Here is a 57,671-nt window from a genome sequence, read left to right as displayed (position 1 = left end):
GAGCATTGAGTATGCCGATAATATTCTGGGTGAATTATGCTACCAAAAGAAATCCAAGATGGGAGCTGCACTTACTCTTATGTACATCACTAATATGCAACTATATTACACTTCATTGGGTGATGTCCGATTATATCATAAAAGCATTGATGGAACAATTACGCAACTTACGACGGATGATGTCGTGTGCATAGAGAATGAATATTATCTCACAGTCTGTATTAACGGCAAAGGATTTAGGAACCCGATAGAAGTGCAAAATATACCCATGAAAATTGGCGACGGCTTTCTTCTTTGCAGCGATGGCTTTTATAAATGCCATCATATAAATGCTTATCTGCAAAACAAGGAATTGCCACCCTTGCAACATAGAAAAGATGATTGCTCCATAATAAAGGTGGATATTAGGTAAAGCAATTAGACTTGGCAATAAAGATTGTCAAGTCTAATTGCTTATACTTACACTTAAAGTCTCCATTTAGGGCGGATGCTTTGATAGTGATTGTCTTCTTCCTTTTCTTGTGTCTGAGTGGTACTACTCTTCATTGTCGTGGAATTTTCATTATTGGATATGTCCCTTTCCTCCTCCTTATCCTCTTTGTTATCTGTAATCGTCAAGGCAATCCTTCTGTCCAACTCTGCCGACTGCCCTTTGAGCGAACGAAGCTCGTCCTCTTTCTTCCACGTCCCATTAGCAATAGCAGTATAGATTTCCTTATTGGCTGCAACCTTCTCTTTCTCCTTCTCATGCGACTCTATCACCTTCGGGATACGTCCCAGCGCACCCAAGAAATTCTCACACGCAAGTTTCGGGTCGGTAGCCAACTTACCATTATTATAGGTATAGTAGATACTCTCCTGCCCTTTGACAAAGAAACGATTCACGGAGCAGTCAAACAAATCCTTTGAGGTACTTTCCGTTTTCACCATGATTGAAAAACCATAAATCTCACCGATTTTATTGTACTCGCCCTTGGTGCGTGCCTTGTCGTTAATCTCCTGCAGGCGTGCGGCAATGACCTTGATGTCCGTACTGTCCTCCACACCTTTAATGACAAGTTTATTGATAGGATTACTTTCTTTGTCACGCTCCACACGCTTCTCAAAGCACGCCAAGTCTACCTTGGCTTCCTTAATCTTGTCCGAATGAAAAGATACGGAGCTGTCAATCTCCGCCAACTTTCCCGTTGCGGCATCACGCTCACGGAGGAAGTTCTTACGCTCAGATTCCAGCGTGGCAATCTTCTTGTCGAGTTTGGCTTTCTCTAACAAGTCTGTATTACCAGATAGCACGGCAACATACTCTGAAAAGTTCATACCGCTATCCTCGTCCATCGAACCCTCGTCAATGGTACGACTACCGAGCGTATTGGTCTTCAACTGATTGATAAACAATTGCTTGTTATGCAGCAAGTTGAACTTATAACTGTCCAACGACCGCTCCACGGCATAAATAATCACATCGACTTTATTGTCCGCAAATTCTTTGGCAACCATATTACCTTTACGAATTGCCCGACCATTTCGCTGCTCCAAATCTGAAGGTCGCCAGGGCGTGTCAAGTTGATGCACCGCCACGGCACGCTGCTGGGCATTGACACCCGTGCCGAGCATGGAAGTAGAACCGAAGATAATACGGATGTCTCCACGATTCATTGCTTCGACCATCGCTTTCTTGGCTTTCTCATTCTTGCACTCCTGAATGAAGCGTATCTCGTAGGACGGGATATGATAATCTTCCACCAATTTACGCTTTACCTCCGAATAGATATTGAAATCTCCGCTGGGCTTGTAAGTCCCCAAATCAGAGAAAACAAACTGCGTTCCCTTTTGTGCATCATACTTCTGATAGTAGTCATTAAGTAGCTTTGCACAATGGCTTGCCTTGTTGTCAATATGATCCGAGTACCCATTTTCGTCTATCATGCGTAGATCCAAGCTCATCTTGCGGGCATAGTCAGTAAGATAATGACAATGAAAGAAGAAAGGATAAGGAAAAACAAAAGTAACTGAATAATAGTACTTTATACGCTTGGTTGCTTTTGGGGAATGAGCAGAAAGAAGCGAGAAACGGCATTAGTTCCGTTCCCAACTCGTAACCCATTGCACTAAAAGCAAAAAGGGGTTACGAATAGAATACAACTCATTGTATGTTAGTTGTTTATTCTTCTTTCCTCTTTGTTTTGCATAGCTCATAGACACTCCATAGTAAGTAACTTTGCAAACAAAAAAAAGACATGAAAGAAAACCAACTGAAAGTATCGTTTTTCGTGCAGGCGAAACGATTGGACAAGAAAGGAATGGTGCCCATCATTGGGCGCATAGAGTTAGGTAACAGGCATTCAGGCTTCTCCACCAAACAGAAAACACCGTTATCTCTTTGGGATAGCAGAAAGCAGCGACTATTGGGCAAAAGTGCCATTGCAACCACTATCAACCAATGGTTGGGGGAATGTACTGCGCTCATCCATACTCGCTACCTTGAATTACTTGAACGTGGAGAGAGTTTCAATGCTACCGATGTGCGCAATGCCTATCAGGGACAAATCAATCGCCAAACAATGCTATTGGAGTGTAACGCAACGTATCTTCAGCATACAAAGGAGCGCATTGGGATAGACAGAGCCTTAAAAACTTTCAAGCTCCGCACTTACCAATCTTCCTTACTTCGTGAGTATGTGAATAAGAAGTATAAATTGAGCGACATTCCTCTTGTTGGGTTGGACAAAACCTTTATTGAAGGCTATGAATACTATCTGACCGTAGATAGGAAACTCAAACGTGCCAGCATCAGCAGTACATTATCTGCCTTAAAGACCATTGTAAGTATGGCGGTTAAGAAAGGATTTTTGGATTTAGACCCATTCCTTGGGTACAGCTACGAGAAAGCCAAAGGAACACCGAGGAATATAACCCAAGAGGAACTGCAAAAAATCATCAGTCTGCATATTGAGTGGGATAACTACAGAATAGTGCGTGATTTATTTGTCTTTTCATGCTTCACAGGGTTGGCAATTTCCGATGTACGTAACCTTAAAGAGGAGAATATCGTATGTGAGGAGGGCAAACTCTGCATCAAGGGTAAGCGTGTCAAGACCAAAACACCTTACCGAGTGCAAATCCTCCCACCAGCAAAGGCAATTATGGAACGATATAGGGGCAAACGTGCAGGATATGTGTTTGATGTACCTACCGTAGACATTGTACACAATGCGATGCACCATATACAGCGAAACATCGGTATGAAAACGCCATTGACCTTTCACATGGCTCGCCATACCTTCGCTTCAGTCATCACCTTATCGGCAGGTGTGCCGATAGAAACGGTAAGCGGTATGTTGGGGCATACCAACCTCAGAACGACACAAGTATATGCAGCGGTCAATTCAGAAAGAATAAGGCAGGATATGAGGAGGGTTCAAACTTGCATACAAGATACATTCACCTTAAAATTATAGCTTATGGCACGCAGTACATTCAAGACATTGTTCTACATCAACCGTTCCAAACAGAAGAAAAACGGCAAATGCCCGATTATGGGACGTATTACTATCGACGGGCAGCAGGTGCAATACAGTTTGGGATTAGACATCAATCCGAGTAATTGGGATGCCAAACACGGCAGATGCAAAGGCAATACAGATGATATAAGGGAAATCAACCGCTTGTTGGCAGAGAAAGAAAAACAGGTACAGACTAAATACCAAGAGTGGATTTGGCAAAAGGGATATGTAAGCGCAGAGTTGCTTAAAAGTTTGCTGACAGAAGATAGTAATCGGAATGGTATACTGATAGAGGAAGCCAATCTCTTTATTGAGGAAAAGCGTCCTTGTGTTGGTCTGACCGTAGCAAAATCTACCTTTGCAAATTACATCTATGCCAAACAACTCATTGAAGCCTACTTAAAAGATAGGTTAGATATAACAGATATTCGCTACTCGCAGTTAGACTATGGTTTTATTGAGGGATTGGACTTTTATCTCAAAAGCCAACGGAAGCTTTCTCTTGCAACCATTCAGATTGTGATTATCTTCCTTAGAAAACTCATTGGTATAGGGCAGCAAAAGAAGTATATCCGCATAGACCCATTTGTAGAGTACAAGGCTGAACTGCCACAGCGAACTCGCAGGTATCTTACTACGGAAGAGTTACAACGAGTGTTGCAGACACCTATTATTGACAAGCAGTTTGAGCGTGCAAGGCAGTTGTTTCTTTTCTGCGCCTTTACAGGATTGGCAAGGGTTGATATGCAGAGGTTAACGCCCAAGCATATTCATCGGTATGAAGACGGTACTTTGGAAATACGCATCAAAAGGCAAAAGACGGATGTGGAAGCCATCATTCCATTACTACCCATTGCACGTTAGATACTTGACTTATACATCAAGGACAAACAAGATGACGAGTTGATTTTTCCTAACTTGACCGTGCGAAAGGCTTCTTTTGCGTGCGTGAACATCGGGCAGATATGCCAGATAGAGAAAGGCTTAACCTTTCACATGGCAAGACATACCTTTTCGACAACGATTTGTTTGTCAAATGGCATTTCAATGGAAACACTCAGTAAGATGCTTGGTCATAGTGATATTGGTACGACACAGATTTATGGAAAAATAACTGACTTGAAGATAAGGGAGGATATGAGCCAATTACAAGAGCGTGAGAGTGCTGAGTTTTCAAAATACTGTGATGCTATTGAGCAGCAAGCAACAACAGGCAGTTTGCAAATCCTTAATCATAATATGCAAGCACAGTTATAATGGAAAAATCCAACTTAATTATTCACATACAACATCTATAACAATGAAGGAAAACAAAAAGAAAGAACTTTCCTACTTCCGATTGAAGTTAGAAAGCTATATAAGTGAACATCACCCCGAAAGAATGAGTGATACGGAGTTTATCAAAGCGCGAGCAGATATGGCACTAACAGCCTGCTGCGATGCCGTGGCGCATGGTTTTAATCATTTAGAAGCAGAAAGCATAGCAAGTGAAGTGCTTTTTAGTGGGCTACACTTTTCAAAGTACGATACCCTTGTTTCCGTTTTGGAGAACGAATTTGAAAGAGAACTCCCTGCACCTCTCCCTAAAAGGCTTGCGCTGATATTGATAAGGAACAAAGCGATGCAAGCCATATTTGATGGTTATGAGCTGACCGATGACTTCTCCGCAACCGAGCAGTATGATAAATTATACACTGAACTTACAGGCACAATAGTGCTGCTCATCGAGAGCAATAATCTGCCAACGGTAAAACAGTTGTAATCAGATAACACGAAGATATTGTACATTTTTAGCATAATCCAAGTGCCTGAAGCCGTATTCTTATCGGGCAAAGGTACATCGATTGTCCTATGCCTTGCAAGGTCAAGCCCTGCGAGTGGAGCGAAAAATCTCCACCGCAGGGTGTTTTATTTTCGTCTATTCATTCCAAATAGCCTTCTTTGTGCGGTAGTATTTTTCGCTCCCAACCTTGCACGACATGGCAAGTCGATGAGTAAAAAGCCCGAACGAATACGGCATACTCAGGCTCTTTGGACGCAAAAGCGAATGATAGAAACAATAGTTAGAACTAACGATTGTCTTAACAATCTTATTATATGACAAGCTATTGTTTGTACAATTTGTTGTCATAACAATTTATTGTCAAGACTATCTGTTGTCAAGACTATTTGTTGTCAAGACAAACTATTGATAGTTCGACATCTCGATTTGTCGAACTATCGAACTGGCGATAGACCAACAACTATGCAATAAAAGGAAAGAACCAGCACCTCATCTCATTACCGCAATAATGCTGAGGGATTTCCTCGTGGGCTTTTCTCTTATTTTCCTAACATTTCCCTGCTTTTCCTCATTCCTTACAGCGATGCTTTTGAGGACTTACTTTTGCATCCGAGAAGTACGGCAACGGACTGCATAATAGTTCGTTTGCCGAATAACAATAAAGTAACCAAAACAGAATTAAGGCAATGAAACTTATTATTATCGACAGTAAAGCATGGGAGCGACACCGCTCCGAATTTGCAGACTTTATCCACCACGTGGAAAAACTCATCGGCAATCCGCCTGAGACCGAGCAATGGCTCGACAACGAAGCTGTGTGCAAGCGTTTGGGTATCAGCAAACGTACCCTGCAATCATATCGAGATACAGGTAAAATCCCTTTCTCCATGATTGGACACAAGTGTTATTACAAACAGACTGACATCAGTGAAATGCTGAATGCTGTCAAGGAATGAACCCAAAGAATGAATGAATTATGGCAGAGAATGAAATCATTACGCAGGAAGACCCTCAAATGCAGTTGTTTTCACAACAGATGGAAAGCACTTTGAAGAAGTTGGAGCGGTATTGTGACACAGCTCGTCCGATGCTGAATGGTGAGGTTTACCTTTCGAGCGAGGAAGTGTGCAGCCAGTTACGGCTTAGCACACGCACGCTCCAAGAGTACAGAAATGCAGGAACGCTTCCATACTATAAAATTGGTGGGAAGATACTTTACAAGCAGAGCGACATTCAAACTATGCTTGAAAGGCATTATAATCCGATACCAAAGAAGTCATGATAGCTATGGATGAAAACAGAAGACAACGTTTGGAACAAGCCATTAAAGACATGGAAAATTATGGCGTTAAGCCACATAAGCCCGAAGACCTCCCTTTTTATGACCAGCCTTCAGAGTTCGAGTTGGAAATGGAACGGAAGAGTTTTGCTCCTGTGGAAGCAGAGAAAGAAAGTGGTTTTGAAAATAGAAAAACAGACAAAGTTGAAGCACTTCATAGGGCAAGCAGGACAAAAAATAAGGATAGAGAAGAATTGGCTCTATTCCAAGAGAAGTACCTTCAGCCTATCCGCCTTAGCCATCGCAAAGCCGTGTATGTGTCGGAGGAAACCCAACGAAGGCTAAGTTTTATTGCGCGAAAAATTGGAGAGCAGGGAGCGAGCGTTTCAGGGTATGCGGAACAGGTACTTCGGGAACATCTTGACCAATGTAAAGAGGAGATTGAAAAATGGCGAAAACTCTGAACTATTGCATTCCACGAATGCAAGCCTGTGCTGAGTTACCGCATTCAGTGAATACAGTAACACAGCAGTGGGCTTATCAACCTCATTCTTGATATTGGCAAGGTGTGTCTTTGTACCACAAATTGCCATTTGTACCACAAAGACCCTTGCCCCGAAAGGGGATTAAATCACTCCAAAGTCGTGATTAGATAACAGAATAAAACATAAGATTAGGCTAAAATTAGAAGTAGCCAACAACAATCGTTACGGACACAGAGAGACAGAGGAAGTGCCATGCTGGGATAGATGGGACACCCGTATGACCGACGTGAAAGACCAGCTGCGTGTCATTGCCTTATACTTCTGCTGTAGAGGTTGCTATTCTCGTATAATCATCATAGGAATGATGCTCTTTCAAATAGCTATTAATAGAATTAGCCGTAAGAACAGCTTTTTTAAGGTCAGTTACAACCTTTCCATTACTGTCAACTATAGGCGTTCCTGAATCAGGATTTCGATTCTTTCCCCACGGATTTCCTCCTCCTGTTCCATTTATCGAAACGTATTTCCACCCTGAGGTTTCATTTCCAATGAGAACTGCAGCATGACCAAATCCATTAGCAGCCTCTCTGTCCAGTAGAAAGACAATATCTTTACCATCAGGATCTATAATCTTTAATGGGTTATTTAAACAATATACATAGGCACTAACATTCTGATATTTCTCCATCTTTGGATCCACAGTCATCCATAGACTCAACCGTGGCTCATAGTACCTCGCACCATAGTAGTACATTCCCGTTTCCTCGTCAAATTCTTTCGCATTGAAGAGATAAGGCGTGTTCCAAGTGTTGTTGCGCTCCTCGATGAATACCTCGCCGAACGGCACGTACTCGATATGCTGAGCTACCTCGCCGTCAAGGTTGGTGATGTAGCTTGAGCTGCCCAAGTGGTCGGAGTGATAGTAGAACTGCATCTTCTCGTACTCTTCATTCGGCTTGAAGTTACCATCAATAGAAGCACGAGCCATCGCCCTTGCTTGAGCAGCCTCTGGCGTACCATCGTTACAACAGAACCCTTGACCGCTTACATAGTCGTTATTGTCCTTTCCAGAATAAGGTAGGTCAAACGTTTTGTAGTTGTCTTTGATGGATTGCAGTTGCTGTGCATACTTGTCCTTGTAATTGATGGTCAAGCCATCAGCTTCATTACCTGCATAAGGAATGCGTCTTGGGTCTGTCTCTTATGTTCACCGATATATGCTGCTTTTTTTGATTTTACTTCAAATTCAATCATACTTTTAATTGTTTATAGTTATCAATTATTTAACGTCATTCTTTCCTGTTTATTGCTCTCTCCGTTTAATACCCTTGTATGGAGCGTGACTATTCTCATTTGTCCACTATTCTGTTCCTTTGTTGATTTTGGTTACTGCTGATTCATTCAAGGTTATCAACAGAGAGTTTAGGCAAATATAAACTGTCAATATCATTTCTGACAAGCAATTTCCCTTTCTTATAATAAATTAGGCTTGCCCTTTTTAGATAGTTCATAATGGGATTGTGACTATATACATTTTTATAAATACCTTAATTCCGCAACACTATTATAACTTAAACTTTTTAAGTACCTGAGCAACAAAAAGTTGCCCAGGATTTTGCCATGTCAAAGAATTCACTTATCTTAGTGTTGCAAAACAAGCAAGCAAAACTCTGATATGGCATGGCAAAAATACATATTAAATCCGATAAACTCACTCCTTTTGGAGGAATATTTTCAATCATGGAGCAATTTGACTCCACATTGTCATCTGTAATCGACTCGACCCTCGGTCTAAGGTGTAGATCATTCGGTTATCAGTACAGCGAAATCATCCGTTCACTCATGAGTATCTACTTCTGTGGTGGCTCATGTGTTGAGGATGTCACTACTCATTTGATGAGCCATCTCTCGCTTCATCCGACACTTCGAACTTGTAGCTCTGATACTATCCTCAGAGCGATAAAGGAGCTGACGCAAGAAAACATTTCATACACATCAGATATGGGCAAGACCTACGATTTCAACACGGCTGACACTCTCAATACTTTACTGCTCAATTGTATGTTTGCATCTGGCCAACTGAAAGAGGACGAGATGTATGATGTTGATTTCGACCATCAGTTCATAGAGACAGAGAAGTATGATGCAAAGCCTACATACAAGAAGTTCCCTGGTTATCGCCCTGGCGTGGCGGTTATTGGCGACTTAATCGTTGGCATTGAGAATAGCGATGGCAACACAAATGTTCGTTTTCATCAGAAGGACACGCTGAAGAGGTTCTTTGAGAGATTTGAACAGAACGGCCTTACTATCAATCGTTTCAGAGCTGACTGTGGATCATGTTCCGAGGAAATCGTAGAAGAAGTAGAGGAACACTGCAAATCCTTCTATATCCGCGCAAACCGCTGCAGTTCGCTCTACAATGAAATCTTTGCTCTCAGAGGTTGGAAAACTGAGGAAATCAATGGCATTGAGTTCGAATTGAACTCTATCCTTGTTGAAAAGTGGAAGGGTAAAGCATACCGACTTGTGATTCAAAGACAGAAACGGTTGGATGGTGTATTGGATCTCTGGGAAGGAGAATACACATACCGTTGTATCCTGACTAACGACTATGTATCTTCCGTAAGAGAGATTGTCGAGTTCTATAACCTTCGAGGGGGAAAGGAACGTATCTTCGATGATATGAACAATGGTTTCGGATGGGACCGATTGCCCAAATCCTTCATGGCAGAGAACACCGTGTTCCTTCTTCTTACAGCACTTATCCGTAACTTCTACAAGGCCATTATCCAAAGACTTGATGTAAAGAGGTTCGGACTCAATACAACAAGCCGCATAAAAGCGCTTGTCTTCAGGTTTGTCTCTGTACCAGCAAAGTGGATCAGGACATCAAGGCAGTATGTGCTGAATATCTATACTTGTAACAATGCTTACGCGGATGTGTTCCAGACAGATTTTGGATAACGCCTACAATTTATGGGTATGATACTGCGTATTGCCTCAAGTCGCATTGTGGGGTAAGGGGATGTTGTAGGCTGAAGTGGGGGATTTCAGTTCTAATTATCTGCAAATTCAGTAATGAGAGGATGTGTACACGCAAGAAGGACGTTGAAAAGTTAAGTTGCGGATTTGAGGAAATACAAAAACTATCCTGCCTACAGTATATTACAGTTCTTGCATGGTATAATGAATCAATAAAACTTGCATTAAAAAACTGTATATAAACAGTTTTATTCTTATATTTCAACAATTCGATATAGTTACCTTGTTCAGAATCTGGATATAAATTTTCATATAGGGGGCCAATTATAAATCCATTATTTATGTCTATTTTGTTTTCATGAAAAATCTTTTCTGTTTGCAGCATTAAATACGAATCATGGGCGAAATTATCTTTTTCAATATAACTTCTAACACTATCAAGAACTTCTTGTTTAAATATGTTCTTTAGTGGTGACCTATTACAGGACACCACTAAGAGTATACTTATTATAATCACGATCTTCTTCTTGTTCATCGTCATTTTTTATAACCTAGGTAATCTTCTGATGATACTTGACAAAGTTGTTTTTCCACTTAAAAGATTTTTCCTTGAAGCATCATAAGAATTCATATTAACAAACTTTCCACTTACACGCCCATTCTTATCAGTATACCCTCGGATACCATATATTTTACCATCGTAACTTATTGTAAAAACTGGCAGTGAATTGTTATTTTTTGAATAACCTAAGTCTCCATAACTATCTATTAAATATGTAGAAGGAGGAGCATCTCCCGATCTGTCTTGATGTGTGTGGACTTGTCCAATTACAGTAAAATGTTCCCTTCCTTTACTTAGGGTGCGATTATTAAGTTTATATCCACCTGCATCCATTTTGGTGGTGTTTCCATCATTCAAATAATCAGGTAAGACTAAGACTTCTTTATTTGAGAGAACAAATCCCCCAACTTCTCGCCCACCTTTTTCTCCTTTAGTACGATAATGTTTATCGGCTTGATTCCACATACGATTATAAGCCTGTGTTTCATTCTTGTATAAAATACTTCCATCATTTCTATATGAAATGGTATTGTTTTTATTAGTAAATGACTTCCCTATATATTTTTGTCCTTTTTCTAAATCTTTGGTTGAATGTACTTTAGGGCTATATTGGTATGTTTTATCAACATCTTCATACCAATCTTTTCCATCAGGGTCAATAAATATAACAGGGTTGTTATTAACGAAACAGTAAGATGAAATATTTGAATACTTCTCTTCCATCGGATCGGTTGATATCCACAGACTCAATCTCGGCTCATAGTACCTGGCACCATAATAGTACATACCTGTTTCTTCGTCAAATTCTTTGGCATTGAAGAGGTAAGGGGTATTCCATGAGTTGTTGCGTTCCTCGATGAACACCTCACCGAAGGGCACATACTCGATGTGCTGAGCTACCTCTCCGTCAAGGTTAGTGATGTAGCTTAAGCTGCCCAAGTGGTCGGGATGGTAGTAGAATTGCATCTTCTCATAATTGTCCTTGTCGTGGAAATTACCATTTGCAACCCTCGTACGTGCCATAGCCCTTGCCTGTGCTGCCTCTGGTGTACCATCGTTGCAGCAGAAGCCTTGACCATTTACATAGTCATCATTATCCTTACCATTATAAGGTAGGTCAAACGCCTTGTAGTTGTCCTTGATGGATTGCAGTTGCTGTGCATACTTGTCCTTGTAATTGATGGTCAAGCCATCTGCCTCATTTCCTGCATACGGTATTCGTCTTGGGTCTGCGCCATAACTTGCCAAGTCGCCCAATTTAGAAACGATTCTTTGACTACCTATGTAGATGTGCTTGGTGTACTTTCCACCTTGCCCAGCTACGAGGTATGGACTGACATAGAGTGAGAAGCGTGCCGTACCGGTGTTACCACCCGAGAACTCAGAGTTTACGTATATGGCTTCATTCTCGCCTGAGGTCTTCACCATGCGCTCACCATCGGCATCATACCAATAGTTGCTCACAAAGCCGTTCTCATCGGCTGCAAGGAGTCTGTTCTCCTCGTCCCACCTATACTTCTGCTCGGTTGTCTTCTCATCTTCCTTGCCGTCTTTCTTTACACGAGAGGTGTTGATGTAGACAAGGTTTCCGTTGGCATCATAAGTGTATTTGTGTCCGTTGTTGATGTTCGTGCTGTCCGTAGGAGTTTCTTCCGTGCGGTAGTTGATATCGCGAACATTGTCGAGTTGGAACTTCTTACCATCTGCCTTTTGATAAGTATAGGCGAGTTCATAGCCTGCGTTGAGCGTGCCCTCGAACTGCACACCTGTCTGCGAGAGATGTTGCTTCTTACTCGTGATGCGGTGCATGTTGTCGTAGCCCATAGCAAGGGTGTAGGATGCCGTCTTGCTGTTGGATCCTGCGTAGGTTCCCGTTGCGCTTGCCAAACGATATAGTGGGTCATAAGTATAACTGTGGCTCATCTGGCCGCCTGCCTTGCCACTCTGTGGGAGCGGAGCATTGTTCTTAATACCGAGCACGTTGCTCACAGCGTCATAACTATAGGCATTGTCCATAATAGTACCTGCCTTGACATTGACCATGAGGTTCTGCAATCGTCTGCGTGCAGGGTCGTAACTGTAGAAGGTTTCCGCTCCGTTGCAATACTTCAGATAAGTGCGCTGCTCGATGATGTCTGTTCCTCCACACATATCAATTATTTAACGTTGTTTTTTTCTGTTTATTGCTTACAGCTTTTAATACCCATATAAGGGTAATGATGAACACCCTTATAAGGGTATTGCCCGTTACCCTTATAAGGGTAAGTTCAAACAATCTATATGTGGTTTACCATAGACTTGCAGTTTTAATGTTATACATTCTGTTCTCTATCGCTATTGTGGCTTGCGTTTTCGTACCACGTTTTTTACTCTTTTATTTATGACGTCATATTTACTAAAATGAGACGTCATATTTACCAGGATTAGACGTCATATCCGTCAGATTGAGACGTCATATTTTAGAGTGTATGACATCATATTTTGAACCTTAATGCTCATTCTTTAAGAATCAGGTAGTTATTGGGATTACTCCCGATTTAGAGCATTACCGACTAAATCCCATAATCTTTATAAGTATAGTAATAATACTTGCTCTTTCTTACTTTATAAAAAAATACGAAACATCCTGATGAAACTATTCGGCGTTTTGAAATAGACTCCTGTATTAACTGACATATATTAAAATGTATACATAGTTTTTTGCCATGAGATTCCATTGTGTCTAGTATATATATAGAACGACTTTCTCCTACTCTAAGTTGCGGAAAGTCATTAGAAATTATATTTACTTTTTTTACTTTAATACTCTTGTCATTTAGAATAATATAAAGAGTATCAGAAGTATTTAAATATGAAGCTTGCAACAGAATTTTATGCAGTCTGCATATAGCATCATCATATAAAACTTCTTTATTCAATCTTTGTGCTTCTGCAGATATGCAGAAGCACAAAGATATTATATATATGAAATGTTTTAACATTATGGCAATATTATTTAAAAATTGAAATAGGGAATACTGCATTAACTCCCGATTTATCATATCGATATATTAATTTACTTCCCATTCCTATGACATATTCCGTTCTCTTTGCAGTACTAATGTCCTGCTTTGATGGTGGCTGTTGCCATGAAGCTGTTTGATCATTCTTTTGGCTAGTACCACTTGGGTGACTATGGTAAGAAGAAGTTCCTTCAGAGGAAACATTTCCTTTCCATGGATCCTGAACGTTTCCTGTTTTTTCGTCTACAACTCCAGTCCCTGATTTGTTAAAATTTCCTGAATATTCTCTGTTGTTTTGATCCGAAGTTCCACCTGTGCCATCATCTTTGATACTTTCAAGCATTGCTTTAATACGTTCTGTTTTTCCTATATAAACTATATTTTTTGAAGAAAAATCACCTTTTTTTATCTCCTCAACAGTTTTATCGTATTCTTTTTGTGATATTGGGTTGCTCTTTCCCTTTTGAGTAGGGTTAGAATCCTTGTAAATTACATCTGTACTTTGAGAGGTTTTAATAACATAGTTCTTTGTTTCTGTAGTATTACTCCCAAATGTACCTAACTTGGTTCCGTCTTGTCCCCAATATACACTATCTAATCCTATTGGATCAATATATTTCAAAGGATTCCCAAAACAATATACATAGGCACTCACGTTAGGACTTTTTTCTGTTAATGGATCCACACTCATCCACAGACTCAACCTCGGCTCATAGTATCTTGCTCCATAGTAGTACATACCTGTCTCCTCATCAAACTCTTTCGCATTGAAGAGATACGGCGTATTCCAAGTGTTGTTGCGTTCTTCAATGAATACTTCCCCAAATGGAACGTATTCGATATGCTGCGATACTTCGCCGTCCAAGTTGGTGATGTAACTACTGCTACCCAAATGGTCAGGATGATAGTAGAACTGCATCTTCTCGTAGTCGTCGTTAGGCTTGAAACCTTGTACCCACGAGTGCAAAGCAAGCTCGCTTGCAGTTTGCTGAATGCCGCCAAGGTTCAACTCCGTTAAGTTGCCGTCGATGGCTGCGCGTGTCATGGCTTTCGCCTGTGCCGCCTCCGGCATACCGTTGTAGTTGTCGTTTACCGCACGATTGTATCGTGTGGTAATAATGGAAACAAATCCATGCAATTGAATCGCACGACAACCTATAGAGGGTGTTAAACCCAATATTGTCACGCGATTCAATCGCACGGCAGCAGGGGGTAATATTGTGTTAAAATACAAAAACATCTCCGCATAATCATCAAAATTCATCAAGGACTCCCTTTGGTATTTCCTTGAATTCCTAGGCCACAACATACAATTGGTTTAAAGAAAACTGGTATACCCGTATTGATAGAATTATTTATAACGTCAAAAAAAACATATATGTAAAAGAAAGGAATTCGCTTATCAATTGATGTCGGAGAGATATTCCATTTAACAGCCAATTCCATGTTCTTTTTGCTATTCAGATAATCATTCGCTATACATAATCTAATCGCTTGTCCCTTCACAGAATAAACTTTATACACAAAAACAGAATCTGAGCATAAAGTATAGAAAAGATTTTGCTTCTTTAGAGGAACAGGACATATATTGGGGGCGATATAATTACCATATTCCCTATCAAATGGAGAAAACTTGTAAATTTCTACATTTTTATAGCAAGGAGAAACTAATGCCGAATAAATTTCTTTCGGACTCATTATACGAATACTATCTATTTGGGTCGTAAAATAAAAAGTTTCCATTGAGTGATCTATTGACAATGTATCCTTTCTAAAGATTTCTTTCTTGCTGTAACGCTCTATAAGAAATCCTTCTATCTTTACCATCTCTTTTTGACTATATGCATAAAATTGATAGTTCGCAAAGAAGATTAATGCAAAAAAATATTTATCCATAACCAATATCAAAATTAGAGCCACAATTACCTTTGACAAGCAAAAGCAATGTCAAAGGTAATTTAATTGGTTGTTTATTTATCTAGACCTAATAATTCCCAAATGACCTTTTCTGGGTTTATTTCTGTTGTCCAGCATAATTTTAACTCCTTTAGTATCTACCTTAGGATGAGTAATGGTAGGTGAGCTGGTAGTAGTACCTCCCAAAATATTTCCATCATGGAAAATTACATTCATTTGTGACATTATATCTGTCTTGTCCGAATGATCTAATCCAAGGTTGTGTCCAATTTCATGCACATATGTCCATTTAATCAAATCATCTTTATCAACATGATTGTTCCTAGCAAAATTGTCAATCGACGATTGGTTTATGTCAACACGATAGCCATTTGCAGATCCAAGATCGGTATTATTACTACCTTCATTTGCACGGGTTCCTAGTGAATTGCCAAAGAAAATATCTTGTCCACCTTCATTGGTTATAAAATCATTCATAATAGCCGTAGTTAACTTACCCTTTTCAACTTCTTCGGCAGATATATTAAAGCGCACATATGACTTTGTTCCATCATCATTCTTTATTTTACGGACTTTCCCTTTATTATTATATTCGCTTATGGCATTATTTAAACCCTTAATTTGCTGTTCGTTAAGAGAGCCCTTTTCATAATAATAGTTTGCCTTGATGATAAAAGGATCCTTTTCTGTACCTGTCCCTGTTATTTCCCCATCCTCCCCTGTTGGATCTATATACTTCACAGGATTATCAAATGTATAACAATATGGTGTGATGTATGCATATTTCTCCTGCATAGGATCACAGCTCATCCACAGGCTCAACCTCGGTTCATAGTATCTTGCACCATAGTAGTACATACCTGTCTCCTCGTCAAACTCCTTGGCATTGAAGAGGTAAGGGGTGTTCCAAGTGTTGTTGCGTTCCTCGATGAACACTTCACCAAATGGTACATATTCGATATGCTGTAATACTTCTCCGTCAAGGTTGGTGATGTAGCTACTGCTACCCAAATGGTCAGGATGGTAGTAGAACTGCATCTTCTCGTAATCTTCATTTGGTTTGAAGTTACCATTTGCAGACCTTGTGCGTGCCATTGCACGAGCCTGTTCCGCCTCCGGCGTAGCATCATTGCAACAGAAGCCCTGACCGTTTACGTAGTCGTCATTGTCCTTACCGTTATAAGGTTGGTCGAACGTCTTGTAGTTATCCTTAATGGATTGTAACTGCTGGTTGTACTTATCCTTGTAATTGATAGTCAAGCCATCAGCTTCATTGCCAGCGTATGGTATTTGTCTTGGGTCTGCACCATAAGAAGCCAAGTCGCCAAGCTTGCTGACGATTCTTTGTGAGCCAATGTAGATGTGCTTGGTGTACTTGCCACCTTGCCCTGCCACGAGGTATGGACTGACATAGAGACTGAACCTTGCCGTACCGGTGTTGCCTCCCGAGAACTCGGAGTTCACATAAATAGCTTCGTTTTCGCCTGATGTCTTCACTGTGCGCTCACCATCGGCATCATACCAATAGTTGCTCACAAAACCGTTCTCATCGACTGCTAGCAAGCGGTTCTCCTCGTCCCACTTATATTTCTGCTCGGTTGCCTTTTCATCTTCCTTGCCGTCTTTCTTTACACAAGAGGTGTTGATGTAGACAAGGTTTCCGTTGGCATCATAAGTGTATTTGTGTCCGTTGTTGATGTTCGTGCTGTCCGTCGGTGTCTCTTCCGTGCGGTAGTTGATATCACGCACATTGTCGAGTTGGGACTTCTTACCATCTGCCTTTTGATAAGTATAGGCGAGTTCATAGCCTGCGTTGAGCGTGCCCTCGAACTGCACACCTGTCTGCGAGAGATGTTGCTTCTTACTCGTGATACGATGCATGTTGTCGTAGCCCATAGATAACGTATAAGAAGCTGCTTTATTGTCCGTTCCCTTATAAGTACCTGTTGCGCTTGCCAAACGATATAGTGGGTCATAAGTATAACTATGGCTCATCTGTCCGCCTGCCTTGCCACTCTGTGGGAGCGGAGCATTGTTCTTAATACCGAGTACGTTACTCACTGCATCATAGCTGTAGGCATTGTCCATAATAATACCTGCCTTAGCATTCACCACGAGGTTCTGCAAACGTCTGCGTGCAGGGTCGTAGCTGTAGAAGGTCTCCGCTCCGTTACAATACTTCAGGTAGATGCGCTGCTCGAACTTGTCGTAACCTATCTTATTCACATAATCGTAGCCGTAAGACTTATAGCCACGCACATGGTCCACCTGTCCACCGAGGTTGTAGCCGTAGGTGACCTTTTCCTCATCGGGGTAAATCATTTCCAATAGGCGGTTATGGCTGTCGTACTTCCACTATGTGACGTAGGTTGCCACTGCCTGGTTGGGCACAATCAGCGTGCGTACAGTCTTCAATACCTCACCCATTTTACCATAGTAATACTCGATAGCGCCACTTCCGTCCTCACGAAGCATCAATCTGCCGATACGGTTGTGAGAAGAGTTGATACCACCGTAATGGTACTTCACGTTATTTTCCGGATGGTCAGGGTAGTTGATTGCCGTCAGACGACCGTAGTCGTACTCGTAATTGATGGTCTTGCCCTCCTTTTTGAGATTGGCTGTCTGCTTGGTGAGTACGTTGCCCAAAGCATCGTAGGTAAAGGTGGTGATACCGCTTGCAGGGTGATTTACCTCTGTACGACGATCGCCCATATCATAGACGGATGTCGTTACGTTGCCCTCCGTGTCTGTTACCTTGACCAATCGGTCGATACCATCATATTCGAAAGAAGTGGTAATCGTTCCGTCGGGTCCGCTGAGCTGCTCAGTCTTCACGGTCTTGCCACTACCACTGGTATAGGTTGCCTGACGATTACCCAACGCATCAGTTACAGTAGTTACGAGTGCATTGCTACCTGCGTCCGTAGAGTATTCCGTCTTGGTCTCAGCATTGTCTGGAAGCGTTACTTTCATAGCACGGTCAAGCACGTCATAAACCGTTACGGTTGGCGACACGTTGTCAAAAGCCTTGTTGAAAGTTGTCTTGTTTCCCACTGCTTCGGTTACAGGGTAATAAGCCTTAGCCACACGACCGAAAGCGTCATAGACGTTGCGTCCGCTGACAATCATCACGGTCTCGTCTTTCGGAGCACTACCCTTGGCAGCTGTCGTTACCACACCGTCTTTCTTCACCTGAACGGGACGCCCGAAGCCGTCCACGAAGGTTACGGTCTCCATATCATCGCTTGGGTGCTGTATGTCGTAATGCTTGGTCACTGCATAAGCAGGCGCTGTAATACCGTTGGTGCCGAAAGTAGCCTTAGGTTGATAGTCAAAGGCAATGATGTAAGGCACACCTGTTGCCAACTCATTAGGCCCACGCACAGCTTTCACACGTCCGAGGTTGTCTATATCCGTTTCATAATAGAAGTGGTTGAGATCCATACGGCGGAGTGCCATGCCATAGCGGTAGTCGAAGTTGGCAGCCTCGCTACGGTAGCCAAATGCATCGTCTACACGCTCCACATACATATTCATCACCGGCTCATAGCGGTAGGTATACCACATGCGCTGTCCCTTGCTGTTAGCAGGAAGCGTGGTCTTGATGATGTTGCCGTAAGCATCATAAGTATAGTCAGAGACGGCTTCGCTGCTTCCGAGTTGTTGTTTAATCTGCGTAATATGGTCGGCATAGTTCAAATCGTAAGTCGCAGAAACTTGATGATAAATCTTACCATCACCGCCCGTTACGGTTACGTTGGTAGGTAGCCCGAAGATATGTTTGTTATCATTGTGAGCATATTGTATTGCGGTTTGGTAGTCGAACTTACCCGAACCGTCAGCACCCAACTTGCCCTTATCACTGAACTTGTAGGACTTCAGTTCTCCGTGATAGCCAGTGAGGTAATACTCATTCCAAGCCTCTGAGGTGGTGATGCCGGTTGGCTGTCCCTCATACTGCTTATTGGCGGTATAGCGTAGCGGTACAAAGGCAGAAGCGCGGTCGCTACATAGCTTCTTCTGCTTGGTAAAAGTGTACTTGTCACCGTTGGCAGTGAGGTAGTAGCCGTCGTACTCATTGCGTGTCTCGGTGTACTTGTTGCCTTTGGCATCCTCTACAGATACTCCAAGCTGATTGCCCTGTGCATAGTAGGATAATTCTTTATCTTTATTATTATCAGTCATGTAACAGTATTATATCCTATTTATCAACCAACTATTCAACTTTACATTCTGGATATACAAATAAAACATATGTATTTATTGGTGAATATCTTCTGATATATTGAGGAGCATCAATTGATGTATGTTTCTTATTAAAAACAGACACATTCAATGCTACCAAAACAAAAAATATGGGTTTTTCCCTAAAAGAGTAAATATCATAGTGTTTTCGTTCTTTCTCCAATATATAATTGCAAAATCCTCCTATATAACAATTTGGTATTCTTTTATGTAAAGAAAATGGCAAATCGTAGTATATGTTATCACCTAATACATAGTGGGACGTATTTTCTATAAAGTAATTTATATTCTTCATGGGGATAGAATCTATTGAGGTATCCACAACATATCGTATATTTTTATATTCAATAATAATAGGATTATTAATATGAATTGTATCTAAAATAAATGCACTTCTCGTAGAAGTAGGAAGATTATATTCCACATTCCTATAGTTGGATATACATGAATTAAATATGATAGCACATAGAAGTGCCATTATATTTAATAATAAATAATTAATTAAACGCATAGCTATAATTCTTTAGATTTAATCTTACCTCGTTGCAAATCTTTTATGCTGAATGGAGAGTTATTTCTAAGGGTTCCTTTTCCAGCAGGAATTTGTCCTTTTTCTTGATTATATTCACTATTCACCTTCCCCTTTAGCGGATATTGTATCATATCCTTAATGCTACCTTTATCTAGTTCTTTATTCCGAAAGGAACTAGAAGACTCTGCTGTCATCAAACCTTTGCTTGAATGGACAACTCCCATTGCATGGGCAATTTCATGAGCACCGGTTTCTGTACCTTCCCGAGATTTTTTTACTTGAATATAATTTCCACCTAACGTGACTCCATTAACATTCTTATTTAATTTGTCATCAGGAACTACCTCAAAGGCATCATTAGAGCCATGGTTACTGGTGCCAACAACGGCAAAGCCGAGAGAACCAACGGATCGATTCAAGAAATCAAGACCATCGGCAGAGGATATGGTACTGCCGAACGCTATCGGATAGCGATTCTATTCTTCTATGGTGGTCTAGACATATGTTAACTCACACTAATTACAGTAGAACCCTTTTATTTATCGTTAGCCACTGGGATGTTTGCTATAGATATTGTCTTCGCCTCGTGGGGGAGATGCGCGATTATATCTATTAATACAATTACCACTTTAAATTGTAGGAAACTTATTTATCATTATATTTATGAAAAACATGTTCGTCTCCATCATCTTGATTTATATATATAAAAACGCTGTGAGGTATCTCCTCCTTAAAGATTATTAAATTGAGGATTCCAAGAACAGGCTGCCCATTCAAATCTTCTTCCATTACATCCTTTATATGTAAAATATTATCTTCAACTTTTACAAAAAAACCTTTGGAAAAATTTGAGTAATACCCTTGTCTTATTCTATTTTTATACACAATAATATTTCCAGATGAATGGGGACTTTCTTTTAGCCCAAATATATCTTCTTTTTTTAAAAAGGATATAGTGTCATTATCTGAATTAAGAATACTCCCCACAAAAAGAATTTCTGACTTACAGATATTATTTCTGTCTTTTGCTATTATAACAACCTTTTGTTTTATATGATTAACAATTTTATTTTCATATCTCACAACGGTCCTATCATATTTTTCAAAGGTTGTATAGATTGTGTCTCTTACAAAGCCCTGACTTATATTGTGAGATAAGCCTTTTGCATTATAATAGCTGTTGATGCCGCTTATAAAACAAAATAGTAAAAAAAATCTGTACATATATCTTCTTTTATAATCAGAACCATAAAAGCTATGGTTCTGATTGTTAACATTTATTTCATATGACTTATGTATGTATTCACCTTTTGTAGATAATTTTTTACTCCGCCACCATTATATCTCTGTATAGCAATTTGCCATCCTTTAAAATAGACATTTTTCCCGTCTGAACGTAGTCCCTTTTGATATAAAATCCCTATACCTGCATGAACGGATAATTGCGGTGTTGCCCCTCCCATTTTCCGAAGACCAAATTGTGATTTCGAATCGTTCCAATCGTTTGAACTCGCAGAATACCAAACATTTGCTTGCATAATATCACTTTTGGCATTATTTAAGCCACGTCCAGGGGCTGTTCCTATGCGAGTTTCTTGCATAATAATAGCTTTTACAATATCTGGATCTAAGTTTGGTATTGAACTAGGATTATTTATATAAAGTCCATTAGTATGCTTCGGGGTAATTCCCATATTTTTGTTTTGGTTGAAATAAGAAACTTCTGCAGCTATAAGGTAATCATATTTTTGATATTTTGACGAAGACAAATCAATATTGCCTTCATTGTAATTTATAACTCCAGGCATATCTGCTTCAATCCATCCAATGTGAGATTTTCCGCTTAGATTTTTTGTTTGAATATTCTTGGCTTTTAAATTGTGTACAAATGTAACATTATTTTTGCTTGAAATTCTTTTGGCTTCTGTCCCCCCTGGATTTACAAAAACAGTATCAGCTCCATTATAATCCAAGATTATGATAGGGTTTTGCAAACAATATACATACGGACTAGCATCTACAAATTTTTCCTGCAACGGATCTGTACTCATCCACAAACTCAACCTCGGCTCATAGTACCTTGCACCATAGTAGTACATACCCGTCTCCTCATCAAACTCCTTGGCATTGAAGAGGTAAGGCGTGTTCCAAGTGTTGTTGCGTTCTTCTATGAACACTTCGCCAAACGGTACATACTCGATATGCTGAGAGACTTCACCGTCCAAGTTGGTGATGTAACTACTGCTGCCCAAATGGTCGGGATGGTAGTAGAACTGCATCTTCTCATAGTCGTCGTTGGGCTTAAAGTTGCCGTTTACAGCTCTTGTGCGTGCCATTGTACGAGCCTGTGCTGCCTCCGGTGTACCGTCGTTGCAGCAGAAGCCCTGACCATTCACATAGTCGTCATTGTCCTTTCCAGAATAAGGCAAGTCAAACGTTTTGTAATTGTCTTTAATGGATTGTAACTGCAGATTGTACTTATCCTTGTAATTGATAGTCAAGCCATCTGCCTCATTTCCTGCATACGGTATTCGTCTTGGATCTGCACCATAAGAAGCCAAGTCGCCAAGTTTGCTGACGATTCTTTGTGAGCCGATGTAGATGTGCTTGGTGTACTTGCCACCTTGTCCTGCTACGAGGTAAGGGCTGACATAGAGTGAGAAGCGTGCTGTACCGGTGTTACCACCCGAGAACTCAGAGTTCACATAGATAGCTTCGTTCTCGCCACTGGTCTTCACTGTGCGCTCACCATCGGCATCATACCAATAGTTGCTTACAAAGCCGTTCTCATCGGCTGCCAACAAGCGGTTCTCCTCGTCCCAACGGAACTTCTGCTCGGTTGCCTTTTCATCCTCCTTGCCGTCTTTCTTTACACGAGAGGTATTGATATAGACAAGGTTTCCATTGGCATCGTAAGTGTACTTGTGTCCGTTGTTGATATTCGTACTGTCCGTAGGAGTTTCTTCCGTTCGGTAGTTGATATCACGCACATTGTCAAGCTGGAATAATGGGTCATAAGTCTCACCTATTTCCTCCACACACATAGCCTTGTGTATGGAGGAAAGATTAAGTGGATTATAGTTTTGAGCGTACATCAATTAGGCAAGCGGTGTGCTGTTAAGGATGCAGGTTTTCTTTCTCTTTGGGCTTTTCGTTATCGCCTTTCTTCTTTTTGACCACTCGGAGTTCTACAGATTTTGCTGCGTTACGCATGGCTGCTTTTGGCGTAAAGACTATTTTCGGTGCCTTCAGGCTGTCGGCCGTAACTTCTACCTCTGTGTCCATCATCTTGGCTGGCACTACGATGCGGAACGAACCGAGGTCTGCCAAATCCACGCTCTGTCCCAATTCGAGGGCATCGCGCACGATTGCACCAAGTCTGATGAGGGCATTACTCACATCACCTGCCGAAAGCGAGGTCTCACGGACGATACGGTCTACTACCATCTTGTTTGTCAGATGCTGTTGCGATACTGGCTGTGCATAATACACGGTCTGTCCCTTGCGCTTGCCGATAGGCTGCGTCTTTGATTTTACTTCAAATTCTATCATACTCTTTAATTGTTTATGGTTATCAACTATATAACGTTGTTCTTTCCTGTTTATTGCTTACGGCTTTTAATACCCATATAAGGGTAATGATGAACACCCTTATAAGGGTATTGCCTGTTACCCTTATAAGGGTGTTGGGACATACCCTTGTATGGGTAAGTTCAAATCGATTATATATAGGCTAACCAACGAAACTATCTTTCGTTTCAAATTTATAATTGTCAAAATATTACTGATATACCACATTAGCACATTTTACTATTTTTGAAATATGATAATCAGAATCATAACTATATGAAATCAAGAAAAAGAGACATCCGGTATTACTTACTAAATAATTAGAAGTCGTAAATTGCCCATTCCCTTCTTTCTTTATTATTGTTTTATAGTCTATTCCACCACTTGTTGCATTTAATATAGTATCTCTAACTACCGAAAAAAATAATATGGAATCAGACGAGCTAAAGTATTCACCATCTTTTTTAAAAAAATGGTCCTTCTCTGTCTTTGTTGATGATTCTATTACTATTTCCTTTTTTGAATATGTTATATCGAAAGATTGACGTGTATTAGAGGATAAACTTTCCCTCCTCTCACTACATGAAGATAGTGGCATCAATAAAGATGCCACTATAATCGATAGAAACCACTTGCTATTTACCAAATTCCCTTTCATATCTTCTTTGCTCTTTATCAAATTCTTTCTTTGTGGAAGGATATCTCTTTATTAATTCTCTTTTTACTTGATTATAATTAGAGACACCCACATGTTTTTTATCTTGTTTTGCTAAAGATCTATGATCCATATCTCCATTAGGATCCTTTGTGAATAATTTCTGTACGGCTTCTATTCCATCCTTTTCATAGGCACTACGAACATCATTTACAGAGACTACAAAACATGCTAGATGTGCAATCCATAATCCAAATTAATTTTTTTGATTCAGGATAAATTTAAATCTCTGTATCCGTTTTGCATACAGTTATTTGTTTTTTTATATTCATAGTTTTATCTATTTATAACCAAGGAACATTTTCTTTTTGAGAGAAGATTTATAATTACCATATATTATAATGACAACTCCCAATCTAGGGCATTACCAATACTTTAAATATCGTTATTCAAAGTATTCTGCAACATTCTGAAAGTTTTGCTTTTTTTGTCTATTTTGTATAATTTATAGATACTATCATAGCTGCTTATAACAATTACTGAATCACTGATGCTTTTTATATTATATTTATCACCTCCTAAAATTAATAGACTATCATTATATAGCGACCACTTCTCGCTCCATAATTGATCGCGTAGATAATATTTTTGTATTTTATTTCTATCAATATGCTCGTAAATAAACCATTGCCCATCTTTGTTAAAATAATAATAAATAAAATGATTGTCATCTTCATGTTCCTTTGTTTTCCAAAAGCAATAAGAGTCTCCACAAATAATTTCAGCACCACTTTTTTTATGAGATTCACATGATATTATCCCCAAAAAAACAACAATAGAACCTATAAAATAAAAGTAATATATTTTACAGTCCACTAGCTTCTTGCCAGTGGACTGCACTTTATGTTTAAAATTGTATTTCATTTCCACCATTTAAATAAGTTGGAACACTATTTACCCCATTTGCTTTTAAAAGTTCGGATGCTTTTTCTATATACCCTTAATTCCGCAACACTATTATAACTTAAACTTTTTAAGTACCTGAGCAACAAAAAGTTGCCCAGGATTTTGCCATGTCAAAGAATTCACTTATCTTAGTGTTGCAAAACAAGCAAGCAAAACTCTGATATGGCATGGCAAAAATACATATTAAATCCGATAAACTCACTCCTTTTGGAGGAATATTTTCAATCATGGAGCAATTTGACTCCACATTGTCATCTGTAATCGACTCGACCCTCGGTCTAAGGTGTAGATCATTCGGTTATCAGTACAGCGAAATCATCCGTTCACTCATGAGTATCTACTTCTGTGGTGGCTCATGTGTTGAGGATGTCACTACTCATTTGATGAGCCATCTCTCGCTTCATCCGACACTTCGAACTTGTAGCTCTGATACTATCCTCAGAGCGATAAAGGAGCTGACGCAAGAAAACATTTCATACACATCAGATATGGGCAAGACCTACGATTTCAACACGGCTGACACTCTCAATACTTTACTGCTCAATTGTATGTTTGCATCTGGCCAACTGAAAGAGGACGAGATGTATGATGTTGATTTCGACCATCAGTTCATAGAGACAGAGAAGTATGATGCAAAGCCTACATACAAGAAGTTCCCTGGTTATCGCCCTGGCGTGGCGGTTATTGGCGACTTAATCGTTGGCATTGAGAATAGCGATGGCAACACAAATGTTCGTTTTCATCAGAAGGACACGCTGAAGAGGTTCTTTGAGAGATTTGAACAGAACGGCCTTACTATCAATCGTTTCAGAGCTGACTGTGGATCATGTTCCGAGGAAATCGTAGAAGAAGTAGAGGAACACTGCAAATCCTTCTATATCCGCGCAAACCGCTGCAGTTCGCTCTACAATGAAATCTTTGCTCTCAGAGGTTGGAAAACTGAGGAAATCAATGGCATTGAGTTCGAATTGAACTCTATCCTTGTTGAAAAGTGGAAGGGTAAAGCATACCGACTTGTGATTCAAAGACAGAAACGGTTGGATGGTGTATTGGATCTCTGGGAAGGAGAATACACATACCGTTGTATCCTGACTAACGACTATGTATCTTCCGTAAGAGAGATTGTCGAGTTCTATAACCTTCGAGGGGGAAAGGAACGTATCTTCGATGATATGAACAATGGTTTCGGATGGGACCGATTGCCCAAATCCTTCATGGCAGAGAACACCGTGTTCCTTCTTCTTACAGCACTTATCCGTAACTTCTACAAGGCCATTATCCAAAGACTTGATGTAAAGAGGTTCGGACTCAATACAACAAGCCGCATAAAAGCGCTTGTCTTCAGGTTTGTCTCTGTACCAGCAAAGTGGATCAGGACATCAAGGCAGTATGTGCTGAATATCTATACTTGTAACAATGCTTACGCGGATGTGTTCCAGACAGATTTTGGATAACGCCTACAATTTATGGGTATGATACTGCGTATTGCCTCAAGTCGCATTGTGGGGTAAGGGGATGTTGTAGGCTGAAGTGGGGGATTTCAGTTCTAATTATCTGCAAATTCAGTAATGAGAGGATGTGTACACGCAAGAAGGACGTTGAAAAGTTAAGTTGCGGATTTGAGGATAATGAAAAGATGCTTTTAAATTTAACCCAAACAGGAATAAGAGGATTGTTTAGATTAATTGACAAAAATGTAGATATCGTAAGAATTTTATCAAGTATAGGTCCTGTTAATAGGCTCAAATCCCTTATGGATTTAATAAAAGAAAAAACAATGCTCCCCGAACAACAGAAAATTATGGCTTTTAATACATTGAGAACTCCTTCAGAGGAAAGTGAACATAAAGGGTTTAGCAATTTTATAAAAGGTTTTTTTAGTATGTATCGTAATCCAAAAGCTCATACTCCAAGAATGACAGAGGATACACAATTATCAGCCATGATAGAGGTTTTAGTCGTTGCTTCCATAATTCATAACAAATTAGATATAACATATAAGACAGGATATTAGTTATTTGGCTTTTTGTTACTTTTGAGCCGTCTCAACTCGCTGCCAAAAGTAACGAGGTATTTTTTGTTGGGGTTTCTTTGCTCCTTTCTTTGTCCGCCCGAAGCTCACGAAAGAAAGGAGCGGTCGGCAAATCTGCCGACCGCTTTACGTTGTGTGCTCTTTTTGAACGATTATCCGTCCCGTCTTTACTTCGGGGTGTGTGGAGAAAGCCCAATTGATTTCCTCATCGGGAAGTGTGCTGTGAATGCTGCTACCCATAACCAACCCACAATTTTGCAGGACTTTCTGCCGTGCGTCTTCTTTGTTCTCCGCAACCACATCAAACACTCCATCGAAGATGTATTGCGTCCGTACTCTGTAAACTTTCTTCTTCATAATCTTAAAATTCAACTTTTAATAATCTATATTCCTTTGGCTCTCCATTTGACAATCTGCGGTGTTTGAGCCAAAAGTGATGTGCACCATAGCCGTATGCAAAGAACTTGTCAAGTTCTGTTTCTTCGGCTATTTGGTTGATAGCCGACCTTAACTCCTCTTTGTTGTCGGATAGGGTTATTGCGTTGATAACCCTGATGAGTATGTGTGGTATCTCGTCCGCACTGTTATAGATAATGTTTTCAATCTCTGTTTTCATATCTGTGTCTATTTAATTGTTTGTTTTATGCAGTAGCTTGCATCCGCTGGCTGATTAGCCTACGATTGGCATTGACAAGGTTTACTATCTGTTCGTGGTACTCGGTATTCTTGTTGCACACTCCACGACTTTGCACCACCTCAAATGATTTCAGTGATACCTCTATTGTTTCTATCCGCTTGCCCTCAATGGTTGCCGACAGGATTAGTGAGTCCTCTTTAAGATAATATTCGTTGGAGAATACGCAATGGTGCATGGTCGCTCCCTCCTCCAAATGTTCACGCACGCTCTCCAATACGTGGACTTGGATAGTGCCGTCCGTGAAATGGATACCGAAAAACTTGGATTTAAGTTCTTTGAAACGCTTTTCATCTTCCATTGCCTTCTTTTGCTTCTGTTCTATCTCCTCCCTTTCACGCAATCTGAGAAGTTCCTCGTGTCTGCGGTCGTGTTCGGTTTTAAGTTCTGCAGGGCATAAATATTTTGGATTATGAATATCCTTACCTAATCTTCTAAGTGTATCTACATAATCACTCCAAAGGGAAATGTCAGCTATCTCATAGCCGTTACGGACTGCAATCTTGTAGGACTGCCATAGTTCCTCAAAAGACTTCTTGTTACTAAGAAAGTAACGTAAATGGTCTGTTCGACCTGCTTTTAGCAATGTTTCCACACGGCTATCTGTAAGCAATGCAGGAATAAGCTGGGTAGGCACGATGCCATAGAAATTATCCTTAAAACCATTTCTACGAAGTATGTCTGTAACCTTGAACTTCGGATATATGGGTGAGTAGGCAATATGCTGATAGGCTTCATTATCGTTGCGGATTGCCATAGGACTATAATAGGAAAAGGTATCAACATAGTGTCCCAATATCCTCTGTATGGCAACCACAGCTTTTCGTCCCTGCATATTCCACCAATATTGCCCAATCTCAATTATAGAAGTCTGTGCTTTGTAACCTTTCTCCATACCCACAACAAGTAGGAACATACGCAATACTTGAAACTCTCCACAAGTGGTAAGTATGGTGAAATACTGCTTCTGCTGCAACTTGCGTTCGTAGGTTTCCTTGACCTGCAACTTTGCCCTACAACGAGGGCAAGTGCAAGTTTCTCTATGTTTGTCCATTACCCAACTATGCCCACAATCCATACAAGTAGTGCGACCTTTTGGAAAGCGGTAGGCGAAGTGGTCTATACACTCACGAAATGCCCACTTACTTTGTGTCTTGGTTATCGGGCGAAGATACTTGCTTTGTCCCAAAACTGCCTTTTCAAATTTGTTTCTTGGTTTCATAGGCTTAAAAATCAAATAATGATGGTTGTACTTGGGTTGCTATGCTCTCTGTCTTTTTTACTCGTGCGTTACGACTCTGTAACTTGGCAAGTTCCTCACGCTGATATTGCTTAATGGCTTCCTGCCTTGCTTCGGCTTTTTCTTCCTCCGTTAGTTCCACAACGTGATTAACGGCAACTTGGCAAGAAACAGCCTTGCCGACCTCTATATCGTCCTCATCGTAGTAGTGAACAGCCATAGAGAAGATTTCATCATCATCAAAGCCGTTGCAACCGCTTTTCTGCACTTCATTAAGAATGTAGGTGATGCACTCCTCGATATTCTTGTTTGGCTTCAACAAGTTAGAGGCAAATAATGGGTCTGTCATAGCACGCTGATTAAGATACTCGGCTATTGTCCGTGTGAAATGTTCTGTTCCTTTCATATTGCTTAGTATTTTGGGATTTGGCTTTCACTTCGTCCGCCGATTTTCAATTCTACTATTTGATTGATGCGCCCATATAGGTAGGCTCTTAGGCTGGTGCGGTCGGGTGCGTAATATTCTGTCCATTGTCCGTACTGATTGACAAGGTATTTCTTCAGCACATCGAAGAAGTTAAACCTCCAACCTTGCAGAGGTACGGCTGTGCGGAAATAGGTGTTTGAGTTCACCGCTTCACATAGCCAATTCTTTTTTTCGAGCCAAGCTCTCAACAACTCGTCCTCACGGCTCATACGCTCACCACGATTGAGTTTGGCACGCAGGAGATATACTTTGCTGTTACGGAGGTTCTCCAAAAGGGGAACGTCCCACTGCACAAACTTAATTGCCAATACTTGCTCACTCTTTTCAGCCGTAGGGTTAATGCGGTAATGAGAGGAGGAGTTATATCCTTTTCTGTTCATCGAAGATGTTGTATTTACCTTTTGCTTATCCATAGCGACATTTTTTTTATGCGTCCAAAGATCGGAGTATGCTGATTCCTTTTTGTAGCAAAATAGAGGTAGCGGGGCAGGCTTGCACAAGGTTTTGTCGGAAAATACTACCCGTAGGTGTGGAGATTTTCCAGACAAACCAAGCGGCATAGACCTTTTGAAAGCCACAAGCCCCGTACTACCTTTGCGGATAAAAAGGGACTAGCATCCGTCTTCTTGTCATCGCATATTGTGGAGCATCGGAAAAGAAGCAAAAGTGCAACGCTCATAGTGGAATATAGAAAAGGTAGCTATCTCAAAATGCGAGATAACCACCTGATGAAATAAAACGAAGGTTTTACAGAGCTGTGCTTCTCAAAGCACGCAGAGCAGGATGGCACAGAGAATCGCCAGCCAGAAGAGAATGCTCAGCAGCGTAAATGCCACTTTCAGAATTACCCTGACTATAAAGCGTAGTATCAGAAAGCCTGCAATGACTGACACGACAGTTACGACTTGTGGCGTTACTATCTTTGAGATCAGCCAAATGGCACCGATAACGATGGAAAGCAGAACGGCGAGTTCGATGAAGCGTGTCCAACCGAAGCGGCGGACTTGCTTGGGAGAAGTCGGCGGCTGCCTGTTCCTCTCGGTTTTATACGATGCGTCTGCCTTGATGAAGGCGGGCTGATGAATATCTTGATTCATGATGATTGTTTTCATAATCGGGGCTTTTAATAGTTCAAGAGCGATAACAAGATGCTCTAACGACCCAAAGACAAGTGTTTGTAAAACTCTTGGCGTGTGGAGTGGAGCGTTTATCTTGGCTCTTGAAACTACAAAAACTCCGAATAGTGCTACATCAAGCCATGTTCTCACCGCCTATCGTTGGCAGACCATTGACCTCGATGATCAGAACGATTGTCCCTGTCAGTTCGGTGTAGAGTTTCTCATACTCTGGATTTGCGCCAAAGTCGTCTGTCAGTTCATACTTATCGAAAACGCTTTGCACAGCCTTATTCTTCAGAAGCATTGGTGTTAGTCTTTCGGGGAGTGGAGAAGGAAGTTCTTTCTCGAACTCATTCTCTAAGACAGATACAAGTGTGTCATACTTGGAAAAATGAAGTCCTCGATACAAGACTTCACTTGCCATGGTCTCTGCTTCGGGATGCGAGAAGCCTTGTGCCGCAGCATCGCAGTAGGCAGTAAGGGCTTCATCGGCTCTTGACGTTATGAATGGTTTATCACCCAGCATTTCGGGGAAATGCTCACTGAGGTAGTTCTCTAACTTCAAACGGAAGTAAGAAAGCTCTTTCTTTGTTGTTGTCATAATCTTCTTGGTTTAGGGTTTTACATTATTTTGAGTTGATGCCCATAGCAACATTGAACTTGTCTAACTTGCCAGCCAATTGTTCCATATCGTGTTCTATCTTCTTATTGGTTATACGGGCATAAATTTGTGTAGTTTTAATGTTGGTATGCCCCAACATCTTCGATACACTTTCCATAGGAACACCCTTGCTGAGCGACATGGTTGCAAACGTATGTCGGGCAAGATGGAAGGTCAGATTCTTCTTGATGCCACAAATGTCGGCAATTTCTTTCAAATATGCGTTGGTTTTCTGATTCGTTAGGATGGGAAATAGTTTGCCGTCCCGATAGGTCTTATGACTGTACTTGGCAATGATACTCTTGGGAATGTCAAGCAATAAAACATTTGTCTCCACATTTGTTTTCTGTCTCTTGGTCATAATCCACTGCTTATCATCAAGTGTTACGATATTGTCTGGTGTGAGATTGGAAACATCAATATATGCTAGACCTGTGAAACATGAAAAGATGAAAACATCCCTTACTAACTCCAAGCGTTGAATAGCAATTTCCTTGTTGGCTATCTTCATAATTTCCTCATCCGTGAGAAAACCTCGATTGACAGGCTCCAAGTGAAAACGATGATTGAGGAAGGGGTCGTGAAGAAGATAACCACGTTTTTGAGCATAGATAGTTACGGTCTTGAGTGCCTTCATCTTCTTGACTGATGTGTTGTAAGCGCAACCTGCCACTGTACTCAGATATAACTCAAAATCCTGTACCACGGATGGTGTGAACTCTGTCAGTCCTACATCCTTTCTTCCATACTTATGAATAAGGAATTCTGCGAAATGCCTTCTTAAAACGCTGTACTTTTGTAGGCTGTCTTTGCTGATGGTATGTCCGACGCGTTGCCTGATGTCTTCGTTGAATCTGTCGAATACAGGGAGGAAAGTTGTATACTCTCTGTCTTTTCCCACAAAATAAGATCGGATTTTCTCCAATGACAGGGAGGAGTCGTCCTCAAATTTGTGATAGATGTTATTCAGTGTAGCAGAAATAGAGTCCAATGCGGCATTGGCGGATAAAGCTTCAGCCGTCCGACCTTTGAGCCGACTTGTGGCATTGTTCCATACTGTCTTGTCCACGAAGATTTTCGTAGATCCGAAATTTGCCATCTCTCCGTTAAGGAATACACGGAGCATTACAGGCGACTTTCCTTCTTTGTTCTCATAGTTTGAACGTAGGTAGAAGGACACCTTGAAATTTGTTCTCATAATGCATCATTCTTTTGTGTAGCACTCGGCTGCAAAGTTAATACTTAATACATTGAAAAAGAAAGAGTTGATGCCGTCAATATGGTATTCAAAATCCCGTCATTGCTACATTTTTTATTGCTACAATTTTTGTGTAGCAGTTTATGTAGCAGAATTTGACCGAATGATGATTGTCAAAACATAGGGTTATGCCGTCAGGCGATAGAGGTATATACAAAGAAAAATCGTTGTAAAACCTTGATTTTACAACGATTAGCTAATTTTTGAAGGCTAAATTGACAACCCTTGTGAAGCCCTTTTGAAGCCTATTAGCGGAGAGAGAGGAAAATGACCATTTCGCTGCAACTCCTTGTATCATAGTCTTTTATTTTTTTATCCTTTTTAATTGTAGCCATATTGTAGCCACAACAGAGTATTTTGAGAGTACTCGCAGATACTGCTACCCGAAATGCGCACTTGCATTTCTTGGGTTCAAAAGTACAAAAAAGTAGAACATCCTCCAAATTATTGTGGGAAAATGTTTTAGAAATCTTTTGGCTACAATTTTCAGTGCATGGTGCAAGTCTATATATATAGATAGACCTTGCACCATGCACTGACAGTCCCAAAGATGTGATTGATTGATATGGCAGGCTAAAGATTTTCGCCTACGTATTGGGCAACAAATAACGCATAATGTTAAAAATGCAAAATGGCAATATAATGCCAATATTGGCAATTTAATATTCTTTCTAAAGCCCTATTTGTTAAGAACTTTGCAGCATTATTTCTAACAAAAAGACGGATACATATGAAGACAAAGAAACAAAACTCTGGAAGTAACGCAAAATTCTACGTTGTACTTCCGACGCTTGAAATCATGCTCTCCGCCAGCAAAAACTGCAAGCTAAGGGCAGGCTATGCCGATATGGAATATTCCAACTTTATGAAACACTGCAAGATGCAGACCGACCTTCGTATCAACACTTATGCAAGATGTGCCGCAGCCTTCGATATGGATGTGCTGCTGATACATCTCCCAAAGGGAATGATTGATTCCATGATTGCAACCACACCCCATAAAAGCCTTCGCTTCTCCACAATGGAGCAGGAAGATCTCATCGTTATTCTCAATCGGCTGTGCAAGCTAGACAGTAGAAGATTTAAGCAGCATCTTATGCAGTTATTGCACCAATTGGGGAAGGACTCTGAATTTCCAGACGGATGATAATCCACGGAGAGCAACAATTCAATCCTAAACTGAAAAGAGAAGTAGCATATGACAGAAGAAGATAATTTACAAAAGACGGTAATTGCAGAGTTACGCTCACTAAGGAACGACATGGAGCGAATAGCCAGCTTTATCGTGGAAATGAGACGCGATTATTCCGTTTTGGAGGATAAGATGGAACTCAGTTCCTCCGACGTCATCAGACTCTTGGGCATTTCGCGGGCATCCCTTGCCCGATGGAGGGACACCAACGCAATCCCGTTCAGGTATATATCATGCAACCACGTTGCTTATCCGTTCAAGGGACTTTACGTCGCCGTCAAGAGCGGACGTGCCTCCTTCAAGGGTTTCAGACGGGTGGAAGCCCTGCAACGACTCAACGCCTACAAGGATGGTGTCCTTAAAGGATATATGGGAAATGGTCAAACTTTATTTGAGGAACTATGAACATCAAAGAAGAAATACTAAGCCGAACCAACAAAGGACTGGATGTGTTCTGCTTCTATATGCCCATCGACTTTGTGCCAAAGCGCAATTTTCGAAATCCTTTGTATGACGACAAGCGTGCATCGTGCAATATCTATCTCGACAACAAGTCCGGCTGCTACCGAATGAAGGACTTTGGCAACGATGCCTACTCCGGCGACTGCTTTTGGTTTGCAGCCACAATGCTCGGACTGGACGTGAGGAAAGACTTTGTTAAGGTGCTTGAAACCATAAATCGGGACTTGCAGCTGAATATTTGCATTGAAAGGAAAGAACATAGTAATCCCCACACAATGATGATGAAGCCTTGTAAACCAACCTTAGTACAACCACCTAACCAGCTCAAGAAGATGGAAGGTAAAAAGTGGTACAAGCTAATTGAGCAATCTTTCAATGTCAAAGAACTAGACTATTGGGAGCAATATGGTATTGATACTAAGACTCTGCAACGTTTTTATGTAAAGTCGCTTGCTCGCTATGAATCTGTCTCCAATCAGGGTAAGCCGTTTACACTTGGTTCAACACATGAAGATCCGATGTTTGCATACAGTATGGGGAAGTTTGTAAAAGTCTATCGCCCTAAGAGTAAGCTGCGCTTTCTTTATGGGGGTGAGAAAGTGAACGACTATGTTTTTGGCTTCCAGCAGCTGCCCAGCAAAGGGGATGTTGTTTTCATCACAGGTGGGGAGAAAGACGTGCTTTCACTTTCGGCTCATGGTTTCAATGCCATCTGTTTCAACAGTGAGACGGCACAGATTCCAGAGAATATCATCGAAGGGTTACAGCTCCGCTTTCGCCACATTATTATATTGTACGACTCTGATGAGACAGGCATAAGAGAAGCTAAACGGCAGACAGATGCACTTGCTCAATACAAGGTATTGAGTCTAACCTTACCATTGCAAGGGGGTAAGTCGGAGAAGGATATATCGGACTTCTTTGCCTTGGGCAATGAAGCAAAGGACTTGAAAGTGCTTCTTAATGATATGTTCACCAATATGTATGCACAGACGATGATGATGCTGCGCTCTTGTGAAATTGACTATGATAACCCTCCTGATGCCTCGAAGTCTGTGGTGGCTGTCAATGGAGTTCCGCTCGGTACGCAGGACAATCTGTTTTGTATCACAGGTGGAGAAGGAACAGGCAAAAGCAACTACATTGCCGCCATCCTTGCCGGCACTCTTGGGAGAGAACGATTAAAGGCAGAGCAAACCTTGGGATTGGAGGTAACCGCCAACCTCAAAGGTTTGGCAGTTCTTCACTATGATACGGAACAGTCCGAGGCACAACTCTATAAGAACTTGGAGAAGACGCTTCGCAGGGCTGGTATCAAGTCCGTGCCTGAGTTTTATCATTCTCTCTATCTGGCATCGCTATCACGCAAGGACAGACTGAAGATTATTCGTGAAAGTATGGACTTGTTCCATCACAAGCACGGGGGAATACACCTTGTGGTCATTGACGGTATAGCAGACCTGATACGCTCCGCCAACGACGAAACGGAGAGTATAGCCATTGTGGATGAACTCTACCGCTTAGCAGGCATTTACAATACTTGTATCATTTGTGTACTCCATTTTGTACCTAATGGCATTAAACTAAGGGGACATATAGGCTCGGAGCTGCAACGTAAGGCTGCGGGCATTCTCTCCATCGAGAAAGATGACAATCCCGAATACTCGGTCGTCAAGGCTTTGAAAGTGCGTGATGGAAGCCCGCTAGATGTGCCGATAATGCTCTTTGGATGGGACAAGGAAGCCGATATGCACGTTTATCGTGGAGAAAAGTCGAAAGAGGATAAGGAAAAACGCAAGACCGATGAACTGTTGGCTGTCGTAAAGTCTGCATTCCGTGCCAAACTAAAGCTATCATATCAAGAGTTGTGCGATGTGTTGATGCGTGAAATGGAAATCAAGGATCGAACGGCAAAGAAGTACATTGCCTATATGAAGGAGCAGCGTATCTTGTCGCAAGACACAAGTGGTAACTATCAAAAAGGAGAATTATGCCATACATAGAACATACTTCAGAAAAGGATTGGTGCAAGCGATTGTTTGACAGATTGAAAACTGTCGAGAATAAACTCGATCAACTGCTTGTACTGAAAGAGCAGTCTGTTGATACAACTACCCATCCGCCTCTTAAACCAGAGTATCTTGACATCATCGACGTATCGAAAATTCTCAAAGTGGAGCAAAAAACCATCTACAACTGGGTTTGGGCCCATAAGATACCATACCTAAAAGCTAACGGAAGACTTCTTTTTCTTCGTGAAGAGATAGACGAAATGCTACGCAAGCGTGATGAATGGTAATCATCTTTCACGATATGAATATGTATTTTGTTATGTAAATGCTTGCGTTTACATAACAAAATGTGTATCTTTGCACAAAGATTGAATTGTATGACAAGCAAGGGTATTAAGAAGAAAATATCAGAATTCGAAATGGGAAAAGTCTTTAAGTTAGAAGACTTAGGGCTTTTGCACACCGAGCATCAAGCAGCAGTGATGACTTTACGAAGACTTGTGGAAAAAGGAGAAATAGAGCGGCTCAGTCCGGGTCTCTACTATAAACCTAAAATAACACCTTTCGGAGAAGTCGGACCTACTATGGAAGAAAGATTTCGGGATTTATTATACAAAGATAACCGCCCTGTAGGTTATCTGACAGGATTCTACGCTTTCAACTTATTGGGACTTACCACACAGCAATCTACCACCCTCGAAATTGGGACAAACTTCCCTCGTCGAAATAGAAAACGAGGTATGTATGCAGTTCGGTTTGTAATACAAAAGAATGAGATAAACAAGGAGGTTATTGATATGCTACGCCTGTTGGATTGCCTTAAATGGATAAAAAAGATACCCGATACGACTGTTGACCAATCCTATTCTCGTTTGAAGAATTTAATAAATGCCTATTCTAAAAAAGAACAGGAGCGGATAGTGGAACTTTCGATGAAATACTCTCCTTTAACTCGTGCCCTGCTGGGTTCGATGCTTTCTGACAAATCATTGACAGATAAATTATATCAATCGCTTAGTCCGCTAACGCAATTTAGGATTGGACTTTCACCATCACTCGCAAAAAAACAATGGAACATACAATAGCCAAACAACTGCATTTGGAAAAAGAAAATTTCAGAGACCTGCTTCATGCCGCTTCTGAGGAGCTCACCATCCCTATCCAACTGGTAGAGAAGGATTACTACATATCGTCCATACTTCGTGCTCTTTCTGAAAGTAGTTATACCGAACAGATAGTATTCAAAGGTGGTACGTCCTTGTCTAAGGCTTATCAACTGATAAACAGATTTTCCGAAGATGTAGATTTTGCCGTCATAAGCGAACACATGAGTGGTAATCAAGTAAAAATGCTACTTTCGCACCTCATGAAAGAAGTTACAGCTAATTTGAAAGAGGATTTAGATTTCAGCGATATTTCCAAAGGATCAAAATATAGAAAACAAGCTTTTCTCTATAATACTCAAGTAGGATTGGATGAATTATCCAACCCTGTACCAGCAAGAATTATAGTGGAAATCAGTGCATTTGCCAATCCATTTCCCCATGAAATACGAATAATTGAGCCATTTGTAACTACATTTCTAAGAAAGAAGGGAATGAGTTCCTTTATAGAACTGTATAATCTTACACCCTTTGAGTTAAATGTGTTGTCACTCAGACAAACTTTATGTGAGAAAGTCGTATCGCTTATTCGTTTTTCAATGAGCGACACTCCATTGGCATCATTGACATCCAAAGTACGTCACTTCTATGATTTGGATGCACTCCTAAGCATAGAACAATTACAAAACTATATTTCCAGCGATGCGTTTGTGCCAGATTTGACAACACTGATAAAACACGATCAGCAAGCCTTTGATGAGCCAAGAGGCTGGAAACTTTTGGATAACCTAAATCAATCTCCCTTGATAAAAGACTTTGAAAATATATGGAGTTCTCTGACACCGAAATATATTGAGAATTTATCTAAAATCGCATACCGTAAGATACCATCACCAGACAATATAAAATCCTCTTTCACCAAGATTCTCCACTCGATAGAAAATATTGATTTAGGACGGCAAGAGAATTAAACATTTAGGAAAGAACGAATATTCATAAAGAAAATCTCTTTTGTTTTACAGAAAGACCCCAAAAGTTAGAAACAAAACTTTTGGGGTACATTATTTCGGAATTAGATGTTTTAATGCCGCCATTTCGGACGAAAACTCTGTGAGCGATTATCTGCTTCTTGTGTCTGTTCATTGCCTATTTTTATTGATATAGAAGTCTCATTTTCGGACAGACTATTTCCCTGTTCTTCTTTATCTTCTTTGTCCGCTGAAAGCGTTAATGCAATCTTCCTATCCAACTCTGCCACCTGCCCTTTGAGCGAGCGAAGTTCGTCCTCTTTCTTCCACGTCCCATTAGCAATAGCAGTATAGATTTCCTTATTGGCTGCAACCTTTTCTTTCTCCTTCTCATGCGATTCTATCACCTTGGGGATACGCCCCAGCGCACCCAAGAAGTTCTCACACGCAAGTTTCGGGTCGGTAGCCAACTTACCATTATTATAGGTATAGTAGATACTCTCCTGCCCTTTGACAAAGAAACGATTCATGGAGCAGTCAAACAAATCCTTTGAGGTACTTTCCGTTTTCACCATGATGGAAAAGCCATAAATCTCTCCGATTTTGTTGTACTCGCCCTTGGTGCGTGCCTTGTCGTTAATTTCTTGCAGGCGTGCGGCAATGACCTTGATGTCCGTACTGTCCTCCACACCTTTAATGACAAGTTTATTGATAGGATTACCTTCTTTGTCACGCTCCACACGCTTCTCAAAGCACGCCAAGTCTGCCTTGGCTTCCTTGATCTTGTCTGAATGGAAAGACACGGAGCTGTCAATCTCTGCCAACTTTCCCGTTGCGGCATCACGTTCACGGAGGAAGTTCTTACGCTCGGATTCCAGCGTGGCAATCTTCTTGTCGAGTTTGGCTTTCTCTAACAAGTCCGTATTACCAGATAGCACGGCAACATACTCTGAAAAGTTCATACCGCTATCCTCGTCCATCGAACCCTCGTCAATGGTACGACTACCGAGCGTATTGGTCTTCAACTGATTGATAAACAATTGCTTGTTATGTAGTAGGTTGAACTTGTAACTGTCCAACGACCGCTCCACGGCATAGATAATCACATCAACTTTATTGTCCGCAAATTCTTTGGCAACCATATTGCCTTTACGGATTGCCCGACCATTGCGCTGTTCTAAATCTGAGGGTCGCCAGGGTGTATCAAGTTGATGCACCGCCACCGCACGCTGCTGGGCGTTGACACCCGTTCCAAGCATAGAAGTAGAACCGAAGATGATACGGATGTCTCCACGATTCATCGCTTCTACCATCGCTTTTTTGGCTTTCTCGTTCTTGCACTCCTGAATAAAGCGTATCTCGTAAGACGGGATATGATAATCTTCTACCAATTTACGCTTCACCTCAGAATAGATATTGAAGTCCCCACCGGGCTTGTAAGTACCCAAGTCAGAAAACACAAATTGCGTACCTTTCTGTGCATCATACTTCTGATAGTAGTCATTGAGTAATTTCGCACAATGGCTTGCCTTGTTGTCGATATGGTCTGAGTACCCGTTTTCGTCTATCATGCGTAGATCCAAGCTCATCTTGCGGGCGTAATCAGTTGCAATCAGCATCTTTGCCTTTTCCTCACTCTCGCTCAACGGCGCACGCCCCAAAAGCGTGGCATCACCGTTTTTGGCAAACTCCATCAACTTGCCGATAAACTCCTCCTGTTCAGGTGTCGGCGGAATGTTATGGAGTATCTCGTTTTTTTCGGGACGATCGATGCCTATATCCTTTGCTGTGCGGAAATCGCAAATCTCCGCATAGAACGAGGCAAGTTCAGGCACTTTAATAAAGGTTCTGAAGCGTTCCTTCTGAATAATCTCATTGGTGATGGAAAACTCATAGTCAGTGGACTTCTTGGCAAAGACCGCAGCCCATGCGTCGAAACTGTTAATGCCCTGCTTCTCCAAGGCTTGCGGGCGCAAGTATTTGAAGAGCAAATATAATTCTGTTAGCGAATTACTGATAGTAGTTCCCGAAAGAAAAGTTGCTCCCAAGTCCTTGCCTGACCGCTCCTGTATGGTGCGAATGGCAAAGAGCATATTGAGCGCACGCTGTGAGCCATCCGGATTGCCCAAGCCCGACACTCTGTCGTGGCGAGTATTGAACATCAGGTTCTTGAATTGGTGGCTTTCATCTACAAAAAGGTGGTCAATACCCATCATCTTAAAGTCCACGGCATCGTCCTTGCGCTCGGCAATGCTGTCTTGAATGTCCTGTAACTTGGCTTCCAAGGTCTGCTTACGTTTTTCTAAGCCTTTGAGCATGGCACGGGAGATGTCCGCTCCCTGCATACGGAGCACTTCAAGATTTTCTTCTACAGAATCTTTTTCTTTCTGCAAAATCGCTTCTTGTATCTCCAATGCTTGCGGTATCATGCCGAACTGCTCATGCGTGAGGATAATGCAGTCCCAATCATTATTCTTGATGTCATTGAAGATGCGTTGGCGATTCTGCTTGCTGAAGTCATTCTTTCCCGGATAGAGTATCTTGGCATTGGGATAAGCCTTGCGAAAAGTGTCGGCAATATCGAATACATTTGCTTTGAGTCCAATAATCATCGGTTTGTTAGCCAATCCCAACCGCTTCATCTCGTAGGCTGCTGTACACATGATAAGCGTCTTACCTGCACCGACCTCGTGGTCGCAGATACCACCTCCATTGGTCTTCAGCATCCACACGGCATCTTTCTGACTCTTATAAAGGTCTTGTATGCCCAATCTTTTAAGGTCGAGGTCGGGAAACGACTGATGCGTACCGTCGAAGTTGGGACGCACAAAGCAGTTAAAAAGGCGGTTGTAACGGTCAGAGAGCTGCTCCTTGAACGTGTCGGGTGTCCGTCCGAGCCAATCTACAAAGCCTTGTCTGATTTCCTCAATCTTGGCATTTGCCATCTGTATGGCATGACCGTCACGAACCTTAATCGTCTTCTCATTACCCTCCGCATCAAGTATGGTCTTGCTTTTGTTAATGTCAGGAATGGTATTGTGAAGTGCGTGCTTCAATAAATTGAGTCCGTCATAGCGTCTAAACTCACCTTGTACAGCATATTTGTGCCAGATATTACCGTTCTTTTGGTCGCAGCCAATGGCATACTCGTCCATATTAGAATGATAACTCACCCTGATGTCCGTCTCGAAGAACTCCGAGGCGAACTTGCCATAGACTTTCGCGGGTATCCAGCGTTCACCGAGGTTGAAATCCAAATCAGCAAAGGGAATGGGCGTGGGAGTGGCGGCACGCAGGGCAGTCAGACTCTGTTTCGCTTCCTCATGCTCCGGATGATCCAAGAGCCACGACTCGATACGCTCCGCCTTTTCAATCACATTGCCAGAAATAAACTTGTCGGCTACCTCATAGCTGTCCTCTTCGGGATTGTAGAAGATGCGTCCTTCCAAAGCAGAAAGCATATCGCTCTCTTCCATATCGGGAAGCAAAGAACTCATATAGTCAAGCTCCACCGTGCCGTATTTGTTGAGTGATGCGCCCAATGCCTCCATCGGGTCTGAAGCTATGGACAGTTCGGAGGTGGAAAAAGCCGTCGGATGGTCGAAGATGTCCGCCTTGATGTACTTGCCGTTCTCGGAGCGTTCCAAGAACAGCATTTCCACTCCGGTGGCATCCATCTTGATGACATCGGTGTTTGTCTTCTGGTTGAAGTACCCCCAACGACCTACATAGCCGTCATAAAGCCGATTGAGTTTCTCACGCTCTTCCTTGTCCTCCGCTTGGTTGTTCGCCTCATAATCATAGAGTCGGTGATAACTCTCCCTAATCTCAATATATGCTTTCAGCCGTGAGAGCTGAGCAAAGGGTAAGTCCATCGGGTTGAAGGTAGGATGTCGTTTCAAGTCAGACAGGAAACCTACCTGCCCATTCTGTACGACTATCGAGCCGTCACGCAAATGTGAGTCGGGAGAAGAAAGGAACGGACGCGGTGAAGCATCAAACTCTTTCTTAACCTCTGCTATGGGCTGTGGCTTGCGAGGTTCGGCTTCCTCCATAAAGTCAAAGAGCGAGGGCTCTCTGACGGGAGCAGATGCAGTTTTCTTGCTTCTGCGGGAACTGCTTGGCGTGCTTCTTGCCGGCTTGGGTTGCCTGCTCGCAGAAAGTGGTTGGTTATCGCTGACCTTCTTTTGTTGAGCAGCCTCTTTGATTTCATTATTTACACGGGCTACATCTTGTGTCCAAAGACTATATTCCTCTGGGGCAAACAAGAACTGTTCCATGGCTTCTGTCTCTATGGTGCTATCCATAATCGGATGATGGTCTTCATCAAAGAATACCGTCTGACCGTTCATCTCGCGTGGGGCTTCCACGTCTGTGCGAATTTCACGGCTTTCTTGTTCGTATTGTCTTTGAAGGGTAATTACGGGGACACCTTCTGGGGCTGGTTCGGTTTCAGGCTCTGTATGTAAAACTGGCGCAGCTTCTTCGACTTTCAAAACCTCCTCGACTTGTTCTACCATTGCTTGTGGTTGATTGTCTTCCTGTACAGGTTTCTGCACTTCCTGACGGCTTTCATCCTTGATTTCCTCAATGATGGGTTCTTTAGTGTATTGTCCTCTGACAATCTCTTCCAGTTCTGCTATCTCGTGCAATTTAGTGGGTTTGAAGTATAAGTCCCGTTCTATACCCAATCCGTGTATCTTGACTTCCTCCATTTCTTTGAGGGACATATACCCAAGTTCCCAACCATAGCCCATCGTAACGGCTCCGAAGCCGATGCGTTCCTTGGGGTCGTATTCCAGCATATAGGCGGTATAGGCTCCCATAGGGAAAAAGTAGCGAGCGTATGCTGTGCGGTCGCCGATGAGTTGCTTTTCCGTTGCATAGAGTTTGGGAAGTTGCTTCTTAGTGCTGTCGGGCATCAAATTGTAAGCATTTTCTTCTTCTTTTTCTTCTTCTTTTTCATCTTCCTTATCCTCTTTCTTTTCCTCCTTATCCTTGGATTCTTGTAACAGAGGTGGTTGTTCTGTTTTTAGACCTCCTTGCACTTTCTGCACCATCTTGTCCACGTGTACCTGCCATTCCTCCTCGGTCATGGGTATGCCGGTTTCATAGAGTTTACGATCGAAACGCTGCTCCACTTCCAAAGAGAGCTGTGTACGCAGGCTGTCAGCCATATCCTCGATACTGCCGTCAAACGTGTATTCCCAAGCGGGCTTACCATAAGGGTCTGTACCCATCGTGCGCTCTGTGGCAATCGTGCGGTGGGAAATATCCTTCCATTCGCCCTCAAAGAGGGAGTTATGGTTAAACGCAATAGAAAAGCCGTCGCCTTTGGGAACAGAGGTGGTTTGTACAAATTGCTGTTCGATGCCCTCACCAATTTCCTTGCCCGACTGCTTTTGCAGGACAATGAGGTCGCTACCAACATCCGTACCCGCATTCTCGGAGAACATACCCGAAGGCAAACGGATAGCGGAAATAAGCCGGCTGTTCTGCATGAGGTAACGGCGGATGGCTTCATTCTTGGGGCTGTCCAATACGCCCTGCGAGGTAATAAATGCAAGAAGTCCGCCCTCCTTGATAGTGTCCAGCCCTTTCACAAAGAAATAATTGTGAATGGTTCTGGTGGATTCCCGTTTAAGGATATTCTCTCCCTTGCTATAACTACGATCATAGACCATAAAGTCGCCAAAGGGAATGTTACTTGTGATAAGGTCGTACTTGTCCTTGTCTTCTAGTTCACCAATGGCTTCAAAGGGTTCTTGGCGAACAAAGATATTCTCCTTACCGTAAGGATGGAGGGCTTGTGTGATGCGTGCCGTCAGCAGGTCTTTCTCCATCGCATCGACCATGCCTGCATTTTTGGCAAAGGTTTCGGTAAAGGCTCCCATACCTGCCGATGGATCTAAGCACCTTCTAATTTGTACATCGGTGACATTAAGGGCATCGGCAATGGCGGAGACGATACGGGTGTCGGTATAGAAGGAGGTCAGTACGCTTGCCTTGATACTCTCCCAATAGCGTTTGGCGGTGCTGGCATCGACGGCATCACGGTAAATCATCTGTTTGAGCCTTTGGGTAGGCGCGAACAGGTTTTGCTCCGATGCGCTCCAATAGCGGAGGTCATCGGGATTATCACAACGGTTCAACACGCATTTCAGACCACCGAAACCTTGATAACCTCTGAGCAGGACTTTCTCGGCTTCGGTGGCTTCACGGCGTTCTTTCTCTAATCGGAGGATCACACGGATGGCTTCCGTATTGCCCTCCAAGACTGCTTTCTTATTGTATGCCATAATTTTTCTGTTTAAGATGGAGAGGAAAAATTAGTCGGAAGATAATTTTTCCTATCTCCCAACTAATTTGTTTTATCTCTGAGTCTGTGGTAACTATCTCCCTCGTGCTTTTCCTTTCTTTCCTTCAAACTCAAAGGCGGTGGTGTGGTCTTCGCCCAAAACAAGACGTGCGTTGAACTTCTTGCCTGCCTTGCTCGTCAAGCCTTTGAGGATAGGCGTTCGCCCGGTAGTTATCAAATCACGGATATTGTCCTCGGAAAGGAACGTGCCGCAGATTTCACGGAAGATGTGAAAGTCGCAGCCCTCGTGCCTGCATTTCGCAATTTTGGCATAGATGCCCACACTCTCATTGCTGCATTTGGGGCAGTGGTAGGTGGGATAGGACTTTTGTACCTGTGGAGCAAGGGCAAGGAGTTCCTTGCAAATCGTCTCCACATAGGAGTTGATGCCTTGTGCGAACTTCTCGGGTGGCATTTGTCCAGCCTCGATGGCGGCAAGGGTCAGTTCCCACGAGCCTGTCATCTCTGCATTGGCAATTCGTTTATCCTTGACAATCTCATAGACTGCCAAGCCTTTCTCTGTCGGGACTACCGTTTTCTTTTCTCTTCGGATATAGTCTCGCAGAATCAATGTCTCGATGATATTGGCACGAGTGGCTGGTGTACCGATGCCGCACTCTGCCATTGCTCTTTTACTTTCTGCATCTGCGACCTCTTTCCCTGCGTTTTCCATAGCAGAAAGCAAAGTCGCTTCTGTATAGAGCGGTTTGGGCTTGGTCTTGTGCTCGGTAATTTCTGAAGAAAGCAGTGGTAACACCTCGTTTTCTATTAGATTGGGCAATACGGATAAAGTCTGTTCTTCTTCCTCTTTGCCTTTTTCATCGTTCGTGCCAGTACTATGCTGCACGGCTTTCCAGCCCAAGGAGATACTTCGGCACGCCTTCCAAATGTAGGTGTTTGTACCGTCTGTCAGTTCCGCCTGCATCCTCTCCTCCTCTGAATCGGGAGAAAAGGCTTCGATGAAACGATGGACTACCATTTGGTAGATGGTCGTTTCATCTGTCGATAGTCCCGATGTTGTTTCACCCGTAGGGATAATGGCGTGGTGATCAGTTACCTTGCCGTTGTCCACCGAGTGGCGGTTAAGTGGTGTCGGAAGTGCAGTGCCTATCTTGCCAAGTAAAGTGGGTACTTCCTCGAAAACGTCTTCACTGATGTATCGACTGCCGGTGCGGGGATAGTTCATAGAATAATGACAATGAAAGAAGAAAGGGCAAACACGAACGGAAACACTTGAACAATAACAACTTATGCACTTTTCTGCATTTTGTGATATGGCAAGATTGAGCGAAAAACGGCAATAGTTCCGTTACCAACTCGTAACCCATAGGGCACAAAGCAAAAAGGGGTTACGAATTGAATATAAACAACTGTGGCATAGGTTTTTATTCCTCATCTTTCATTTTTCTGCATAGCTCAAGAACTCTTGTTCGTATGTACCTTTGCAAGCAAAGGAAATTAGAAAAAAACGACAGAAAAATGAAAGAAAACAAACTGAAAGTCTCGTTTTTCACACAGGCTAAACGAGCGGACAAAAAAGGCATGGTGCCGCTTATCGGACGGATAGAACTGGGCAGGAAGCATTCCGCCTTTTCCGCCAAAAAGAAAGTCCCATTATCTCTTTGGGATAGCAGAAAGCAACGTCTTCTCGGCAAGAGTGCCATCGCAAATTCTATCAACCGGTATTTGAATGAATGCACTGCACTCATTCATGCACGCTATCGGGAACTTTGCGAAAGTGGAGAGTCATTCACGGCTACGGATGTGCGCAATGCCTATCAGGGACAGCTTTGTCAAAGCGCAATGCTTTTAGAGTGCTATGCTGAGTACCTCACACAGATTCATGAAAGAGTGGGCATAGACCGGGCAATGAAAACACTGGAGCTGCGTACCTATCAGCAAACTCTTCTTCGGGAGTATGTGTGTAGGAAATACAAGTTAAGTGATATTCCGCTCATGGAGCTGGATATTTCCTTTATAGAAGGCTATGAATACTTTCTGACAATAGACCGAAAACTGAAACGTGGCAGTATATGCAGTGCCTTGGCTGCATTGAAGGCGGTTGTGAACAAGGCTGTCAAAAATGGCATGATAGACCTGTATCCGTTCATTGGTTACAGTTACGAAAAGACGAAAGGAATGCCGAGAAACATCACGCAGGACGACCTGCAAAAGATTATCGACCTGCCCATCAAATGGGAGAAATATCGTGTCGTCCGTGATTTGTTCGTGTTCTCCTGCTTCAGCGGTCTTGCCATTTCAGATATACGCAATCTCAAAGAGGAAAACATCATCATTGAAGAAGGAAAGCTATGTATTAAAAGCAAGCGTGTCAAGACGAAGACTCCTTTTCGTGTAGTAGTTCTCTCCCCAGCCAAGACCATTATGGAAAGATATAGGGGCAGACGTGCGGGATATGTGTTTGACGTTCCCCCAAGAGACGTGGTTTACAATGCGATGCACCACATACAGAGAAGTATCGGTATGGAAACCCCTCTGACCTTTCACATGGCTCGCCATACTTTTGCTTCGGTCATTACCCTGTCGGCAGGTGTTCCGATAGAAACCGTAAGCGGTATGTTGGGACATACCAATTTGAGAACGACACAAGTGTATGCTGCGGTCAATTCAGAAAGAATAAGGCAGGATATGCAGAAGATTCAACAGCGGATAGAACACACTTTCACCTTAAAATTATAGCTTATGGCACACAGTACATTCAAGACATTGTTCTACATTAACCGTTCCAAACAGAAGAAGAACGGCAGATGCCCGATAATGGGGCGAATCACCATAAACGGGCAACAAGTACAATACAGTATGGGATTGGATGTCAATCCAAACAATTGGGACGCAAAGCATGGCAGATGCAAAGGCGACACTGATGAGATGAAGAACATCAATCGCATACTGACAGAAAAGGAAGGACAGATACAAACCAAATACAATGAGCTGGTTTGGCAAAAGGGGTATGTAAGTGCAGAACTGCTCAAAAATTGTCTGACGGAGGATTCACAAAGCAATGGAATGCTCATGGAAGAGGCAGACCGTTTCATAGAGGAAAAACGCCCTTGTGTGGGAATTTCCATCGCCCAATCCACTTTCCGCAACTACATCTATGACAAGCAGCTCATAGTATCCTTCCTGCTGGAAAAATACGGAATGTCCGATATTGGTTATTCACGGTTGGACTATGGCTTTGTCGAAGAATTGGATTTCTATCTTAAAAGCAAGCGCAGATTATCACCTGCCACCATTCAAATGACGGTTATTTTCTTGAGAAAGCTCATCAGCATCGGACAACAGAAAAAATACATCCGCCGAGACCCGTTTGTGGATTTTAAGGCGGAAAAACCACGTGGCACGAGAAGGTATCTCACAACGGAAGAACTCAAGCGCATTTTGCAAACGCCCATCTTAAACAAGCAGTTCGAGCGAGCAAGGCAACTCTTCATTTTCTGTGCCTTTACGGGACTGGCTCGTGTGGATATGTTGCGACTGACACCTAAACATATCCACCATTATGATGACGGAACTTGTGAGATACGTATCAAGCGACAGAAAACGGACGTAGAAGCCATCATTCCACTTCTGCCCATCGCAAAGGAGATACTTGACATTCATATAAAAGGGAAACAACACGATGATTTGATATTTCCAACATTGAACGTCAGCAAGGCATCTTTCGCCTGTATAAACATTGGTCAGATATGCCAAATTGAGAAAGGCTTGACCTTTCACATGGCTCGCCATACTTTCGCCACGACCATCTGCCTTTCCAATGGTATAGCAATGGAAACGCTCTGCAAGATGCTCGGGCACAGCGACATTGGAACGACACAGATTTATGGAAAAATTACCGACCTGAAAATCAGAGAGGACATGAACCGTTTGCAGGAACATAAAAGTAAGGCTTTTTCTGACTATACGGAAGCTATCGAAAAGCAAAACGCAACAATATTCTAGAAATCAGCAAAAATTTATGTATGAAAACAGATAATAGCAAAAAGGAACTTTCCTATTTTCGATTGAAGTTGGAAAGCTATATGAGTGAACATCATCCCGAAAGAATGAGTGATATGGAGTTTATCACGGCAAGAGCCGACATGGCACTGACCGCCTACTGCGATGCCGTGGCGCAAGGCTTTAATCATTTAGAAGCAGAAAGAATAGCAAGTGAAGTGCTTTTCAGTGGACTGCATTTCTCAAAGTACGATACCCTTGTTTCTGTCTTGGAGGACGAGTTTGAGAGGGAACTTCCTGCACCGCTCCCCGAGAGGCTTTCACTTTTATTGTTGGCGAACAAGGCTGTTCAAGCCACATTCGCTGGGTACGAACTGACGGACGCATTTGCCGCAAGCGGACAATACGACCGTCTTTACACCGAACTGACAGGCACGATAGTGCTGCTCATCGAGAGTAACAACCTGCCAACGGTCAAACTGGCGGAGGAAGCAAGCCCAAAGGCGTTGTAGGCAAAAGCAGACGCAAAGCCCCTGAAGCCGTTTCTTATCGTGCAAAGGTACAACGGCAGCCTATCTGCCCTGACAAGGTCGAGTCCTGCGGATGGAGAGAAGAATCTCCACCGCAGGATTTTTCTTTTCAAGTTGGTATTGCCATTTTCAATATTCGTGCGGTCGTATTCATCTCTCCCAACCTTGCAGGGCAGGGTTGCCGTAAGAGAGTATAGGCACGACAAGAATACGGCATACTCAGGCTCTTTGGACGCAAGGCGTAACAGCCAACAATAGATAGGACTGACGATAATACGGACAATCGGTTGTTTGTACAATTTGTTGTCATGACTATCTGTTGTCATGACTATCTGTTGTCATGATTATCTGTTGTCATGACTATCTGTTGTCAAAACTATATATCGTCAAAATAATCTATCGATAAAACTATCTATCGACACTTCGACATCTCGATTTGTCGAACTATCGAATTATCGATAAAACAACAAAATAATAAAAGGAAAGAGCCGGCACCTCATCTCATTACCGCAATAACACAAATGGATCTCCTTTGGTCTTTTCTCTTGTTTCCTCTCTATTTCCCTGCTTTTCCTCATTTCTTGCAGCGGTGCTTCCGAGGGTTTACTTTTGCACTCGATAAGTACGGCAATGGACTGCATAACAGTTTGTTTGCCGAGTAACAACAAAGTAATCAAAACAAAATCAAGGCAATGAAACTCATTATCATCAACCGCAAAGCGTGGGAGCGGCACTGCTCCGAATTTGCAGATTTTATCCACAGTATTGAACAACTCATCGGCAATCCGCCCGAAACGGACGAATGGCTCGACAATGAAGCCGTATGCCGCAGGCTCGGCATCAGCAAACGCACCCTGCAATCCTATCGCGACACGGGTAAAATACCCTTCTCCATCATTGGGCATAAATGCTATTATAAGGAGAGCGACATCGCAGAGTTACTGAATGCAAACAATGAATGAAATCAAACACAGAATGAACTATGGAAGAGAAAGAAATCATTACACAGCAAGACCCTCAAATGCAGATGTTTGCACAGTTGATGGAGGGTACTTTGAAGAAACTGGAGCGTTATTGTTCTACAGCCCGTCCAATGTTAGGCGGAGAGGTTTACCTCACTGGCGAGGAGGTTTGCAGCAAATTACGGCTCAGCACACGCACGCTCCAAGAGTACAGAAACTTAGGAACGCTTCCTTTCTACAAAATCGGAGGGAAGATACTTTACAAGCAGAGCGACATACAGACAATGCTTGAAAGGCATTATAATCCAATACCGCAAACAGGTAAGTTATGAGTTAAGTTAAGAAATCAGTCGCGACTTAAGTCAAATGGTCAGTTGTGACTTTGGTCAAGAAATTAGTTTCGACCTAAGTTAAAATTAACTTTAGTCAAAAATATGTCAGCTCATAAAGTCAGTAAGTCAAGAGATTAGTCTAAACTTATCTCTTGATTTACTTCTTGAACTTTGAACTCTCGTCTATCAAAAGCGCCCCAGAAAAGTTACTTTATGGAACATAACAAACTATCTCTTTCTTTATACTGGCAAGGTGTGTCTTTGTACCACAAATTGCCATTTGTACCACAAAGACCCTTGCCCCGAAAGGGGATTAAATCACTTCAAAGTCGTGATTAGAAAGCAATGAAAAAGCAGAAACAAAAGAAGCCAGACGGCAGATGTGCCACCTGCCCAAGATGGGACAGATGGCACATCAGGATACCTAATTCTGAAGACCAGCAGAAGCTTATCAGACTCTACCGAAAGTCGGGAGCAAAAACGAAAAGCGATTTTGTCCGAGCAAGACTTTTAGGTGAAGCCTTTAAGGTCATTACCCAAGACCCTGCAAAAGAGCCTTACTTGGAGAAACTCTCCGAAATCGTTGCCATGACTCATAAGATAGGCGTGCTATACAACGAAGCCGTGAAAGCTCTCAATACTTATCATTCTGTCGCCACTGCGCAACGAATACTGGATAAACTCGAAACTTATTCCCAACTTCTCATCAGATTCCTACATCAAGTAGTGCAACTGACAAAATCCCTTGAGAGAAGTCAAGAATGAATGCTGATAAATCATAACACCCAACGTTAGTATCGTGCTGTGATTGTCCAATCCATCTTTGGTCAGTTATCAATGTTAGGAAGATAGGCTTTGTATGTTGTAGACGGTAATAAAACTGTTCTGGCAATTCTTACATCGGTAGCGTTGTTTACCTGTACTACTTTTACCACTTTTGATAATATTGTTTGAGTGGCAATGCGGACATTGAAACTCAACTCCCAATCTGGAGCGTAAAGTGCCGAAGCGTTATCGTATATTCACTTTTCTTTGTTTGGGGTTACAAATATAACAAAAGGAAGAGAGTCTTTTCCTGCCTTTATACCTAATTATTTAGAACAAAATTGATTATTAAGTAGTTATTCTGACAAGTCCCAATTTGGAACATTACCAAAAATCATGTGTTATTTGTTTTCATATATAATTTCTTTTGTTTCATAGTGTCGTCTATATATTTTTTCTAATTTTACTATTCGATTATTTTTATCATAAGTAAATACACATGTATATGAAATAATGATGTCAGACATATTGGGCTTGTAAGTATAACTATATTGGGTAATAAGACTATCCTTGACTATAATGTTAATACTAAATACATAGTCAACACTGGCATCAAGATACGTGTAATACTTATTGATATCTTGTATAGAAATCTTTTTTCGCTCCCCTATAGGCTTTGTAAACGATAAGATTTCGCTTGGGTCATAACTTGACAAAATATCAGCAATAATACACGCATCTTTATATATGACCTCGGGATATTTTAGAATTATTCCATAATCAATCAGGCTATAAGATTGATCTAAAAATATCTTTTGATATTTGATATCATCTGCGGACAATTTAACCAATCTACCTCGTTTATTATACACCCCGATTTTTTTTTCGTTTAGAAATAAACTTCTCTCTACCTTACAACCATTGCTTAAAATTTTTACAACAGTTTGTGATTTCAATTCTAAACTATTTAGAATTGAAATCACAGAAAGTATCAATATAGCACAAAATCTCATTATTAATCTTTTATTTAGTTTCTTTCCAAAAAATAGTTCTTCCGTATACAGCTGTTGATTTTAATCTTGTTTTTCCAGCATTCATATTACGTTTTTTCTCACCACCAAGATACATTGGAGCAACGCGAGTTTGAGGTGCTTTAAAAGATTTTCCAACATTTTTCTTCCATTTCGCATAATGTTCATTGGAGATTTTCCATCCCATAGTGTTCATATGAATTTCGAAACGTCCAGTACTTCTACGCGTGTCATCTAAAGAGAATTGGGCTTGTTCTGCACCATCCCACATAGTTGCTCCATTGCTGTAATCTCTGCCGCCCAACAATGCATTAATTTCTGCTGCTATTGCTGTTCGCATAAGAGGTAATTCATTTCTTTGATTTTCATCTTTTTTACGAAAGTCTTTAGCAGGATCCGAATTTACACCATAAGCTTTGGAGTTTCTCTGATGTACACTTGCAATTGCATACATTTCTTTCATCATTTCATCACTCGGCTCGTCTGTTTTATTTCGAACGAGGTATGCACTACTCTCCCCATAGACGGCAGATGCTTGCCGGACAAACTTATCGTAAGATATACCTAACAATTTTGCATCTTTTGCATCATTAACTAATCCTCTTTTTGACTTAGTAACACTTTGAGCTGAATAAACCTTTTTATCATTCATCCCATCCGAACCTAACCATACTCCCTTTTCATTAAAGTAATCTCCCATTCCATCTGGATCGATTAAAATAAGGGGATTGTTATGACAGAATCCATATGTTGTGATAATGGGACTCTCTTCCTCTAAAGGATCGGTGCTTATCCACAGACTCAACCTCGGTTCATAGTATCTTGCACCATAGTAGTACATACCTGTTTCCTCGTCAAACTCCTTGGCATTGAAGAGGTACGGCGTGTTCCACGTATTGTTGCGTTCTTCTATGAATACTTCGCCGAATGGCACATATTCGATATGCTGAGCCACCTCGCCATCAAGATTGGTGATGTAGCTTGAGCTGCCCAAGTGGTCGGGGTGATAGTAGAACTGCATCTTCTCGTAGTCGTCATTCGGCTTGAAGTTGCCATCAATGGCTGACCGAGTCATGGCTTTCGCCTGTGCAGCCTCCAGCGAGCCGTCGTTGCAGCAGAAGCCCCGACCGTTCACGTAGTCGTCGTTGTCCTCACCGTTGTAGGCCACGCCGAAGTCCTTATAGTTGTCCTTGATGGACTGCTGTTGCAGGGCATACTTCGCCTTGTAGTCGACCGTGATGCCGTCCGCCTCGTTGCCTGCGTATGGTATTCGTCTCGGATCGGCACCGTAGCTTGCAAGGTTACCTAATTTGCTGACGATTCTCTGTGAACCGATGTAGATGTGCTTGGTGTATCTGCCGCCCTGACTTGCCACCAAGTACGGACTGACGTAGAGGGTGAACTTAGCCGTGTTGGTGCGTCCGCCTGAGAATTCGGAGTTCACGTAGATTTCCTCATTCTCGCCGCTCAACTTCACCGTGCGTTCGCCGTCGGTATCATACCAATAGTTGCTCACAAATCCATTCTCATCAGCTGCCAAGAGTCTGTTCTCCTCGTCCCAACGGTACTTCTGCTCGGTTGCCTTTTCATCCTCCTTGCCGTCACGCTTTACACGAGAGGTATTGATGTAGACAAGGTTTCCGTTGGCATCGTAGATGTACTTGTGTCCGTTGTTGATGTTCGTGCTGTCCGTAGGAGTTTCTTCCGTTCGGTAGTTGATATCACGAACATTGTCGAGTTGGAACTTCTTACCCTCTGCGCTACCATAGGTATAGACGAGTTCGTAGCCTGCGTTGAGCGTGCCGTCGAACTGCACACCTGTCTGCGAGAGATGTTGCTTCTTGCTCGTGATGCGGTGCATGTTGTCGTAGCCCATGGCAAGGGTGTAGGACGCCGTCTTGCTGTTGGCTCCTGCATAGGTTCCCGTTGCGCTTGCCAGACGGTACAGTGGGTCGTAGGTGTAACTATGGCTCATCTGCCCGCCTGCCTTGCCACTCTGTGGGAGTGGAGCATTGTTCTTAATACCAAGCACGTTGCTCACAGCGTCGTAGCTGTAGGCATTGTCCATAACAGTACCTGCCTTGGCATTGACTACGAGGTTCTGCAATCGTCTGCGTGCAGGGTCGTAACTGTAGAACGTTTCCGCTCCGTTACAATACTTCAGGTAGGTGCGCTGCCCAAACTTATCGTAACCAATCTTGTTCACATAATCGTAGCCATAGGACTTGTAACCACGGACGTGGTCTATCTGTCCGCCGAGGTTGTAGCCATAGGTTACCTTTTCCTCATCGGGATAGATCATCTCCAAGAGACGGTCATGGCTGTCGTACTTCCACTGTGTGACGTAGGTTGCCACTGCCTGATTGGGCACAATCAGCGTGCGCACGGTCTTGGCCACCTCACCCATCTTGCCGTAGTAATACTCGATAGCACCACTACCGTCCTCACGAAGCATCAGTCTGCCGATACGGTTGTAAGAAGAGTTGATACCACCGTAATGGTACTTCACGTTGTTTTCCGGATGGTCGGGATAGTTGATTGCCGTCAGACGTCCGTAATCATACTCGTAATTGATGGTCTTGCCCTCCTTTTTGAGATTGGCTGTCTGTTTGGTGAGCACATTACCCAAAGCATCGTAGGTAAAGGTGGTGATACCGCTGGCAGGGTGATTTACCTCTGTGCGACGGTCGCCCATATCATAGACGGATGTCGTTACGTTGCCCTCGGTGTCTGTTACCTTGACCAATCGGTCGATACCATCATACTCGAAAGAAGTGGTAATGATACCATCGGGTCCGCTGAGTTGCTCGGTCTTCACGGTCTTGCCGCTACCATCGGTGTAGGTAGCCTGCTTACCGCCGAGAGCGTCGGTAACGAGTGTCTTGAGAGTGTTGCTGCCCGCATCGGTAGAGTATTCGGTCTTGGTCTCGGTATTATCAGGAAGCGTTACTTTCATGGCACGGTCAAGCACGTCGTAAACCGTTACGGTTGGCGACACGTTATCAAAAGCCTTGTTGAAAGTTGTCTTTTTGCCCACTGCCTCTGTTGTTGGATAGTATGCCTTCGTCACACGACCGAAAGCGTCATAGACATTGCGTCCGCTGACAATCATCACGGTTTCGTCCTTGGGTGCACTGCCCTTGGCAGCTGTCGTTACCACACCGTCTTTCTTCACCTGAACGGGACGTCCGAAACCGTCCACGAAGGTGACGGTCTCCATATCATCGCTTGGGTGCTGTATGTCGTAATGCTTCGTCACTGCGTAAGCAGGTGCAGTGATGCCATTGGTGCCGAAAGTAGCCTTAGGCTGATAGTCAAAGGCAATGATGTAAGGCACACCTGTTGCCAACTCATTAGGACCACGCACAGCTTTCACACGTCCGAGGTTGTCTATATCCGTTTCATAATAGAAGTGGTTGAGATCCATACGGCGGAGTGCCATACCATAGCGGTAGTCGAAGTTGGCTGCCTCGCTACGGTAGCCAAATGCATCGTCTATGCGCTCCACATACATATTCATCACCGGCTCATAGCGGTAGGTGTACCACATGCGCTGTCCCTTGCTGTTAGCAGGAAGCGTAGTCTTGATAATGTTGCCGTAAGCATCATAAGTATAGTCAGAGACAGCTTCACCGCTTCCGAGTTGTTGCTTAATCTGCGTGATATGGTTGGCATAGTTCAAATCGTAAGTCGCAGAGACTTGATGATAAGTCTTACCATCACCGCCCGTTACGGTTACGTTGGTAGGTAGCCCGAAGATATGTTTGTTATCATTGTGAGCATATTGTATTGCGGTTTGGTAGTCGAACTTACCCGAACCGTCAGCACCCAACTTACCCTTATCACTGAACTTGTAAGACTTCAGCTCTCCGTGATAACCTGTGAGATAATACTCATTCCAAGCCTCTGAGGTGGTGATACCGGTTGCCTGCCCCTCATACTGCTTATTGGCGGTATAGCGGAGCGGCACGAAGGCAGAGGCGCGGTCGCTACAGAGCTTCTTCTGTTTGTTGAAAGTATAGCTGTCACCGTTGGCTGTGATATAATAGCCATCATATTCATTGCGTGTCTCGGTGTACTTGTTGCCTTTGGCATCCTCTACAGACGCTCCAAGCTCATTGCCCTGTGCATAGTAGGTGGACACATCGTAGAGTTGCACAGCCTGACGATAGACTGCGGATTCACCCTGTTCGGTGTCGATATTCTTGGTTACGACCTTTCCAAAGCCGAGGAACTCACGTTCGTGGCGATCCTTCTGTCCATCAGAATAGGCAAACATCGTCTTCATCATCGGTCCATCATCACGGATACCATCGTCAATGGTTACGGACGACATTACCCATTTACCACCGGGCAGGCCGTAGGTAGGCGTGCTGTGTTCGTAGTCCAGTGTAAAGGTTCCGCCAAGGGAGTTGGTCACGCTCTTGAGCATGTTCGTTCTGCCGATAGCAGAACGGGTTACTTTCAGTTCACTTTCCTTATCGGATTCCACAATGTCGAGGTAGCCGTCGCCGTCCACATCTTGCAAAGCATAGTTGTTACGATTTATACTATGACTGACAGAAACAACTGGATTTATGGAAATTTTGACAGGAATTAACTTTGGGGTAAAATTGACAGTAAATGCAACTTCAGCTCCCTCTGAAGTTGAGGCTGATTCGCTAAGAGAAGAAAGCCCTTTCCACTGAATGGCATCCATAAAGCCATTACCGATATTAAGTGCCACCATAATAGTCTTGCCATTGCGCCATACCTTATCTGGTAATCCGTCAGAATTTACATCAGAGAGATTATACTCTTCTCCATTCTTAGAGGTTACAACATTGTATCCCCCGGCGAAGCTTGATGACCCCTTATTGAAGCTACCACCTATATTGGCGTTATAAGTAATTCCCTTACCTCCTTGTATTCGATCAATTCCCCAATCAATCGGTTCTGTGAAGTTGTACCCTAAATTAAGTCGAACTTTATTTCCCTTAATAATTTTATCAGGTAGACCGTCTCCATTCACATCCA

General features: G+C 42.3%; 47 protein-coding genes and 5 pseudogenes (2 of these 52 cut by a window edge). 23 read left to right on the top strand and 29 right to left on the bottom strand.

Features of this window, described 5'->3' with window-relative positions; all coding sequences use genetic code 11:
* Nucleotides 1-412, top strand: partial view of a PP2C family protein-serine/threonine phosphatase gene (locus tag DYI03_RS10980; protein ID WP_021668780.1) — the 3' portion only. It extends 215 nt beyond the left edge of the window; 412 of the gene's 627 nt are visible here — the last part of the coding sequence; its start codon lies beyond the left edge, outside the window; it ends in the stop codon at nt 410-412.
* Between the two features lie 53 nt (nt 413-465).
* On the opposite strand, the pseudogene DYI03_RS10975 reads toward DYI03_RS10980, so the two are convergent.
* Nucleotides 466-1,962 (bottom strand): annotated as a pseudogene (locus DYI03_RS10975) (helicase-related protein); the annotation flags it as partial.
* 275 nt (nt 1,963-2,237) lie between these two features.
* On the opposite strand from DYI03_RS10975, the gene DYI03_RS10970 reads away from it, so the two are divergent.
* The 3 genes and pseudogenes from DYI03_RS10970 to DYI03_RS10960 all read left to right on the top strand — a co-directional run bounded on the left by DYI03_RS10970 (nt 2,238) and on the right by DYI03_RS10960 (nt 5,265).
* Nucleotides 2,238-3,458 carry a site-specific integrase gene (locus DYI03_RS10970; protein WP_021670149.1) on the top strand — a complete coding sequence of 407 codons (1,221 nt, stop codon included), beginning with the start codon at nt 2,238-2,240 and terminating at the stop codon, nt 3,456-3,458.
* 3 nt (nt 3,459-3,461) lie between these two features.
* Nucleotides 3,462-4,760 (top strand): annotated as a pseudogene (locus DYI03_RS10965) (tyrosine-type recombinase/integrase).
* A 43-nt stretch (nt 4,761-4,803) separates the two neighbouring features.
* Nucleotides 4,804-5,265 (top strand): DUF1896 domain-containing protein, encoded by a 462-nt coding sequence (locus DYI03_RS10960; protein ID WP_021670145.1) that lies wholly within the window; start codon nt 4,804-4,806, stop codon nt 5,263-5,265.
* A 156-nt stretch (nt 5,266-5,421) separates the two neighbouring features.
* On the opposite strand, the gene DYI03_RS13320 is transcribed toward DYI03_RS10960, so the two are convergent.
* Nucleotides 5,422-5,634 carry a hypothetical protein gene (locus DYI03_RS13320; RefSeq protein ID WP_021670144.1) on the bottom strand — a complete coding sequence of 71 codons (213 nt, stop codon included), beginning with the start codon at nt 5,632-5,634 and terminating at the stop codon, nt 5,422-5,424.
* 338 nt (nt 5,635-5,972) lie between these two features.
* Between DYI03_RS13320 and DYI03_RS10955 the strand changes: the two genes are divergently transcribed.
* Genes DYI03_RS10955 through DYI03_RS10945 form a run of 3 tightly spaced genes read left to right on the top strand, consistent with a single transcriptional unit; the run spans nt 5,973 to nt 7,029 of the window.
* Nucleotides 5,973-6,242 carry a helix-turn-helix domain-containing protein gene (locus DYI03_RS10955; RefSeq protein ID WP_021670143.1) on the top strand — a complete coding sequence of 90 codons (270 nt, stop codon included), beginning with the start codon at nt 5,973-5,975 and terminating at the stop codon, nt 6,240-6,242.
* Between the two features lie 20 nt (nt 6,243-6,262).
* Entirely contained in the window at nt 6,263-6,568 is a 306-nt protein-coding gene (locus DYI03_RS10950; RefSeq protein ID WP_021670142.1) for a helix-turn-helix domain-containing protein, read from the top strand.
* A complete protein-coding gene (locus DYI03_RS10945; RefSeq protein ID WP_021670141.1) occupies nt 6,565-7,029 on the top strand; it encodes a DUF3408 domain-containing protein in 465 nt (154 codons plus the stop codon). Before DYI03_RS10950 ends, DYI03_RS10945 begins: the two co-directional genes overlap by 4 nt.
* A 634-nt stretch (nt 7,030-7,663) precedes the next feature.
* Here DYI03_RS10945 and DYI03_RS10930 read toward each other — a convergent pair.
* Nucleotides 7,664-8,245: pseudogene (locus tag DYI03_RS10930) on the bottom strand (RHS repeat domain-containing protein); the annotation flags it as partial.
* A gap of 485 nt (nt 8,246-8,730) precedes the next feature.
* On the opposite strand from DYI03_RS10930, the gene DYI03_RS10925 reads away from it, so the two are divergent.
* Nucleotides 8,731-10,017 carry an IS1380 family transposase gene (locus DYI03_RS10925; RefSeq protein WP_115367973.1) on the top strand — a complete coding sequence of 429 codons (1,287 nt, stop codon included), beginning with the start codon at nt 8,731-8,733 and terminating at the stop codon, nt 10,015-10,017.
* Nucleotides 10,018-10,027: 10 nt separating this feature from the next.
* On the opposite strand, the gene DYI03_RS13495 is transcribed toward DYI03_RS10925, so the two are convergent.
* From DYI03_RS13495 to DYI03_RS13490, 7 genes and pseudogenes are all read right to left on the bottom strand, one after another.
* A complete protein-coding gene (locus DYI03_RS13495) occupies nt 10,028-10,570 on the bottom strand; it encodes a hypothetical protein (RefSeq protein WP_172462603.1) in 543 nt (180 codons plus the stop codon).
* A gap of 9 nt (nt 10,571-10,579) precedes the next feature.
* The gene (locus tag DYI03_RS10915) at nt 10,580-12,748 is read right to left on the bottom strand and encodes an RHS repeat-associated core domain-containing protein (RefSeq protein ID WP_317047503.1); all 2,169 of its coding nucleotides are present in this window, start codon (nt 12,746-12,748) and stop codon (nt 10,580-10,582) included.
* 1,446 nt (nt 12,749-14,194) lie between these two features.
* A pseudogene (locus DYI03_RS13915) lies at nt 14,195-14,704 on the bottom strand (RHS repeat domain-containing protein); the annotation flags it as partial.
* Between the two features lie 158 nt (nt 14,705-14,862).
* Nucleotides 14,863-15,426 (bottom strand): hypothetical protein, encoded by a 564-nt coding sequence (locus DYI03_RS10900; RefSeq protein ID WP_147287682.1) that lies wholly within the window; start codon nt 15,424-15,426, stop codon nt 14,863-14,865.
* Nucleotides 15,427-15,573: 147 nt separating this feature from the next.
* Entirely contained in the window at nt 15,574-17,838 is a 2,265-nt protein-coding gene (locus DYI03_RS13910) for an RHS repeat domain-containing protein (protein WP_025064723.1), read from the bottom strand.
* Between the two features lie 33 nt (nt 17,839-17,871).
* Nucleotides 17,872-19,704, bottom strand: coding sequence for a DUF6443 domain-containing protein (locus tag DYI03_RS13905; RefSeq protein WP_025064724.1), 1,833 nt, complete (start codon nt 19,702-19,704; stop codon nt 17,872-17,874).
* A gap of 573 nt (nt 19,705-20,277) precedes the next feature.
* Nucleotides 20,278-20,715 carry a hypothetical protein gene (locus tag DYI03_RS13490; protein WP_004339168.1) on the bottom strand — a complete coding sequence of 146 codons (438 nt, stop codon included), beginning with the start codon at nt 20,713-20,715 and terminating at the stop codon, nt 20,278-20,280.
* Between DYI03_RS13490 and DYI03_RS13970 the strand changes: the two genes are divergently transcribed.
* Nucleotides 20,662-20,805: a transposase gene (locus DYI03_RS13970; RefSeq protein ID WP_021668843.1), complete on the top strand. Its 144-nt coding sequence runs from the start codon at nt 20,662-20,664 to the stop codon at nt 20,803-20,805. The two genes, DYI03_RS13490 and DYI03_RS13970, sit on opposite strands and share 54 nt — an antisense overlap.
* Nucleotides 20,806-20,941: 136 nt before the next feature.
* On the opposite strand, the gene DYI03_RS10870 is transcribed toward DYI03_RS13970, so the two are convergent.
* From DYI03_RS10870 to DYI03_RS10850, 5 genes are all read right to left on the bottom strand, one after another.
* Entirely contained in the window at nt 20,942-21,520 is a 579-nt protein-coding gene (locus DYI03_RS10870) for a hypothetical protein (protein WP_021668842.1), read from the bottom strand.
* A 53-nt stretch (nt 21,521-21,573) separates the two neighbouring features.
* Entirely contained in the window at nt 21,574-23,391 is a 1,818-nt protein-coding gene (locus DYI03_RS13725; protein WP_025876665.1) for an RHS repeat domain-containing protein, read from the bottom strand.
* A 22-nt stretch (nt 23,392-23,413) separates the two neighbouring features.
* Nucleotides 23,414-23,848, bottom strand: coding sequence for an HU family DNA-binding protein (locus DYI03_RS10860; protein WP_025064726.1), 435 nt, complete (start codon nt 23,846-23,848; stop codon nt 23,414-23,416).
* Between the two features lie 229 nt (nt 23,849-24,077).
* Complete coding sequence (locus DYI03_RS10855; RefSeq protein WP_147287680.1) at nt 24,078-24,545, bottom strand: hypothetical protein; 468 nt, start codon at nt 24,543-24,545, stop codon at nt 24,078-24,080.
* Nucleotides 24,546-24,956: 411 nt separating this feature from the next.
* Nucleotides 24,957-25,445 (bottom strand): hypothetical protein, encoded by a 489-nt coding sequence (locus DYI03_RS10850; protein WP_036870219.1) that lies wholly within the window; start codon nt 25,443-25,445, stop codon nt 24,957-24,959.
* Between the two features lie 209 nt (nt 25,446-25,654).
* On the opposite strand from DYI03_RS10850, the gene DYI03_RS10845 reads away from it, so the two are divergent.
* Together DYI03_RS10845 and DYI03_RS10835 are read left to right on the top strand one after the other, a co-directional pair.
* On the top strand, nt 25,655-26,941 hold the full coding sequence (locus tag DYI03_RS10845; protein WP_115367973.1) for an IS1380 family transposase: 1,287 nt from the start codon (nt 25,655-25,657) through the stop codon (nt 26,939-26,941).
* Between the two features lie 182 nt (nt 26,942-27,123).
* The gene (locus DYI03_RS10835; protein ID WP_051263456.1) at nt 27,124-27,501 is read left to right on the top strand and encodes a TIGR02391 family protein; all 378 of its coding nucleotides are present in this window, start codon (nt 27,124-27,126) and stop codon (nt 27,499-27,501) included.
* 144 nt (nt 27,502-27,645) lie between these two features.
* On the opposite strand, the gene DYI03_RS10830 is transcribed toward DYI03_RS10835, so the two are convergent.
* The 8 genes from DYI03_RS10830 to DYI03_RS10790 form a co-directional block, all read right to left on the bottom strand.
* On the bottom strand, nt 27,646-27,876 hold the full coding sequence (locus DYI03_RS10830) for a hypothetical protein (RefSeq protein ID WP_025064906.1): 231 nt from the start codon (nt 27,874-27,876) through the stop codon (nt 27,646-27,648).
* Nucleotides 27,877-27,880: 4 nt separating this feature from the next.
* Nucleotides 27,881-28,135, bottom strand: a complete 255-nt coding sequence (locus DYI03_RS10825) for a hypothetical protein (protein WP_025064907.1) — start codon at nt 28,133-28,135, stop codon at nt 27,881-27,883.
* Nucleotides 28,136-28,160: 25 nt separating this feature from the next.
* The gene (locus DYI03_RS10820) at nt 28,161-29,435 is read right to left on the bottom strand and encodes a PcfJ domain-containing protein (protein WP_115367972.1); all 1,275 of its coding nucleotides are present in this window, start codon (nt 29,433-29,435) and stop codon (nt 28,161-28,163) included.
* 4 nt (nt 29,436-29,439) lie between these two features.
* On the bottom strand, nt 29,440-29,859 hold the full coding sequence (locus tag DYI03_RS10815) for a PcfK-like family protein (RefSeq protein ID WP_025064885.1): 420 nt from the start codon (nt 29,857-29,859) through the stop codon (nt 29,440-29,442).
* Between the two features lie 5 nt (nt 29,860-29,864).
* Nucleotides 29,865-30,353 (bottom strand): hypothetical protein, encoded by a 489-nt coding sequence (locus DYI03_RS10810; protein ID WP_025064886.1) that lies wholly within the window; start codon nt 30,351-30,353, stop codon nt 29,865-29,867.
* 351 nt (nt 30,354-30,704) lie between these two features.
* Nucleotides 30,705-31,052 carry a hypothetical protein gene (locus DYI03_RS10800; protein WP_115367994.1) on the bottom strand — a complete coding sequence of 116 codons (348 nt, stop codon included), beginning with the start codon at nt 31,050-31,052 and terminating at the stop codon, nt 30,705-30,707.
* A 139-nt stretch (nt 31,053-31,191) separates the two neighbouring features.
* Entirely contained in the window at nt 31,192-31,659 is a 468-nt protein-coding gene (locus DYI03_RS10795) for a DUF1896 domain-containing protein (protein WP_115367970.1), read from the bottom strand.
* A gap of 25 nt (nt 31,660-31,684) precedes the next feature.
* Nucleotides 31,685-32,917 carry a site-specific integrase gene (locus DYI03_RS10790; RefSeq protein ID WP_021668766.1) on the bottom strand — a complete coding sequence of 411 codons (1,233 nt, stop codon included), beginning with the start codon at nt 32,915-32,917 and terminating at the stop codon, nt 31,685-31,687.
* Between the two features lie 790 nt (nt 32,918-33,707).
* Between DYI03_RS10790 and DYI03_RS10785 the strand changes: the two genes are divergently transcribed.
* The 6 genes from DYI03_RS10785 to DYI03_RS10760 all read left to right on the top strand — a co-directional run bounded on the left by DYI03_RS10785 (nt 33,708) and on the right by DYI03_RS10760 (nt 38,717).
* Nucleotides 33,708-34,124 carry a hypothetical protein gene (locus tag DYI03_RS10785; protein WP_036857307.1) on the top strand — a complete coding sequence of 139 codons (417 nt, stop codon included), beginning with the start codon at nt 33,708-33,710 and terminating at the stop codon, nt 34,122-34,124.
* Nucleotides 34,125-34,175: 51 nt separating this feature from the next.
* Complete coding sequence (locus DYI03_RS10780; RefSeq protein ID WP_021669139.1) at nt 34,176-34,574, top strand: hypothetical protein; 399 nt, start codon at nt 34,176-34,178, stop codon at nt 34,572-34,574.
* Nucleotides 34,571-36,634 (top strand): bifunctional DNA primase/helicase, encoded by a 2,064-nt coding sequence (locus tag DYI03_RS10775; RefSeq protein WP_021669140.1) that lies wholly within the window; start codon nt 34,571-34,573, stop codon nt 36,632-36,634. The genes DYI03_RS10780 and DYI03_RS10775 overlap by 4 nt, the downstream gene beginning before the upstream one ends.
* A complete protein-coding gene (locus DYI03_RS10770; protein WP_008449194.1) occupies nt 36,622-36,930 on the top strand; it encodes a helix-turn-helix domain-containing protein in 309 nt (102 codons plus the stop codon). Before DYI03_RS10775 ends, DYI03_RS10770 begins: the two co-directional genes overlap by 13 nt.
* Nucleotides 36,931-37,020: 90 nt before the next feature.
* A complete protein-coding gene (locus tag DYI03_RS10765) occupies nt 37,021-37,728 on the top strand; it encodes a type IV toxin-antitoxin system AbiEi family antitoxin domain-containing protein (protein ID WP_021668849.1) in 708 nt (235 codons plus the stop codon).
* Nucleotides 37,713-38,717 carry a nucleotidyl transferase AbiEii/AbiGii toxin family protein gene (locus DYI03_RS10760; protein WP_021668848.1) on the top strand — a complete coding sequence of 335 codons (1,005 nt, stop codon included), beginning with the start codon at nt 37,713-37,715 and terminating at the stop codon, nt 38,715-38,717. The genes DYI03_RS10765 and DYI03_RS10760 overlap by 16 nt, the downstream gene beginning before the upstream one ends.
* A 110-nt stretch (nt 38,718-38,827) precedes the next feature.
* Here DYI03_RS10760 and DYI03_RS10755 read toward each other — a convergent pair whose 3' ends face one another.
* Together DYI03_RS10755 and DYI03_RS10750 are read right to left on the bottom strand one after the other, a co-directional pair.
* Nucleotides 38,828-45,013 (bottom strand): helicase-related protein, encoded by a 6,186-nt coding sequence (locus DYI03_RS10755; protein WP_115367969.1) that lies wholly within the window; start codon nt 45,011-45,013, stop codon nt 38,828-38,830.
* Between the two features lie 93 nt (nt 45,014-45,106).
* A pseudogene (locus DYI03_RS10750) lies at nt 45,107-46,252 on the bottom strand (type IA DNA topoisomerase); the annotation flags it as partial.
* Between the two features lie 299 nt (nt 46,253-46,551).
* On the opposite strand from DYI03_RS10750, the gene DYI03_RS10745 reads away from it, so the two are divergent.
* Genes DYI03_RS10745 through DYI03_RS10735 form a run of 3 tightly spaced genes read left to right on the top strand, consistent with a single transcriptional unit; the run spans nt 46,552 to nt 49,547 of the window.
* Nucleotides 46,552-47,772: a site-specific integrase gene (locus tag DYI03_RS10745; RefSeq protein WP_115367993.1), complete on the top strand. Its 1,221-nt coding sequence runs from the start codon at nt 46,552-46,554 to the stop codon at nt 47,770-47,772.
* 3 nt (nt 47,773-47,775) lie between these two features.
* Entirely contained in the window at nt 47,776-49,038 is a 1,263-nt protein-coding gene (locus DYI03_RS10740; RefSeq protein ID WP_115367968.1) for a site-specific integrase, read from the top strand.
* Nucleotides 49,039-49,058: 20 nt separating this feature from the next.
* Nucleotides 49,059-49,547 (top strand): DUF1896 domain-containing protein, encoded by a 489-nt coding sequence (locus tag DYI03_RS10735; RefSeq protein WP_102048095.1) that lies wholly within the window; start codon nt 49,059-49,061, stop codon nt 49,545-49,547.
* Here DYI03_RS10735 and DYI03_RS13485 read toward each other — a convergent pair.
* On the bottom strand, nt 49,451-49,891 hold the full coding sequence (locus DYI03_RS13485; RefSeq protein WP_172462600.1) for a hypothetical protein: 441 nt from the start codon (nt 49,889-49,891) through the stop codon (nt 49,451-49,453). The two genes, DYI03_RS10735 and DYI03_RS13485, sit on opposite strands and share 97 nt — an antisense overlap.
* A 366-nt stretch (nt 49,892-50,257) precedes the next feature.
* Here DYI03_RS13485 and DYI03_RS10730 point away from each other — a divergent pair, with 366 nt between their 5' ends.
* The 3 genes from DYI03_RS10730 (at nt 50,258) to DYI03_RS10720 (ending at nt 51,624) form a co-directional block, all read left to right on the top strand.
* On the top strand, nt 50,258-50,527 hold the full coding sequence (locus DYI03_RS10730) for a helix-turn-helix domain-containing protein (RefSeq protein ID WP_115367967.1): 270 nt from the start codon (nt 50,258-50,260) through the stop codon (nt 50,525-50,527).
* Nucleotides 50,528-50,547: 20 nt separating this feature from the next.
* Nucleotides 50,548-50,859 carry a helix-turn-helix domain-containing protein gene (locus DYI03_RS10725; protein ID WP_025064850.1) on the top strand — a complete coding sequence of 104 codons (312 nt, stop codon included), beginning with the start codon at nt 50,548-50,550 and terminating at the stop codon, nt 50,857-50,859.
* A 345-nt stretch (nt 50,860-51,204) separates the two neighbouring features.
* Nucleotides 51,205-51,624, top strand: a complete 420-nt coding sequence (locus DYI03_RS10720) for a plasmid mobilization protein (RefSeq protein WP_025064849.1) — start codon at nt 51,205-51,207, stop codon at nt 51,622-51,624.
* Nucleotides 51,625-51,699: 75 nt separating this feature from the next.
* Here the strand turns inward: DYI03_RS10720 and DYI03_RS13965 are convergent, their stop codons facing one another.
* The 3 genes from DYI03_RS13965 to DYI03_RS10705 form a co-directional block, all read right to left on the bottom strand.
* Nucleotides 51,700-51,846 (bottom strand): IS1/IS1595 family N-terminal zinc-binding domain-containing protein, encoded by a 147-nt coding sequence (locus DYI03_RS13965; RefSeq protein WP_081675949.1) that lies wholly within the window; start codon nt 51,844-51,846, stop codon nt 51,700-51,702.
* Nucleotides 51,847-52,025: 179 nt separating this feature from the next.
* On the bottom strand, nt 52,026-52,637 hold the full coding sequence (locus DYI03_RS10710; RefSeq protein ID WP_021670267.1) for a hypothetical protein: 612 nt from the start codon (nt 52,635-52,637) through the stop codon (nt 52,026-52,028).
* 10 nt (nt 52,638-52,647) lie between these two features.
* A protein-coding gene (locus tag DYI03_RS10705) for a toxin TcdB middle/N-terminal domain-containing protein (RefSeq protein ID WP_244916352.1) crosses the window boundary here: on the bottom strand, nt 52,648-57,671 show its 3' portion. It continues 4,885 nt past the right edge of the window; 5,024 of the gene's 9,909 nt are visible here — the last part of the coding sequence; its start codon lies beyond the right edge, outside the window; the stop codon is at nt 52,648-52,650.

This window comes from Prevotella disiens (genome assembly GCF_900454955.1).
Classification (GTDB): Bacteria; Bacteroidota; Bacteroidia; order Bacteroidales; family Bacteroidaceae; genus Prevotella; species Prevotella disiens.
The sequence above is the reverse complement of the archived record's forward strand: the minus strand, read 5'-3'. Positions and strand labels throughout refer to the sequence as shown.

Excerpts from the sequence above, each read along its gene's own strand:
- DYI03_RS10970 (WP_021670149.1), top strand. The coding sequence starts at position 2,238 with ATGAAAGAAAACCAACTGAAAGTATCGTTTTTCGTGCAGGCGAAACGA.
- DYI03_RS10960 (WP_021670145.1), top strand. The coding sequence starts at position 4,804 with ATGAAGGAAAACAAAAAGAAAGAACTTTCCTACTTCCGATTGAAGTTA.
- DYI03_RS13320 (WP_021670144.1), bottom strand. The coding sequence starts at position 5,634 with ATGACAACAAATTGTACAAACAATAGCTTGTCATATAATAAGATTGTT.
- DYI03_RS10955 (WP_021670143.1), top strand. The coding sequence starts at position 5,973 with ATGAAACTTATTATTATCGACAGTAAAGCATGGGAGCGACACCGCTCC.
- DYI03_RS10950 (WP_021670142.1), top strand. The coding sequence starts at position 6,263 with ATGGCAGAGAATGAAATCATTACGCAGGAAGACCCTCAAATGCAGTTG.
- DYI03_RS10945 (WP_021670141.1), top strand. The coding sequence starts at position 6,565 with ATGATAGCTATGGATGAAAACAGAAGACAACGTTTGGAACAAGCCATT.
- DYI03_RS10925 (WP_115367973.1), top strand. The coding sequence starts at position 8,731 with ATGGCAAAAATACATATTAAATCCGATAAACTCACTCCTTTTGGAGGA.
- DYI03_RS13495 (WP_172462603.1), bottom strand. The coding sequence starts at position 10,570 with ATGAACAAGAAGAAGATCGTGATTATAATAAGTATACTCTTAGTGGTG.
- DYI03_RS10915 (WP_317047503.1), bottom strand. The coding sequence starts at position 12,748 with ATGTGTGGAGGAACAGACATCATCGAGCAGCGCACTTATCTGAAGTAT.
- DYI03_RS10900 (WP_147287682.1), bottom strand. The coding sequence starts at position 15,426 with ATGGTAAAGATAGAAGGATTTCTTATAGAGCGTTACAGCAAGAAAGAA.
- DYI03_RS13910 (WP_025064723.1), bottom strand. The coding sequence starts at position 17,838 with ATGATTTACCCCGATGAGGAAAAGGTCACCTACGGCTACAACCTCGGT.
- DYI03_RS13905 (WP_025064724.1), bottom strand. The coding sequence starts at position 19,704 with ATGACTGATAATAATAAAGATAAAGAATTATCCTACTATGCACAGGGC.
- DYI03_RS13970 (WP_021668843.1), top strand. The coding sequence starts at position 20,662 with ATGGTTACTGGTGCCAACAACGGCAAAGCCGAGAGAACCAACGGATCG.
- DYI03_RS10870 (WP_021668842.1), bottom strand. The coding sequence starts at position 21,520 with ATGTACAGATTTTTTTTACTATTTTGTTTTATAAGCGGCATCAACAGC.
- DYI03_RS13725 (WP_025876665.1), bottom strand. The coding sequence starts at position 23,391 with ATGTACGCTCAAAACTATAATCCACTTAATCTTTCCTCCATACACAAG.
- DYI03_RS10860 (WP_025064726.1), bottom strand. The coding sequence starts at position 23,848 with ATGATAGAATTTGAAGTAAAATCAAAGACGCAGCCTATCGGCAAGCGC.
- DYI03_RS10850 (WP_036870219.1), bottom strand. The coding sequence starts at position 25,445 with ATGAAATACAATTTTAAACATAAAGTGCAGTCCACTGGCAAGAAGCTA.
- DYI03_RS10845 (WP_115367973.1), top strand. The coding sequence starts at position 25,655 with ATGGCAAAAATACATATTAAATCCGATAAACTCACTCCTTTTGGAGGA.
- DYI03_RS10835 (WP_051263456.1), top strand. The coding sequence starts at position 27,124 with ATGCTTTTAAATTTAACCCAAACAGGAATAAGAGGATTGTTTAGATTA.
- DYI03_RS10830 (WP_025064906.1), bottom strand. The coding sequence starts at position 27,876 with ATGAAGAAGAAAGTTTACAGAGTACGGACGCAATACATCTTCGATGGA.
- DYI03_RS10825 (WP_025064907.1), bottom strand. The coding sequence starts at position 28,135 with ATGAAAACAGAGATTGAAAACATTATCTATAACAGTGCGGACGAGATA.
- DYI03_RS10820 (WP_115367972.1), bottom strand. The coding sequence starts at position 29,435 with ATGAAACCAAGAAACAAATTTGAAAAGGCAGTTTTGGGACAAAGCAAG.
- DYI03_RS10815 (WP_025064885.1), bottom strand. The coding sequence starts at position 29,859 with ATGAAAGGAACAGAACATTTCACACGGACAATAGCCGAGTATCTTAAT.
- DYI03_RS10810 (WP_025064886.1), bottom strand. The coding sequence starts at position 30,353 with ATGGATAAGCAAAAGGTAAATACAACATCTTCGATGAACAGAAAAGGA.
- DYI03_RS10800 (WP_115367994.1), bottom strand. The coding sequence starts at position 31,052 with ATGAAAACAATCATCATGAATCAAGATATTCATCAGCCCGCCTTCATC.
- DYI03_RS10795 (WP_115367970.1), bottom strand. The coding sequence starts at position 31,659 with ATGACAACAACAAAGAAAGAGCTTTCTTACTTCCGTTTGAAGTTAGAG.
- DYI03_RS10790 (WP_021668766.1), bottom strand. The coding sequence starts at position 32,917 with ATGAGAACAAATTTCAAGGTGTCCTTCTACCTACGTTCAAACTATGAG.
- DYI03_RS10785 (WP_036857307.1), top strand. The coding sequence starts at position 33,708 with ATGAAGACAAAGAAACAAAACTCTGGAAGTAACGCAAAATTCTACGTT.
- DYI03_RS10780 (WP_021669139.1), top strand. The coding sequence starts at position 34,176 with ATGACAGAAGAAGATAATTTACAAAAGACGGTAATTGCAGAGTTACGC.
- DYI03_RS10775 (WP_021669140.1), top strand. The coding sequence starts at position 34,571 with ATGAACATCAAAGAAGAAATACTAAGCCGAACCAACAAAGGACTGGAT.
- DYI03_RS10770 (WP_008449194.1), top strand. The coding sequence starts at position 36,622 with ATGCCATACATAGAACATACTTCAGAAAAGGATTGGTGCAAGCGATTG.
- DYI03_RS10765 (WP_021668849.1), top strand. The coding sequence starts at position 37,021 with ATGACAAGCAAGGGTATTAAGAAGAAAATATCAGAATTCGAAATGGGA.
- DYI03_RS10760 (WP_021668848.1), top strand. The coding sequence starts at position 37,713 with ATGGAACATACAATAGCCAAACAACTGCATTTGGAAAAAGAAAATTTC.
- DYI03_RS10755 (WP_115367969.1), bottom strand. The coding sequence starts at position 45,013 with ATGGCATACAATAAGAAAGCAGTCTTGGAGGGCAATACGGAAGCCATC.
- DYI03_RS10745 (WP_115367993.1), top strand. The coding sequence starts at position 46,552 with ATGAAAGAAAACAAACTGAAAGTCTCGTTTTTCACACAGGCTAAACGA.
- DYI03_RS10740 (WP_115367968.1), top strand. The coding sequence starts at position 47,776 with ATGGCACACAGTACATTCAAGACATTGTTCTACATTAACCGTTCCAAA.
- DYI03_RS10735 (WP_102048095.1), top strand. The coding sequence starts at position 49,059 with ATGAAAACAGATAATAGCAAAAAGGAACTTTCCTATTTTCGATTGAAG.
- DYI03_RS13485 (WP_172462600.1), bottom strand. The coding sequence starts at position 49,891 with ATGACAACAGATAGTCATGACAACAAATTGTACAAACAACCGATTGTC.
- DYI03_RS10730 (WP_115367967.1), top strand. The coding sequence starts at position 50,258 with ATGAAACTCATTATCATCAACCGCAAAGCGTGGGAGCGGCACTGCTCC.
- DYI03_RS10725 (WP_025064850.1), top strand. The coding sequence starts at position 50,548 with ATGGAAGAGAAAGAAATCATTACACAGCAAGACCCTCAAATGCAGATG.
- DYI03_RS10720 (WP_025064849.1), top strand. The coding sequence starts at position 51,205 with ATGAAAAAGCAGAAACAAAAGAAGCCAGACGGCAGATGTGCCACCTGC.
- DYI03_RS10710 (WP_021670267.1), bottom strand. The coding sequence starts at position 52,637 with ATGAGATTTTGTGCTATATTGATACTTTCTGTGATTTCAATTCTAAAT.